The sequence below is a fragment of the Nocardia albiluteola genome (assembly GCF_018860155.1).
Classification (GTDB): Bacteria; Actinomycetota; Actinomycetes; order Mycobacteriales; family Mycobacteriaceae; genus Nocardia; species Nocardia albiluteola.
Window position 1 is genome coordinate 54,581 of record NZ_JAHKNI010000019.1, and the last position, 57,671, is coordinate 112,251.

Below are 57,671 nucleotides of genomic sequence, written 5' to 3' on the forward strand. Positions count from 1 at the left end.
TTGCGGGGGTGCTCTCGTGAACGACCAGACCACAGGTTCGAACGAACAGGACAGCGGCGCCCCCGCCGCTCCGGCCCGCCGCCCCCGCAGGGCGGCCTCCCGGTCCGCCGGCGCGCCCGCGCCCGCGCCGGAACCCGTTGCCGCACAGCCGGTGTCGGCCGAGCCGAAGAAGGCCGCGCGGAGTTCCGCCACGCAGGACGCCGACGCAGCGCAGCCGGAGCAGCCCGCGCGCGGCTCGGCGAAGCAGGATGCCGAGGGCGCACAGCCCGCGAAGGCGACGCGATCCCGTGCCGCGAAGGCGACGAAGTCCCAGCCCGCCAAGGCCCGCCAGGAGAAGTCCGAGGCGCCCGCCGAGCGCAGCGGCGCCGCCCGCCGCCCCGCGCGTGGCCGTGGCGGCCGCGGCCGCTTCGAACAGTCTGCGCCGCAGCCGGTTTCGGCCGAGCAGCAGCCCGCAGGCCTGCCGCCGAAGCTGCCGCGCAACGGATTACGCGTCTTCGCCCTGGGCGGCATCGGCGAAATCGGCCGCAACATGACGGTTTTCGAATTCGGCGGCAAGCTGCTGATCGTCGACTGCGGCGTGCTGTTCCCGGAGGATCAGCAGCCCGGCGTCGACCTGATCCTGCCCGACTTCCGGCCGATCGAGGACCGGATGGACGACGTGGTCGCGGTCGTGCTCACGCACGGGCACGAGGATCACATCGGCGCGGTGCCGTTCCTGCTGCGGCTGCGGCGCGACATCCCGGTGATCGGTTCGAAGTTCACGCTTGCGCTGGTCGCGGCCAAGTGCCGCGAACATCGGTTGCAGCCCAAGCTGATCGAGGTCACCGAGGGCGAGAAGACGACCCATGGCCCGTTCGAGTGCGAGTACTTCGCGGTCAACCACTCGATCCCGGACGCCATCGCCGTGGCCATCCGCACCCCCGCGGGCCTGGCGCTGCACACCGGCGACATCAAGCTCGACCAGCTCCCACTGGACGGGCGCCTGACCGACCTGGCCGGCTTCTCCCGGCTCGGCGACGAGGGCGTGGACCTGTTCCTGGTCGACTCCACCAACGCCGAGGTGCCCGGCTTCGTCACCCCCGAGCGCGAGATCGGCCCGGTGCTGGACAGCGTCATCGGCAAGGCCAAGGGCCGGGTCATCGTCGCCTCGTTCGCCAGCCACGTGCATCGCATCCAGCAGGTGGTCGAGGTCGCGCAGCGGTACGACCGGCGGGTGTGCTTCGTCGGGCGGTCCATGGTGCGCAACATGCAGATCGCGCAGGACCTGGGCTACCTGGACATTCCCGACAGGGTCGTGGTCGATCTCGATCAGGCCGCCAACCTGCCGGTGCACAAGCTGGTGCTGATCTCCACCGGTTCGCAGGGCGAGCCGCTCTCGGCGCTGTCGCGGATGGCGCGCGGTGAACACCGGCAGATCAACATCCGCGCCGACGATCTGGTGGTGCTGGCCTCCTCGCTCATCCCGGGCAACGAGAACGCCGTCTTCGGCGTCGTCAACGGGCTGGCGCGCCTCGGCGCGACCGTCGTCACCCAGCAGAGCGCGAAGGTGCACGTCTCGGGGCACGCCTCGGCCGGCGAGCTGCTGTACCTGTACAACGCGGTGCGGCCCACCAATGCGATGCCGGTGCACGGCGAATGGCGGCACCTGCGCGCCAACGGGGCCCTGGCGGCCGCGACCGGCGTGCCCGAGGACCGGGTGATACTGGCCGAGGACGGCGTGGTCGTGGACCTGGTCGACGGCATCGCCTCGATCGTGGGCCGGGTGCCGGTCGGTCAGGTGTACGTCGACGGGCTCTCGGTCGGCGACGTGGGCGAATCCACGCTGTCCGATCGCCTGGTGCTCGGCGAGGGCGGCTTCATCTCGATCACCGTCGCGGTCGACGCGACCACCGGTAAGGCGGTCAGCGCGCCCGAGGTCAGCGGCCGTGGCTTCTCCGATGATCCGGAGGCGCTGACCGGCGCGCTGGAGCTGGTCGAGTCGGAGCTGCTGCGCCTGGCCGGGGAGGGTGTCACCGATACCCACCGGATCGCGCAGGGCGTGCGCCGGGTGGTGGGGCGCTGGGTCGCCGATGCGTACCGGCGTCGTCCGATGATCGTGCCGACCGTCATCGGGGTCTGAGTTTCACGCAACGGCCCTCTGTCTCGTCGAGGCGGAGGGCCGTTGTCGTGGCGTCGAAGCGAGGTCATCGGACTGCCGTCGGTCGCTCGGAGGGGTAGGTGTTCAGGTTGTTCGGGCCCGTGGTCGCCTGTGGAGCGGTGCGGGTGCGACTCCGTTAGGCTTACCTCATGAGTATGGCTCAGCGCGAACGGCGCGCGTTGGTCGTCACCATGACCGCGACCGGGCCCGACGCCCCGACGCTCTGTGGTGAGTGGACCGTCCGGGATCTGGCCGCGCACTTGGTCGTTCGCGAGCGGCGGCCCGACGCGGCCCCCGGCATCATGGTCAAATCCCTTGCCGGATACCTGGATTCGGTGCAGGCCAAGGCGGCCGGGCGGCCCTTCACAGAGCTGCTCGAGCAGGTGCGCACCGGTCCGCCCTGGTGGTCGCCGTTGCGCCCGGTCGACGCGGTGGCCAACCTCGCCGAATACTTTGTGCATCACGAGGACGTGCGGCGCGCGCAACCGGACTGGGAGCCCAGGGAATTGGCCGTCGCGGATCAGGAGCAGCTGTGGAACACGGTGCGCCGGATGGCCCGGATGGCCTACCGCAAGGCCCCGGTGACCGTCGTGCTGGCCACTCCGCAGGGTGATCGGGTCACCGCGCACAAGGGCACCGGTCCGGAGGTCGTGCTCACCGGCGAGCCCTCGGAGCTGCTGTTCCACGCCTTCGGCCGCAACGAGGTTCGCCTCGAGGCCGCGGGCGCGGAGGCGGATGTCCGCGCGGTGCACGATTGCAATCGCAGTATCTGAGCCGCGTCTCCTCGACCGCCAGCGCGAAGGTCACCGGACCGATGCGGCTGCCCCTCCTTGCTCGCTATGGCAGGCGAATAGGATTACCCGCCGGAAAGCAGCTTCGTTGCACCGCGCCGGATTTCCTCGATCACCGCGTCGAGCGTACGGCCGGTCGACCGGCGGCGGTGACGGGCCAGCAGCAATCCGGGTTCGGCGATCGCCGGCCCGGCGAAACGAGCCAGCCGCCGCTCGTCGACGGCGAAAACGGGCAGTACGGCCAGTCCGAGTCCAGCCGCGACGCAGGCCCGGGTGGCCTCGATACTGCCCAGCCGAGTCGTGCGAACCACCGCCGCACTGTCCCGCAGGCACCGAGCGACCTCGTCGCTGTAGGTGCAGCCCTCTTCGAGTAGGAACCATCGCTGCTCCGCCAACTCCGCCCACGATTGCGCCGTCACCGATTGCCGCCGATCGGTGACGAATGCGAGTTCGAGAGTGCCCAGCTGATCGACAACGAGATCGGGCGCCGCGAGCGACGGCTCGAGCATCAGTGCGAGCGCATAGCGGCCGGCACGTAGCGCGTCGATCGCGTCGGCCGTGCCCGCCGGCGACAGCGTGACCTCGACCCCGGGATGACGTCGGTGCAACGCCGCGATCACTCCGGGAAGCAGGTGCCCGCACAGGGATTCCGGCGCCACGATTCCGACCGTGCCTTGGATCGGGCCGGATACATCCGGATCGGCGCGCAGCGCTGCCTCGGCATCGAGGACCAGACCGGCCTTCTCCAGGGTCCGCCGCCCCGCGTCGGTCAGCGTCGCGCCGAGCCGCAGCCGATCGAACAGCCGCAGCCCGAGCTCGGTCTCCAACGTCTTGATGTGTGCGGTCACCGTCGACTGGGCGAGGTGTAATTCGGCCGCGGTCGCAGTGAAACTGCCGGTCCTCGCGAGCGCGACGAAGGTGGCGAGTACCCGGGTGTCCATACCGCCGATGCTATCGGAATATCCGATGGAGAATATCAAAATACATCGTTGGACCCGATCGCCGCGCGATGCGAGCATTAGACATATGAGCACCGAAGTACTGCGCTACACCGCATTCAGTACCGATCCGGCCGGCGGCAACCCCGCCGGGGTCGTCCTCGACGGGGTCGGACTCGACGACTCCGAGATGCAGCGGATCGCCGGGAAGGTCGGCTATTCGGAGACTGCCTTCCTGAACCACACAGACGACCGGCACTACCGGGTTCGCTATTTCAGCCCGCTTGCCGAGGTCGATTTCTGTGGCCACGCCACCATCGCAACCGCGGTCGCACTCACCGAACGCATCGGCCCCGGCACCCTGAATTTCCGAACCAACACCGGCGACGTCGTCGTCGAGACCAGTGCCGCCGATGATCACCCGGCCGCGACATTGACCAGCGTCGCAACGCATTCCAGGGCGGCGACCGCGACCGAGATCTCCGGCACGCTGGAAGCGCTCGGCTGGGACCCGGCCGATCTCGATCCGGCCTTTCCCGCCCGGGTGGCTTATGCGGGCAACGAGCATCTGATGCTGGCCGCCGCGTCCCGCGAACGCCTGGCCGCCCTGAACTACGACTTCGACGCCCTCGGCGCGGTCATGCGCGAGGCCGGGTGGACGACGGTGCACCTGTTCTGGCACGAGGACGATCGCCGCTTCCAGGCCCGCGACCCCTTCCCCATCGGCGGAGTCGTCGAGGACGCCGCAACCGGTGCCGCAGCGGCGGCCTTCGGCGGATACCTCCGCGACATCGGTTATGCCGAATCTGGCCGAATCTCCATCACCCAGGGCGTGGATATGGGTCGGCCGAGCCTGCTGCTGGTCGACCTCGATCCAGCCGCAGCCGGCATTCGGGTCACCGGACACGCAGTGCGGATCGACTGATTCACCGTGGCGGGGGCGCTGTCGTCTGAGCCGAGAGCGTCGCTGTCAGAAGGTGTTCGGCCGCGAGCCTCGCATCGGCTCCGCTATCAGGGGATCCTTCGATCGCCGACACCACGCTCGCGCCTTCGATGAGCAGAAGCAGCTGGCGGGCGAGCGTCCGGGGTAGCGTTATCCCCGCTTCCGTCAGGCGTGTCTCCAGCATCTCGCGGTAGCGCGCGAGGTGGCGCCGGGCGATGGCCGATATCACCGGGTCCGCACGAGTGTCGGTCACCGTGTTCACGACGGTGCAGCCCCGGTATCCGGGCTGAGCGAACCACGCAATGAGCAGGTCGAATACCGAGAGCACTCGCGCCTGCCCCTCCGGTGCGTCGGCGGTCTTGCGCAGCAGCCACGCATGGATGTGATCGCTGTGCTCTTCGAGCATCGACTCGACGAGCTCGGTCTTCGACGGGAAATACCGGTACATGCTCAACTTCGACGCGTGCGCGCGGGCCGCGATCTCATTGACGCCGACCGCATGAACCCCCTTCTCATAGAACAGGTCCGCCGCTGCGTCGAGAATCTTCGAGCGGGTGGCGCTCTGCGACGCGCTCAGGGCCGCGGCATCGTCGTTCGGTCGGGTGTCGTCGAGTTCCACGAGTTGACGATACCAACTTGTACTGTGACAGTACAGATCGGTACTGTTGAGCGATGGTCGCTACTGTGCAGACGCCCTTCGTCCAGCTGTGGCTGGCGGTTCTCGGCGGGTATCTGGCGCTCGGCGCGACACTGCAGGAACTTCCCGGCTACGTGTCCGACCGCTTCGGCGCGAGTCCGTTCGTGGTCGGGGTCGTTGTGGGGTCGGCATTCGCCGGCACCGCGCTGACGCGGCCATTCGCCGGCCGGGCGGGCGATGCGGGGAGGGCGCGGGCGGTCGCCATCGCGGGGGCCGTCGCGGCTTCCTGCGCGGCACTGGGGCATCTGTGGGCGCCGAATCTCGCCTGGTTGATCGCGGCCCGGGTGCTGATGGGTGTCGGGGAGGCGGCGCTGTTCTCCGGAGTGCTGCCGTGGGTGCTGTCGGATGTGCGGCCCTCGCGGTCCGGTCGTGTCGCAGGATGGTTCGGCCTGTCGATGTGGGGCGGCCTGTCGGTGGGGCCACTGGTGGCGGTCGGCGCCGGGGAACTCGGCGGGGCAACCGCCGTGTGGGCGCTGGTCGTGCTGCTGCCCTCGATATCGGCGATTCTGCTCGCCAGTGCTCGACGTGGCCCGCAGCACCCCGCGCGCATCGCGATCGGCGGATGGCGCGATCTGGTTCCGGCCGGTGTCGGCAGGCCGGGGCTGATGCTCGGGATGGCGGCGTACGGATACGGCACCCTCACAGCACTTTTGGTGCTCTTCCTCGACAGTCCGGGGATCGGCGGAGCCGGTCTCGGGCTGGTGCTGTTCTCCTCCGCGTTCCTGGTGACAAGAGCGCTCGGAAGTCCCCTGGTCGATCGGTTCGGCGGTCACGTCGTCGCTCGCGCGGTCCTGATCATCGAGGCCGCGGGGCTGCTGGCGCTGGCGTCTGCGACAACACGGTCCATTGCGCTGGTCGCGGTGGTGATCACCGGAGTCGGGCTGGGGCTCATCTATCCGGCATCGTCACGAATTGTCTTGCGGGCGGTGGCCGCCAGGACCGCGGGCGCCGCCATGGGAGTGATGACGTCGTTCTGGGATGTCGGAATTCTGGTCGCTGGTCCGATGGGGGGTCTGGCCGCCGCCCGCTCCGGCTTCCCCACCGCATTCTGGTCCGCAGCCATGGTCGTGGTGGGCGCCGTTGTATTCACGCTCCGCCTACGGCCTCGGATGTCGGTGCGAGACAGGTCTCGGAGGTGTGGTCTTGGACGCGCCAGCGGCGTGTCTGGCCGACTCGGCGGGGCTGACCGCTAATCTGTGACCCGGATCTTGGTTTCGCGGGTCGCGCGGACGCCGTTGCCCGGACGTGGCCGAGATTTCGTCATGTGATGTCCGTGGTGTGGGTGTTGCGGATGGTCTCGATGGGGCTGTTGCGGCTAGCCTGTGAGTCATGGCAGGCAAGTCCCGCAGTACCACGGCGTCTCGTTCGCGGGCGGGATCGGCGCGGGGGCGGGCTCCGGCACGGTCCCGTTCGGCCGGTTCACGCGGCGGATCCACCGGAGGTTCGACAAGGGCGGCCGCGCCCCGCGCGCGCAAGGCCCCGGCCCGCCGCCCGGCCCCGCGCCGGAAATCGAACACCGCGCCGCTGGCGGTATTCCGGCGGGGCGTCGGCAACGGCTGGACGATGCTCGCGCGCGGCATGGGCGCCACCACCCGCACGCTGAGCCGGGCCGGGGAGATCGAACACGGGCACCGGCGCGACGGCATCGCGCTGGCGCTGGTCGCCTTCAGCGTCGTCATCGCGGCGGCGGTGTGGCTGGGTGCGGGCGGCCCGATCGGGCACGCGATCGACACCGCGGTGCGCCTGTTCACCGGGTCCGCCTCGGCGGCACTGCCGTTCGTGGCCTGCGCGATAGCGGTGATCCTGATGCGCACCGAACCCCATCCGGAGATCCGGCCGCGGCTGGTCCTGGGCGGCGTGCTGGTCGCGCTGCCGTTCCTGGGACTGTGGCACATCGCCGCCGGTTCGCCGGCCGATGCCCACGGGCGCGCGCACGCGGCCGGATTCGTCGGATACGTCATGGGCGGCCCGCTGCGCAATGGTCTCACCTCGTGGCTCGCGGTGCCGCTGTTGTTGCTGGCCATGGCATTCGGCATTCTCCTGCTGACCGGGACCACGGTGCGCGAGGTGCCCGAGCGGCTGCGATGGCTGTTCGGCGTCGGCGGCGACGAATACGACTCCTACGACGACCAATACGGGATGTACGACGCGGAAGGCTATGACGAGGACGGTTTTCCGCTCCATCGGAACAGCTCCCGCAAACGCGGTCGCACACCGCGGGAGAACTACCCGACCGACGAATTCGGCGGATCTGATGCGGCCACGGAGGCAATCGGCGAGCCGCCGCTACAGGACGCCAAGGCGATCGCCGAGAAGCCGCCCGTTGAAACCCCGGCCGCGCCCGTCGAGAAGCCGAAGCGCAAGGCGCCCAAGGTCATCGATCAGACCCCGCCGCCCCCGGAACCGCAGCAGCTCGAGTTCGTCACCGAGCGCGAGGTCGACGGCGACTACCACCTGCCGCCGCTGACGCTGCTCACCGACGGCGAACCCCCCAAGAAGCGCAGCGCCGCAAACGAATCGATGATCGAGGCGATCACCGAGGTGCTGGTGCAGTTCAAGATCGACGCCGCGGTCACCGGATTCGTGCGCGGCCCGACCGTCACCCGCTACGAGGTCGAGCTCGGGCCCGGTGTGAAGGTCGAGAAGATCACCGCGCTCGCGCGCAATATCGCCTATGCCGTTGCGACGGAGAACGTCCGGCTGCTCGCGCCCATCCCGGGCAAGTCCGCGGTCGGTATCGAGGTGCCCAACGCCGACCGCGAGCTGGTCCGCCTGGCCGACGTGCTCAAGGCGCCGTCCACACGAAACGTTCACCACCCGTTGCTCATCGGGCTCGGCAAGAACATCGAGGGCGAGTACCTCTCGGCGAACCTGGCGAAGATGCCGCATCTGCTGGTCGCCGGATCCACCGGCTCGGGCAAGTCGAGCTTCGTGAACTCGATGCTGGTCTCCCTGCTGCACCGCGCCACCCCCGAGGAGGTGCGGATGATTCTGATCGACCCGAAGATGGTGGAACTCACGCCGTACGAGGGCATTCCGCATCTGATCACCCCCATCATCACCCAGCCCAAGAAGGCCGCCGCCGCGCTGGCCTGGCTGGTGGAGGAGATGGAGCAGCGCTACCAGGACATGCAGGCCAGCAAGGTCCGGCACATCGACGACTTCAACAAGAAGGTGAAGTCGGGGCAGATCACCACTCCGCTGGGCAGCGAACGGGTCTACCGGCCGTATCCGTACATCCTGGCCATCGTCGACGAGCTCGCGGATCTGATGATGACCGCGCCGCGCGACGTCGAGGACGCGATCGTGCGCATCACCCAGAAGGCCCGCGCGGCCGGTATCCACCTGGTCCTGGCCACGCAGCGGCCGTCGGTGGACGTCGTCACCGGCCTGATCAAGACCAACGTGCCCTCGCGGCTGGCCTTCGCGACCTCCTCGCTCACCGATTCGCGGGTCATCCTGGATCAGCCGGGAGCGGAGAAGCTGATCGGCATGGGCGACGGGCTGTTCCTGCCGATGGGTGCGTCCAAGCCGACCCGCCTGCAGGGCGCGTTCATCTCCGACGAGGAGATCCAGGCCGTCGTCGACTTCGCCAAGAACCAGGCCGAGCCGGACTACACCGAGGGCGTCACCGCCGCCAAGGCCGGGGAGAAGAAGGACGTCGACCCCGATATCGGCGACGACCTGGACCTGTTCGTGCAGGCGGTCGAGCTGGTCGTCACCTCGCAGTTCGGCTCCACCTCCATGCTGCAGCGCAAGCTGCGGGTCGGCTTCGCCAAGGCGGGCCGCCTGATGGATCTGATGGAGACCCGCGGCGTCGTCGGCCCCAGCGAGGGCTCCAAGGCCCGCGACGTGCTGATCAAACCCGACGAACTGGACGGGTTGCTCTACACGATCCGTGGCGGTGGCGGCGCGGTGCCCGACGGGGATTCCGGCGAGCCCGACGAGGAGTAGACCTGCGGTCGGACCACAACAGCATGCCAGGGCTGTAACACAAACCGCGTTACATTTGTGTCAAGGGAACCTTGAACGTACGAACCGACGACGCGATGGAAAGAGCGCTGGTCGAACTCACCGCTGCCCGGCAGACGACGCGATCCGAGGCGGTACGCTACGCACTGCTGCAGGCCTAGGTGTCGCCTGAGCGTCTCGGTGATTTCAAAGGCAGTCTCGATGGTCGTGAGATCGCCGCACTGGACCGTGCCCTCATGCTCAAACTCGGCCTGTTCTAGCGTCCGTCCGGGCCATCGATCGCCTTCGAGCGGTGCTGTGCGTGTATGAAACCGCTGAGCGCGAACGGGTTTCGGCCGGCTCCGTCTCGATCCGGAGCGCGGCGCGGCGCCATATGGGGCGGGCCAGGTTCGGCACCGTCGCGATCTGTGCGGTAGGCGTGCTGATCGTGAGCGGGGCCTGGCTCGCCTGGACGCACATCGGAACACCCGCACAGATGCTGACCACCCCGTACGGCCGCCACCTGACCGTGAAGCTGGTCATGGTGGCGGCGATGCCGGTCGTCGGGACATGCAACTCCCGGGTGCTGCTGCCGGGGATCGCCGCCGCGCGCGAACGCGGCGATCACGCCCCGGCCGGACTGCTGGCGCTGCGGAACTTTCCGGTCGCGGTCGAGGCGATACTGGCGGTGGGGGTACTGCTCGTGGTGCCGTTCCTCGCGGGCTCGGGGCGCACGCAGGCGGGCCGGCCGGCCGCGCGCGCATTCGATCCGACGGTCTTCGGTACCGGCGTGCTGTTGGTCGCGCTGGTGGCTGCCGCGCTGTGGGCGGGTGGCCGGGCGCGAGTGGGATGGGCGCCGGTGCGCGAGATGCGGTGTGGCGCAGAATGAAACGCGTGCACGCGATCGGGTGACTCGGTAGCAACCGGTGCGGCAATCTCGCCGCCGACCATTTATGTTTCGGTGAGTGAGTGACGATGTGAGTGAATCACTTTGATAATCCCGATATTCCGCATTCCTTCAGCGTGCTCATCATGATTGGGGAGCCAGTGGCGGAAAGATCTTATGCGGTGCCGATTTTCGCCGCCATGGCCGCGGCGTACGGGATCACTCGAGGGCTTGTCCCTTGAAACGCGTTGCAGTGACAGGCGTTTATTCAAGGTCAACTTCGTTGCGGAACAGCGATTTTCGGCGACTCATTTGTGACACGTCACCCGTTTGGGTATTGGTCTCGGTCAAACATGCTGATGCTGAGCATGATTCGCGGTGTCATCGATACCGTTCGGAAATTTTACCGAAATTTTGCAAGCGATTCGCGTCACGCGAGTGGGGAGAACAGGTTACATTTTGAGTCCGTTTCAGTGTCGGCGCGGTCACCCCACTTCGTCGACGCACCCCTCGAGAAAGTAAGACAGTCATGAGATCTACTGCTGCGCTCATTCGCGTCGCGACACTCGCTCCGGTGGCGCTGATCAGCACGCTGTGTCTGGCCGGTACCGCCAACGCCGCGACCACCATCAACTGGACCTGCCAGGGCACAGTCGACGGTATCGCCGCGAACTCGAGCATGAGCACCTCGGTGACCGGCACAGCGCCCGCCACCGCCACCGCCGGGTCGGCCGTATCGGTCACCCTGACCCCCGGTTCGGTGACGGTCCCCTCGAACGCCTCCGGCTTCACCGTCAACAACGTCAGCAACATCGTGATGACCGCCACGGTGACAAACGGAACGGCCAACAGCGTCACGGCATCCGGCGGCTCCGTCGCGGGCACGGCCGCGGTGTCCGGCGGCAACGTGGTGCTGACCGTGCCCGGTCCGATATCGGGTGGGACCACCTACACCCCGCCGACGGAGGCGATCCAGACCACCGCCGGCGCCTCGGGTAAGACCATGACTGTCCAGTACGCCGGTACCAGCTTCTCCAACCCCGGTATGACGCTGACGGTCAACGTGCAGACCCCGTTCGGTGCGCAGAACGTCGCCACGGTCTGCTATCCGAACCCGAACTCGGCTCTCACCTCGACAACCATCAGCTGAGTCGACAGGGCGACGGCGGCCGGCGGGTGCCAGGGAATGTGAACCCGCACTTGCGGTGAGCCCTGTGCGCATGGGCAGCGCCTGCCGCCGTCGATGAGGTGTGGGTGGGAAAATATGCCTGGGTTGGGCCGTGCCAGCAGCTCAACCCAGGTCACACCCTCGGATATCACCGCCGTGGCGACGACATCTCCGTTTCATACATCGAAGGCAAGTCCACGGCTAATGTCGTGGATACCCCATGCCCTGGTATCGATGCACGTCGAATCGTAACACGGTAGGGGTGTCGCCGACCGGCTGCTGAACTATTCGCTCCAGGACCAGCCCGCGACCGTTTCCACCTCGATCCGGACCACCGGCCCCTGCGGCGGACTGTCTTGGTACTGCGGATATTTCGCGGTCAGCCAGGCTATCGGCGCCGCGCGGTCTTGCGGCGCCGTCAGTATGCGGGCCGCGCCGTCGAGGCGGACCCACCACAGCCGGGTCCAGTCCTCGTCGTACATATCGGCCAGCAGCGAAACCCGGCCTGTTGCCGCGATATTGCGCAGCCGCCGGAGATTCGTGGTCGTCTTGGGCTTGTGATCGATGGCGAAAACTGCGACGGGGCACGGTTTCTCGATCACGAGAGCGAAGGTCACCGGCACCAGATGCGGCAGGCCGTCCGCACTCACCGTGGCGAGGCGGGCCACCCGCGCATCGCGGAACCGCACCAGCGCCACCCGCTCGGTCATCCGCATGCGAACAGGCTATCGCCCGATACTCACGCGGCCGGGTCGGGTCCGTCCGGATGCGGCGGCGTGTGCACTCGGGCGGCGATCGCGCTGGCGACCAGGCAGGCGGCGGCGCCCACCAGCAGGGCCGCGCGTGGACCGGAGGCGTTCATGATCCAGCCGGTGATGACGCTGCCGATGGGGGTGGTGCCGAAATACACGAACACCCACAGCGCCATGATCCGTCCGCGATAACTCGGATCCGAATGCAATTGCAGTGCGCTCGATGCCAGGGTGACGAAGCTGAAGGCGGCGAATCCCGTCACCATCAGCGCCACGCAGGTAAGGGGCAGATTCGGCGCGGCCGCCGTCACCGCGAGGCCGACGCCGAAGGCCCCCGCCGTCGCCACCAGATAGGGACGGCGGGGGTGGCGAACCAGCCCGACCGCCAGCGATCCGGCCACCGAACCGACGCTCAGGACGGTCGAGAGTAGGCCGTAGGTGCCGCCCGTGCCGTGAAAGGTGCGCTCCGCCAGCACCGGGAGTATGACCGGGAAGTTGAAGGACAACAGGCCGACCAGCGCCATCATCGCCAGCGGCAGCCAGAGTTGTTGCCGGGTGCGGACATAACGCAGCGCGGACCCTACCCCGCCCGAGCCCGCGCGGACAGCGGCGGCGGCCGAGAGGGGCCGGATCGCCACCAGCGCCCCGACCACCGCGAGATAGGAGACGGCATTGACCGCGAAACACGGTGTCGTCCCGACGACCGCGATCAGGACCCCGGCCACCGCGGGCCCGACGACGCGGGCGCTGTTCACCACCACTCCGTTGACGCTGGCCGCGCTGGCCAGGTCTGCGGGCGGAACGAGTTGCGCGACAAACGATTGCCGCGCGGGTGCGTCGACGATCTGCACGAACCCGCCGGCCACGGTGACGCCGATGACGAGCGGCACCCCCGCGTGTCCGGTCGCCGCCGCCAGCCACAACGCCGCCGCGAGCAGCCCGAGGGCGATCTGGGTACCGATCAGCAGGCGCCGCAGGTCGACCCGGTCGGCGACCACTCCGCCCCACGGCCCCAGCAACAGCGGCGGCAGGCCACCGGCGGCCAGCACCATGCCCAGGGAAGCGGGGGATCCGGTCAGCCGCAACACCAGCCAGCCGATCGCGGTCACCTGCACGAAGGTGCCACTGGCGGAGGCGATCTGCCCCGCGAAGTAGATCCGGAACGGCCGTGACCGCAGCGCCCGGAACGCATTGGCCCGGCCTTCCCGCGGAACCTCGTGCGCCGCCACGGCCTCGGGCATCACCGCCAGTGCGACGCGATCCATCCTGTACTTCTCCTGCCTATCGTTCCCGCATAGTATTCCGAACCGCCCCGATCCCGGAGGGACTCAGGGGCGCGGGATATTGCGCAGGTTCAGGCGCGCGATGTTGGCGATCTCGCCCACGCCGCCGGTCACCATGGTTTTGCCGAGCCCGAGGGCGAATCCCCTGGCCTCTTCGACGGTGAGGTGGGAGGGGACTTCCAGGGCGTCGGGGGTGGTGACCACGTCGAGCAACGCCGGGCCGTCGTGGTCGAGCACATCGCGGACGGCCTCGCGCAGCTCGCCGGGTTCGGTGACGCGGCGGGTGTGGAAGCCCGCGGCCGCCGCGATGGCGGCGTAGTCGACCTCGTCGTGGTCGGTTTCGAACGGCGGATCGCCCGCGACCATCATCTCCAGCCGCACCATGCCCAGACTGGAGTTGTTGAACACCACCACCTTCACCGGGAGGCGGTGGGTCTTGACGGTGAGCAGCTCGCCCAGCAGCATTGCCAGCCCGCCGTCCCCGGACAGCGAGACGATCTGGCGGCCCGGATACGCGAATTGCGCGCCGATCGCCATGGGCAGGGCATTGGCCATGGAACCGTGCACGAACGAGCCGATGAGCCGCCGTCGCCCGTTCGGGGTGATATAGCGCGCGGCCCAGGTGCAGCACATGCCGGTATCGGCGGTGAAAACGGCGTCCTCGGCCGCGAGTTCGTCGACGACGGCGGCCAGGTGCTCGGGGTGGATCGGCCGGTGGGTGGCGATATGGGTGCTGTAGGTGTCGACGCTGTGCCGCAGCGCCCGCTCGTGGGCGTGCAGCATCTCGTCGAGGAAGCCGCGGTCGGTGCGCTGGGCCAGGCGGGGCAGCACCGCATCCAGCACCGCGCCGATGTCCGCGACGATCCCCTGCGCCAGCGGCGCGCGCCGCCCCAGTCGCACCGGATCGAGGTCGATCTGAACGTTGTTGCGCCGCGGCAGGAAATCGTCGTAGGGAAAGTCCGTGCCCAGCAGCAGCACCAGATCGGCGTCGTGCAGCGCTCGATAGCATGCGCCGTAGCCGAGCAGGCCGGTCATGCCGACGTTATTGGGGTTGTCGTAGTCCAGGATGTCCTTGCCGCGCAACGTATGTCCGATCGGCGCGTGCAACAGCCCACCCAGCCGATGCACCTGCTCGCGCGCGTCCGCGCAGCCGATGCCGCCGAAAATCGTTATCCGTTCGGCGGATTCGATGCGGTCCACGAGTTCGTCCACGGCCGCGGCGTCGGGCACCGGTCGCGATCCGGCCGCGATGACGGGCTTGCCCGACGGTTCCCCGGCGGAGTGCGCGGCCAGGATATCGCCCGGCAGCACCAGCACCGCCGCCCCGCGATCCAGGACTGCGCTCTGAATTGCGCTGCGCGCCAGGCGATTCATTTGATCGGGGTGCGCGACCGTCTCGCAATAGTGGCTGGTCTGCGCGAACAGCGCCTCGGGCTTGGTCTCCTGGAAGTACCCGGTGCCGATCTGGCGGCTGGTGATGTGCGAGGCCAGCGCCAGCACCGGCGCTCCGGAGCGATGCGCGTCCATCACGCCCTGGATCAGATGGGTGTTGCCGGGGCCGCAGCTGCCGGCGCACACCGCGAGGCGTCCCGTCAGCTGGGCCTCGGCCGACGCGGCGAACGCCGCCGCCTCCTCGTTGTGCACATGCACCCAGCTGATCCGGCCGTCGCGGCGGATGGCGTCGCTGAAGGCGTTGAGGCTGTCGCCCACCAGCCCGTAGATTCGGCTGACTCCGGCGTGGACGAGTGTCTCGACCAGATCGTCCGCCACCGAGCGATGCAACGCGGCCATCAGAGGCTCCCGCTACCGGCGACGGGAGGGGAGGTGTGGCGCCCCGACGGGAGCCGGACGATCTCGACGCGGGCCGGATCGAACACTGTCTCTGACATCGTCATGTTGAGCCTCGGATTCTGTTGTCGGGCAACGTGATCGGCGGTATCGGGCGGACTGGACCAGCGGGCCATCGGTGCGGTGCGATGGCCCGCCGATCAGGTGGCGGAGTCAGTCGCGCAGAGCCTGGCGCAGCACGCTGATCGCCTGCGCCACAGCGGCTTTAGCGGCATTCGTGTCATGCAGGGTGTTGAGCATAACGAAGTCGTGAACGATGCCGCCGTAGCGGGCGGCGGTTACCGGCACGCCGGCCGCGCGCAGCTTGGCGGCGTATGCCTCGCCCTCGTCGCGCAGGACGTCGTTCTCCGCGGTGATGACCAGGGCGGGCGGCAGGCCGCCGAGCTCATCGAGCGACGCGCGCAGCGGGGATGCGGTGATCTGCGAGCGGTCGGACTCATCGGTGGTGTACTGATCCCAGAACCACTGCATGCCTTCGCGACTCAGGAAATAGCCGGTGGCGAACTCGCGGTAGGAGCCGGTGTCGAAGTTGGCATCGGTCACCGGGTAGAACAGCACCTGCTGACGGAAGGAGACATCGCCGCGCTCCTTGGCCATGAGGGTCAGCGCGATGGCCATGTTGCCGCCGACCGAGTCGCCGGCGATGGCGATGCGAGTGGTGTCCAGGCCCTTGGACGCGCCGTCGGTGGTCACCCACTGCGCGACCCGGTAGGACTGCTCGTTGGCGACCGGGTAGTGCACCTCGGGGGAGCGGTCGTATTCGGGGAACACCACGGCCGCGTTCACGCCGACCGCCAGATCGCGCACCAGCCGATCGTGGGTGTGGGCGTCGCCGAAGACCCAGCCCGCGCCGTGCGTGTAGATGACGACGGGCAGGGGGCCGGTGGCGTCCTTGGGCTTGACGATGCGGGCCCGCACCGATCCGGTCGGCCCGCCCACGACGGTGATCCACTCCTCGTCGATCTCCGGCTTGAAGATCGGGGCATCCTGCACGCCGTCGACGGCCTTGCGGCCCTCCTCGGGTGCAAGCTGGTACAGGAAGGGTGGTTCCGATGTCGCGTCCACGAAGGCCTGGGCGGCGGGTTCGAGTGAGATGCCGTGCGGGTTGCCAGCCATAGTCGTTCTCCCTGAGGTCGCGTCGAAGTGCGCGCGGTGCGCGCGCCCTGCCAGTCTTCGGCACGGGGGCGAACGACGGCCCCGCCACGCGGGCCAGGAATCCCTGAAATTGGGACACCGCCCGATCGCCCGGCGCGCGTATGCCTCCTAGACGACGACGCGGTCCGCCCAGGCCGGGGGCAGCGTGGACAGGGAGACCTCCGCGATCTGATGCAGGCGGCGGGCCGGGGCATCGAGGCGGCTGAGCTGGATCAGGCCCTGCGAGACCAGGATGATGTGGGCGCTGAGCGCGGGGATCGCGTTGCGGTCGCCGGCGGGTGCGGCCCGGCGGAGGTATTCGGCCACCGCGTCCTCCATGGCGGCGGTGGTCCGGGCGCCGATCTCGGCAACTTCCGGCATCCGCGCGCCGAGGGCGGCGACGCTGTTGATCATGAGGCAGCCGCGGCGGCGGGGTTGCGCGACGCAGTCCTCGATGACGGCGCACAGTAGCGCCAGCATCGCCGCGCGGATGGAACCCGGTGCGGCGAACAGCGTTTCGCGAATGAAGGCGGCCCGGCGATCGCAGTAGCGGGCGAACGCGGCCAGGAACAAACCGCGCTTGCTGCCGTATGCCGCGTAGATACTTCCGTTGCCGACGCCGGCGATCTGCGAGATCTCTTCTACCGACGTGTCATCGAAGCCCTTGGACCAGAACTGTTCGATGGCGGCGTCGAGCAGGTTCGGTTCGTCGAACTGTCTCGGCCGTCCCATGGGGTCACCGTACCAATCCACGTGCGCCGATGGCCTCCCCTTGTTCTGGAGGCGCGGCTCCATAATACTGGTGACATGTCCACCAACGCGGCAACACCGCGCAAGCGCATCGGTTTCCTGATCTTCGACGGTGTCAAGATGCTCGACTTCGTGGGCCCGGCCGAGGTTTTCGTGGAGGCGAATCAGACCGTCGACGACTACGAGGTGACGCTGCTGTCTCACGACGGGCTGCCCGTGCGGACCTCGCTCGGCACTCGGATCGAGGTCAACGGGGCGGCCGCGGATCCCGGGCGCTTCGATACGGTGGTGATTCCGGGCAGCGAGGCGCCGCCCGGGCGGTTCGTCACCGCGGAGGTGCTGGCCGCGGCCTGCTCGCTCTCGGCCCGCACGCGGCGCTTCGCCTCGATCTGCAGCGGCGCGTTCGTGGTTGCCGAGCTCGGGTTGCTGGATGGCCGCCGGGCGACCACACATTGGAAGTTCGCACGGGAACTCGGGCGCCGGTACCCGGCGATCGATATGCGGCCCGATTCCATCTTCGTGCGTGACGGAAACCTGTACAGCTCGGCGGGAGTCGTCGCGGGCGTGGATCTGGCGCTGGCCCTGGTGGAGGAGGACCACGGGCCGGATGTGGCGCGGCGGGTCGCGCAGTCCCTGGTGGTCCATATGCAGCGCGCGGGCGGGCAGTCGCAGTTCTCCGCCTCGCTGAGCGGCCCCGCGCCCCGCAGCGCGCTGGTGCGCCGGGTAGCCGATCTGATCTGCGCCGATCCGGCCTACCCGCACACCGTGCAGACCCTGGCCGCGCACGCCCAGGTGAGTCCGCGCCACCTGACCCGCCTGTTCCGCACCGAGCTGGAACGCTCACCGGCGGAGTATGTCGGCTTCGTCCGCTTCTGCACGGCCCGAGACCTGCTGCACGCCGGGCATTCGGTGACCGAGGCCGCCGTCGCCGCCGGCTACGGCAACAGTGAGGCCATGCGCCGGGCATTCATTGGGCGCCTGGGCATTTCACCGCGCAAGTATCAGCAGCGATTCCGCTCGACCGGGTCCGCCGCGGCGGACGAGCCGGAGCGGGCCGCGTCCTGATGCGGAGGCGGCCCGTCGGCGCGGGATGATCCGTGTCGCGTTGTGCGGTGCGTCGCTACTCGGCGAAGGCGCCCATCGTCGGCTTCCACTCCACGAAGCGCGCCTCGTGCAGCGCCTTGTTCTTCGCGAACGGATCGTCGGCGAACAGCTTCTCGACCGCGGCCTGGTCGGCCGCGCTGACCAGGATCAGCGCGCCGGAGCCATCGGGGAACGGGCCGCTGGTCAGCACCGTGCCCTGCTCGACCAGATCCTGCAACCAGGCGCGGTGGGCCGGGCGGTGCTCGTCGCGCAAGGCCGCTTCGGACTCGGCGTAGGTGTAGAGGGCGGCGAAGATGGGCATGAAAAATCTCCTGATTCAGCTCAGCGTCAGCAGCATACGAGTATTGCCGAGGGTATTCGGCTTGACGTAGCTGAGGTCGAGGAACTCCGCGACGCCCGTGTCGTACGAGCGGCACATCTCCGCGAACACCTCAGCGGTGACCGGCGTGCCATCGATCTCGGCGAAACCGTGCCGCTCGAAGAACGGCACCTCGAAGGTGAGCACGAACACCCGCCGCAGCTGCAGTTCGCGCGCGGTCTGGACGAGCCGGTCCACGATCAGCCGCCCGACGCCCTTGCCCTTGACCTCGGGATGCACCGCGACCGTGCGGACCTCACCGAGATCGGCCCACAGCACGTGCAGCGCCCCGCAGCCGACCAGTTCGCCGTCCAATTCGGCCACCCAGAACTCCTGCACGGCCTCGTACAGGGTGACCAGGTTCTTCTCCAGCAGGATCTTGCCCGCGTAGACATCGACCAGCGATTTGATCCCCGGCACGTCGGAGGTGCGGGCACGGCGGACGATCGGGGTGCCTGCTTCAACCCCGTCGATCGATCCGCTGTGTGGTGCCCGTGTCGTCATGGGGTGCACAGTAGTCGGCGCGGGTACCGATAGTCTGGTGTGGTGCCGCACATCCACCCTGCCCGCCCGCCCGAATCCGTCCGGGCCCATCTCGGCCAAGGGCGCCGGTGACTGTGCAGAGCGACGATATGGAAGGCGGCTGGACCGAGGCCCTGCGGCCGCGGCAGCCGGAGGCGGCCAAACCCCGATCCGAAACCACCAGGGCGCGGGCCAATCTGATCCCGGCGACGGCGAGTACGACCGAGCCGGCCGCGGTGCCGCTGCTGAACATCGCGAACATTCTCACCGTGGCGCGGATCCTGATCGTGCCGCTGTTCCTGCTGGCGCTGTTCGCGGGCACCGGGCACGACACCGGATGGCGCGTCCTGGCCGCGGCCCTGTTCGGCCTGGCCGCCATCACCGACCGCATCGACGGTCAGCTGGCGCGCAAGTACGGCCTGGTCACCGATTTCGGCAAGCTCGCCGACCCCATCGCCGACAAGGCGCTGATCGGCGCGGCGCTGATCGGCCTGTCCGCGCTGGGCGATGTGGCCTGGTGGATCACGGTCGTGATCATCGTCCGCGAGCTGGGGATCACGCTGCTGCGCCTGGCGGTGGTGCGGCGCGGGGTGATTCCGGCGGGTCGCGGCGGCAAGCTCAAGACGCTGGTGCAGTCCCTCGCGATCGCGGTGCTGCTGCTGCCGCTGTCGGGCGCGTTCGCCACCGCGGGCCTGTGGCTGATGTATCTGGCGGTGGCGCTGACCGTGGTGACGGGGCTGGATTACGTCGTGCAGGCCGCCCGGCTGTGGTCGGGTCCGGCCACCCGGCGATGACCGATCCGCTGACCGCGGCGGTTCCGGCCGCGGAGTTGGTACGCCTGTTGATTGCCTCCCGCGCGACCGTGGCGACCGCCGAATCGTTGACCGCGGGGTTGCTCTCGGCCACGATCGCGGGCGTCCCGGGCGCGAGCGCCACCCTGCGCGGCGGCCTGATCGTGTACGCCACCGACCTCAAACACACCCTGGCGGGGGTGAGCGAGCGCACCCTGGCGGCGGACGGGCCGGTCGCGGCCGGCACCGCCGAACAGCTCGCGGTGGGCGCGCGGACGGTCTGCGGTGCGGACTGGGGCATCGGCCTGACGGGGGTCGCGGGCCCGGATTCGCAGGACGGCAAAGACGTCGGCACCGTGTTCCTGGGCATCGCCGGTCCCGAGAGCACCGAGGTTTTGCGGTTGAAACTGTCCGGAGACCGGTGGACGATCAGGTTGGAGGCGGTCCGCGCGGCCGTCACTGAGCTGGCCCGCAGCCTGGGCGAGCGAAGCGAGTGAGCAATGGGTACAGCTGGGCTTCTGCCCGGGCCACCGCCGAGTGTCGGCAAGGTAGTGGCATCGGTGGGAAGTCGACCGGGGCGGCCGGGCGAGGGTATGGATAGAAAGACGTGGGAACCGGTCGGCGCTGTATGACGTTGTCAGTGCAGAGGCTCGGTCCGGCGAGGCATGAACCGTAAGGAGAACGAGATGACGCTGCTGCGAGAGGCCATCGGGGAAAGTTTGCGGCATGCTCGGATCGCCCAGAGCCGGACCCTGCGCGAGGTGTCGACCTCGGCGCGGGTGAGTCTGGGATATCTGTCCGAGGTGGAGCGGGGTCGCAAGGAGGCGTCCAGCGAGTTGCTGGCGGCCATCTGCCAGGCCCTGGACCTGCCGCTGTCCCAGGTCCTGTCCGACGTGAGCACCGCCTTGGCGGATGCGGACTTCGCCGCGGCGCACCCGGCGGCCGAGCCCGCGGGTGTCGCGAAGGCGTCCGCGTTCGGCCGGATCGCGGGCGAAACCAGGATCGTCATCCCCGCGCCCAGCGCCGACAAGCTGGTGCTGGTGCAGGCGAACTGAACGCGCTGGCTAATCGGGGGGTGCCGAGGCCGTGCGGGAGATGGTCCGTGCCCGCATGAGGCCCAGACCGGCGGGGCGAAGGGGCACCGCGGCGGCCCAAAGACTCGGCAAGGCTGTACGACGGGACGGAAACGGATAGATTCTCTATAGGCAACGGTCACGGGCGGGGTTCTCCGCTCGCGGCGCCGGGCAATGGAGATAGGGACACCAGGGGTGCGTGACGGTCGCGCACTACAGTCGCGTTGGAGCGCGGCGCGTCAGATGGAGGCGGGATCAATCGATGGCTAATCCGTTCGTCAAGGCCTGGAAGTACATGATGGCCCTCTTCGACTCCAAGATCGAGGAGCATGCGGATCCGAAGGTGCAGATCCAGCAGGCCATCGAGGAGGCCCAGCGCCAGCATCAGGCCCTCTCGCAGCAGGCCGCGTCGGTGATCGGTAACCAGCGTCAGCTGGAGATGAAGCTGAACCGCCAGCTGGACGAGGTGGAGAAGCTCAACGCCAACGCCCGGCAGGCGGTCATGCTCGCCGATCAGGCCGCCACGGCCGGCGATACCGACAAGGCGATCCAGTACACCAACGCCGCCGAGGCGTTCGCCGCGCAGCTGGTCACCGCCGAGCAGGCGGTCGAGGACCTGAAGGTGCTGCACGATCAGTCGCTGCAGGCCGCCGCGCAGGCCAAGAAGGCCGTCGAGCAGAACGCGATGCTGTTGCAGCAGAAGGTCGGCGAGCGCACCAAGCTGCTCAGCCAGCTCGAGCAGGCCAAGATGCAGGAGCAGGTGTCCGCCTCGCTGCAGCGCATGGATTCGACGCTGTCCGCGCCGGGCACCACCCCGAGCCTGGACGCGGTGCGCGAGAAGATCGAGCGTCGCTACGCCAATGCGCTGGGCGCCGCCGAACTCGCAGGCAACTCGGTCCAGGGCCGCATGCTCGAGGTTCAGCAGGCCAGCATTCAGATGGCGGGCCACAGCCGCCTCGAGCAGATCCGTGCCTCCATGCGCGGCGATGCGCTGCCCGCGGGCGATGCCGCGCCGCAGATCGCGCAGCCCGCGGCGCAGCCGCAGATCAACCAGGGCCAGGCCTCGCCCCAGCAGCAGTAGGCCGGTGGCGGCGAGAGCCGCCGACGTTCGAAAGGTAGTCAGGAGCGATGGCCAGATCGCGGACCGGTAACGAGTCCGCGTCCGGCCGCGCCCGATTGCGGCGGAAGGCGCGTTCGGCACCGGATCCGCGTGCGGCGCAGGCGTTTCCGCAGCCCGGCGCGCTGCCTGCGGGAACCTCGGACGCTCCCTCCTCGCCGGACACCAGGGGAACAGTCTTCGAGGTGCCGACCTCGCAGCGGGGAGACGGACCGGCGGAGCGTGGATCCGGTGAGCGGAAACCACGGGCGACGCACACGCGGTCGAACTCCCGGCCGTCCAGGGAATTGGCAGCGCGCGGCCTCCGGGATGCACTGTCCCAGTACGGAATCGACGATCGGGAGATTGAAAGGGCGCGGCGCCTGCCCGATACCCTGCGCGAAGTCGGCGAACATGCGATGCACGCGGTGCGCAGCTGGGCCGAGCCGCGCGAGCGGGAGCTGCGGCGGCGTCGCCGGGCCCGTCGGCGCACCCTGCGGTGGGGGACCGCGTCGGGCATCACCGCCGCGGGCACCGCGGGTCTGGTGATTCTGGCCGCGCCCGCCTGGGCGGTGATCATTGTCGGAGGCGGTGCGGTGGTCATGGTCACCGGGGCGGCCGTCACCACGCGGCGCTATCTGGTCATGCGCCGGAATCCGTTGCCGCAGGCGGCCTTCGTACCCCGCAAGCTGCCCCCGGTCCGCTCGATCACCCGGGAACCGGTGGCCCGCCTGGTCCGCGCCGAGGAGGCGTTCCACACTCTCGCCGCCCAGATCGTCCGGGGCCGTAGGCTTCCCGAGGAGGATCTGGCAGACACCGTGGAGACCGCCGCCTCGAGCGCCGCGGCGCTGCACGCCCTGGCCGCCGACGTGGTCGCCATGGAGAAGGCGGCGGAGGTCGTCGCGCGGGGGAGCGTGGCGCCAGCGGCCGACATGTCCGCACCGTTGCGCGCCGGCGCCGCACGACTGTCCGCCGGTATCGCGGAATACGAGCTCCTGGTGGCCGCCGCCTCCCGGATCCTGGCGGCTCCCGAGTCCGATACCGCGCCAACCGAATTCGATATGGATCTGCTCAACCTGCGCGACTGTGCCGACCGCCTCGACGGGTGGGCCCAGGCCCTGGCCGATCTCGCCGAGCGCCGCTGAGCGGGCGAGGCCCCGCCGCCGCGGGACACTGCGCGATGCTCGAGTCCATCCGCTGGACCGAGCCCGGAAGCGGTTGGCTGCCGGACTGATTCGAGCCACTACCGGGGCATCGGGCAAACCGGCCGGGGGTAGCCCCCCGTGTGTCCGTCGGGTGTCACCGTCGCCAGGCGAAGGATGACGCCCGCCGCGCCCTGCTGGGCGGTGTTACCGGAAGCGGTTGGCTGCCCGGCTGATTCGGGCCACTACCAGGGCATCGGGCCCACCGGCCTGGGGTAGAGCTCCCCGTGTCCATCGGGTGCCACCGCCGTCAGTCGAAGGATGACGCCCGCTGCGCCCTGCTGGGCGGTGTTACCGGAAGCGGTTGGCTGCCCGGCTGATTCGGGCCACTACCAGGGCATCGGGCCCACCGCCCGGGGTAGAGCTCCCCGTGTGTCCGTCGGGTGCCACCGTCGCCAGGCGAACGATGACGCCCGCCGCGCTCTGCTGGGCGATGTTCACGGAAGCGGTGGCTGCCGGACTGATCCGAGCCGTCACCAGGGCATGGGGCCCTCGGGGCCGGAGTAGCTTCCGGTGGGCCCGTCCGGTGCGACGGTGGCCGCACGCGCGACGACCTCGGCTGCCTGGTCGATCGTCTGGATCCCCTGGTGATGGTTGAGATCGGTTGCGGTGTAACCGGGTTCGACCGCGTTGATCCGAATCTGCGGGAACGCCTTGGCGTATTGCACGGTGAGCATGTTCACCGCGGCCTTGGACGTCGGGTACGCAACACCGGGATAGGCGGACGCGGGGCCGGGGGTGGTCATACCGGCGAACGAGGCCAGCCCGCTGCTCACGTTCACCACCACCGGTGCGGCGGAGCGCTCCAGCAACGGCAGGAAGGCGTGCAGCACCCGGACGACGCCGAAGACGTTGGTGTCGAACACCTCTCGTATCGTGTCGCCGGTGAGGTCGGCGGCCGTGGGCACGCTGCCGTCGGGGTTGCGGCTCTCGATGCCCGCGTTGTTGATCAGCACGTCCAGCCCGCCCTCGGCCTCGACGGCCTTCGCGGCCGCGGCGACCGAGGCGTCGTCGGTGACGTCGAGCTGGACGACGCGCGCCCCGATCTGCTCCGCGGCGGCGCGGCCGCGCTCCAGGTCGCGGGACCCGATGTAAACGGTGTGGCCCTCGGCGACGAGCCGGCGCGCGGTCGCGAACCCGATGCCCTTGTTGGCTCCTGTGATCAGTGTCGTTGTCATGTCTCCAGCCTCGCCGTCATGGGATCGGACAGCCAGCTCCCTGACCTTCCTGGGACTGCCGATACCAGGCACGGTACCTGCCGACGCGGAACACTGGAGGTATGGCGACCTCGGAACTGGGCAAGGCGATGCGGCGATGGCGGGACCGGCTCGCACCGGGCGACGCGGGGCTGCCCAGTGGGGGCCAGCGCCGCGCGCCCGGGCTGCGCCGCGAGGAGCTGGCGCTGCTGGCGGGCATTTCGGTGGACTACATCACCCGTCTCGAGCAGGGACGCGCGTCGAATCCCTCGACCCAGGTGGTCGAGGCGCTGGCGCGGGCGCTGCGGCTGTCCGGCACCGAGCGCGCGCACCTGTTCCGGCTCGCGGGGCTGGCGCTGCCGGAGCCCGAACTCGTTCCCTCCCACATCACCGCCAGCGTGCAGCGGGTGCTGGACCGCCTGACCGGGACGCCGGTCGCGGTGTACGACGCCACCTGGACGCTGCTGGTGGCCAATCCGCAGCATGCCGCGCTGGTCGGCGATCAGTCCGGGCTGCGCGGCATCGAGCGCAACGGCGTGTGGCGGCACTTCCTCGGCCCCGGCAACTCCGGCAGCACCGTCCGGCGCGCCCCGGAGGCCCTGCTCGAATACGAGACCGCGCTGGTCTCGGACCTGCGCACCGCGGCGACCCGCTATCCGGCCGACCATCAGCTGCAACAGCTGATCACCACCCTGCGCACCGGCAGCCCCCGATTCGCCGAACTCTGGGACTCGGGCGTCGTGGGCCGCAGGACGAGCCACCCGAAGACCATCGAGCACCCCGCGGTCGGCCCGCTGACCCTGGACTGCGACGTGATGACGGTGGCGGGCAGCGATCTGCGGATCATGATCTACACCGCCGAACCCGGCACCGAGGACGCCGAGCGGCTGGCGCTGCTCGCGGTGCTGGGCACGCAGTCCCTGGCCGAATCCTCCTAGCGCACCGGCGAATTTTCCCTCTGGACGCGCGAACCGCTCAGCGCTATCGTCGTGATATCACTTAGATATTGGGAGGATGTCATGGAGCTGCGTCCGGCCTTTCGGGTCAACGGGTTCTTCATGTTGTTGCTGCTGCTCGCCGTCGGCATCGTCGGCGTGGTGCTCGGGGTCAGCGGCTCGGGTTCGCACGGCTCCGGGGCCAGGGCCGGTGCGGTGATCGGGTATGTGATCCTGCTGCTGGCGGTGCTGCTGCTCACCGGACTCACGACGGTCGGGCCGAACGAGGCGAAGGTGCTGCAGTTCTTCGGCCGCTACATCGGCTCGGTGAGCGACGCCGGATTCTTCTGGGTGGTGCCGCTGACCGCCAAGCGCCGAATCTCGTTGCGGGTGCGCAACTTCGAGACCCAGAAGCTGAAGGTCAACGATTCGGACGGTAACCCGGTCGAGATCGCGGCCGTGGCGGTCTACCGCGTCGTGGACAGCTTCAAGGCCGCCTTCGCCGTCGACAACTACGAGGAGTACGTGCGCACCCAGTCCGAGACCGCCGTCCGCCACCTGGCCACCACGCATCCCTACGATTCGGACGACCAGTCCCGCACCAGCCTGCGCAACGGCGCCGAGGTCGCCGAGGAGATGACCGCCGAACTGCGCGAACGCACCGCGCTGGCCGGCATCGAGATCCTCGAGGCCCGCATCACCCACCTCGCCTACGCGCCCGAGATCGCCCAGGCCATGCTGGTCCGCCAGCAGGCGAGCCAGGTGGTCGCCGCGCGCAGCCGCATCGTCGACGGCGCGGTTGGCATGGTCGGCATGGCTCTGCAGCGCCTGGCTGATGAGGGCATGGTCGAGCTCGACGAGGAGCGCAAGGCGTCGATGGTGTCGAACCTGCTGGTCGTGCTGTGCGGCGACCGCGCCGCCCAGCCCGTGGTCAACACCGGGACCCTCTACTCCTGATGGCCGCGCGGGAGCCGAAGAAAGTGCTGCTGCGCCTCGATCCGGCCGTCCACGAGGCGATCGCCAAGTGGGCGGCCGACGACCTGCGCAGCATCAACGCCCAGATCGAGTACGCGCTGCGCCGGGCCCTCGAGCAGGCGGGCAGGACGGTCAAACCGCCGAACCCGAAGCCCGCGCCGGGCGTGGAATGACGAAAGCGATCGAGCCGGACCGGGGTCTGACAGGACCCCGGTCCGGCTCGCGCAAAGCGGAGGTCGCCTCACGGGTACAAAACAGACCGAACGCCTGTTTTGCCTGGAAGTGTCCTCCAGTATGTCACGTATTGAGCACAAAACGACCTAGGACGTGCGAATACATATCGAGTAGGTAGCGTGGTCGCGTGCCAATCTCGTTCGAAACCGGGGGACTGCAACAACTCGACCAGAGCACCTGGGGCGATCCGGTCACCCGGGACATCATCACGCTGACCTATATCGAGGCCGTGCCGGACCTCCCCGCGCCGCTGGAGGACGAGGAGACCCTGCGTCTGAAGCTCACCGAGCTGCAGGCCGAGTTCGGCTGCCTGCTCGAGGCCCACTCGATCACCGTCAACGGCCAGCCCGCCTTGCTGCGGCTGGAGAAGTTCCCGCTGCCGGACCGCGAGGCGGGCCTGGGGTTCACCGCGGGCATCGTGGTGCCCAAGGCCAGCTGCTGCGCGATCCTGAAGATCATGTGCCCGGAGAACGGCCGCCCCGGCGCCCGCGAGGCCGCGGTGGTGCCGAAGGTCGGATTCCCGAACATGTTCCCGCCGCACCCCTACGCGCCGGAGGTCCGCGGCAAACTGCCGTACAACGCCGCGGACGACATGCGCTGGGATTCCATGTTCCCCACCCACGCGCTCACCCGTGCCCGCCGCTGGATCGTGAACGCCAGCCGCACCGCCAAGATCGATCCTCGCTATGCGGCGCTGCCGGCCTTCACGGGTCCCGCGACGGTGAGCGTGGGCTCGAGCGGCGCGAGTTCGGACGTGTCCAGCAGCTCGGTCACCGAGGCCATGCCGATCGCGCCGGTGCCGCCGTCCGCGGAGACCAGGCCGATTCCCAAGTCCTAGGCGTACCAGCACATTCGTTCCGGCCGTGCGCGGTCCGAGGACCGCTTCGCCCAGTGCGCATTGCGTCCGTCGCCGCGCGAATTCCCATGGCACAACTGGGGATCCGGCGGTTGTGCCCGGCTGACCGGCCTACTGTTACGGCACCGCTGTCCGGTAGACGGCGGGCGTTCGGATCGAGGGGGTCATTGCATCCATCTCGCCACGCGCAGATCCGGAACGAGCTTCCCGGCGTCCCGCAGCGCGGTGTACGCGGCGCGCTTGCGGGGGCAGTCACGCATGCGGCAGGAGCGATGGTCGCGCATCGCCCGGTGAGCATCCGGGATCGGCAATGCGGTATCGGGTGCGCGGTGTGAGTTATGCCCACCGTCTGTGCGGATCGCCTTGTCCGGCAGTGCTTCCGGGATGTCCTGCGCGGCTCGGGACGGTGCGAGGAACAAGGCGGCGGCGAGCGCGGTCACCGCGGCGGCGAGGACGGCTAACAGTACGAAGGCGAGCATGGCTGTCTCGGTGTCGTGTGCGGGTTGTGTGAATGTGGAGACCGGGCAGAGCCAGGATCGGCGACGACAACGGCTCCGAGCGGGACGTTGACCGTCCGCTCGGAGCCGCCCCTCATCGCCGGGACCTCAGCTCAATTGCCGCTGCCCACGGTCTTGTTCGCCTGAATGACGTAGCTGTCCGTGTAGGTCTTGGACACATCGACCGAGCCGTCCAGTTTCCCGACGAACTTGTCGATTGCGATCGCGGTCTGCGCGGCGCCGGCCGGCATCATGCCATCGGGCAGGAACTGCCCCTTGTCCTGGTCGAGGGCCTTGATGTAGTCATCCTTGGTGACCAGTTCGTTGGACACGAATTTCGGCGGCAGGTGCGCCGCGATGTCGGCGGCGCTGTGGGTGTTGATGTAGTGCATGGTCTCGACGAGTGCGTTGACCACCTTCTGCACCAGATCCTTGTGCGAGTTCACCCAGTCCGTCCGGGACAGGACAGCGGCCGCGGGGTACACGCCGCCGAGCCACTGCTGCGAGCCGGCGGTGCTGGCCAGGTCGGTCGCGGAGTAGCCGACGCCCGTCTTCTCGATCGCGGCCACGGTCGGCTGCGTCGTCATGGCGCAGGCGATCCGGCCCTGCTTCAGCGATGAGATGAGCGTGCTGCCGTCGCCGACGCCGACCCGGCTGTAATCCTTCGTGCCCAGGTGTTGTTGTGCGGCAAGATACTGACTGAGGTCGTCCGTGCCGGAGCCGAGGTCGGTCACGCCGACGCTCTTGCCCTTCCAGTCGGCGGGGGAATGTACGTTCGAGCCGGTCGCGCACATCTCGCGTTCGCCCGGGGCGCCGGACAACTGGGCGACCGAAACGACGTCCTTGCCCTTCGACTGGAATTCGGCGGCGTGGATGTACCACGCACCGGCCATATCGACCTGCCCTGAGGCCATCGCGTCCTCGGCGCCGACACCACCGGTCGTCTCGGTGCTCAACGACATGTTCACGCCGTACTTCTTGTAGAGGCCCAGGCCCTCGGCGAGCTGGTACGGCAGGTAGATCTGCTTGTCGATGCCGCCGACCATCATGGTCACGGTCGGCAGGCCATTGCTCGCCTTGTCGCTGCTCGATCCGCAGGCGGTGAGGCCGACGGCGAGCCCGACGGCGGTGGCGGCCACCACCACACGGGCCACGATACTGCGCTTCATCAGTAATTCTCCTCGATGAGAACGGGGTTGATCTGTATGGGGTTCAGGGGATTTCGAGGTCTCAGATTCCGGCGGCCTCCGAGTGTGCGGCCGGGCGCCAGCCCAGCAACCGGTTCTCCACCCGGGTGAGGATGAATTCCGCGGTCAGGGTGATGATCGCGATGATGACCATCGCGGCGAACACGCCGTTGGGCTCGAAGTTGTTCTGCGCGGTGGAGATCACCAGGCCGAGCCCGTGCTGGGCGCCGAGGAATTCACCGACGATCGCGCCGATCACCGCGAACCCGAAGGCGACGTGCAGGCTGGCGGTGATCCAGGTCAGCGCGGAGGGCAGCACCACATGCCGGATGACATGCCAGCGTGATGCGCCGAGCACCCGGACGTTGGCAAGCAGGTTCCGGTCCACTTCACGCACGCCTTGGAAGGCGTTGAAGAACACGACGAAGAACACCAGGACCGCCGCGAGCAGCACCTTCGACGGCGTGCCCAGCCCGAGCCAGACCACGAAGATCGAGCCGAGCACGATCCGCGGCATGGCGTTGAGCACCTTGATGTACGGACCGGCCACGTCGGCCAGGAACGGGAACTGCCCGAGCAGGACCCCGGCGACGACGCCGCCGACGGTGCCGTAGACGAAGCCGAGCAGGGCCTCCTTCATCGTGATCCCGATCTGTGACCACACCGAGCCGTACTGGGTTCCGTGTTCGACCCAGTCGACCAGCGTGGACACGATCCCGCTGGGCCTGCCGAAGAAGAACGGATCGATGACCTTCCAGCCGGTCAGCAACTGCCAGCCGCCGATCACTACGACCGCGACGGCCAGCCGGGCCAGGTACACGCGAAGTTTGCGCATCCGGGCGCGCCGCCGGGCCAGGTTGGACATGTCGGCCTCGTTGGGCACATGCCGGATATCGGTTTGCATGGTCGTCATGGCGTCGGACACATTCGATGCGCTTGTCACGGCTTTTCTCCCTGCTGTGCGGCGGCGGTAGCCGCGTATGCCTGCTCGACCTCTTCCCGCAGGGACTCCCAGATCTGCTGGTGCAGTTCGAGGAACCGCGGCTCGAACCGGATCTCCTGAACCGCGCCGCGCGGGCGGGGCAGGTCGATCTGGTAGACGTCCTTGACGGTCCCCGGACGCGAGGTCATCACGACGACCACATCGGCCAGCGCGATGGCCTCCTCCAGGTCGTGGGTGATGAACAGGACGGTGGGGCGGGTCTGCTCCCACAGCTGCAGCAGTTCGTTGGACATGATCGCCTTGGTCTGCACGTCCAGGGCGCCGAACGGTTCGTCCATCATCAGCAGCGACGGCTCGTTGATCAGCGCGGCGGCCAGGCTGGCGCGTTTGCGCATGCCACCGGAAAGCTGGTGCGGGTAGTGGTCCTCGAATCCGGCCAGCCCGACCCGCTGCAGCCACTCCGTGGCCTGCGCCCGCGCGGTGCGCTTGGGCACGTGCCGGAACGTAGGACCGAGTGCCACGTTCGACACCACATTCTTCCAAGGCAGCAGGGCGTCGGCCTGGAACATGAAGCTCGTTCCCGGCGTGATGCCCTTGACCGGCTGCCCGGCCACGCGCACCGATCCGGCGGTGGGGCGGTCCAGGCCGGATACCAGGCTCAACGTGGTGGACTTGCCGCAGCCGGTCGGCCCGACGATCGCGCAGAACTGGCCGGGCTCGATGGTCAGGCTCACTTCGCGCAGGGCCGTGAAGGTCTCGCCGGTCGGGCTGGTGAAACGCTTGGTGACCGCGGACAGCTCGATCCGGGCGTCCGATGAGCGGTGGGGAGCCGTCGGGGGGTCGGCCACCGTATTTCCGGCTGACGCAGCCATTGTCGCTATCTCCTTGGTGTCGTTCTCGTCCGCCGGAGTGGTCTCCGTTGACTGGCGGTCCGTGTGCTGTTATGCGAACGACAGTGCTCCGTGACCCGGGTCACGTCCACCATGTGGGCAGCAAACGACGGTTCATGACTATTACGCGCATTTCCGCGCATTACGCTCACGAAATGGGAGCTGAAGATGCGCTACCATGCCGTGGTGACGCCCCTCACCACCCGGCGTCGGAGCTTGCGTTTGTCCACCCAGGTGCTCGTTCTGTTGCTGGGGATTCTGCTCATTTCCGCGGTTGTCGATGCGGTCCTGACCTACCGGGAGATCCGTTCCGACATGGATCGGCAGGCAGGTCAGAATTCGCTGCGCATCGCGCGATCGGTCGCGACCGATCCGACGATTGTCGACGGTTTCGCCGCACCCGACCCGGCACGGGCGATCGACCCGGCCGCCGAAACCGTCCGCCGGGCCACCGGCGCGACCTTCATCGTGATCACCAACCGCCAGGGCATTCGGTACTCGCACCCCGACAGCTCCCTGATCGGCACGTCACTGCTCAACGATCCGGGAGAGAACCCGGCCGCGGTCCTGTCCGGTGGCACCTACATCGGGGTGCAGAACGGTTCGCTCGGCCGGTCGATGCGTGCCAAGGTCCCGGTCCGCGATGGCGCCGGGCAGGTCATCGGCCTGGTGTCGGTCGGCACGCTGGAGGACACGGTGAGTTCCCAGCTGTTGTCCCGCCTGCCCTCGACGTTCGTCCCGCCGCTGCTGGCCCTGGCGCTGTCGGTGGCGGGCACACTGCTGTTGACGCGCCGAATCAAGCGGCAGACCTATGGACTAGAACCCGCGGAGATCACCGGGATGCTGGAACATCGCGAAGCGATGCTGCACAGCATCGCCGAGGGCGTAATCACCCTCGACCTGACCGAGCACGTCACCATGATCAACGACGAGGCGCAGCGTTTGCTCGGTATCGAGCGGACCGATGTCCTCGGGCGCCGGCTCCCCGAATTCGTCCCCGCGGGCCGGGTGCGGGATGTGCTGGGCGGGCACGTGCCGGGCCGCGACGAAATCGTCCTGCTGGGCAAGCGCATCCTCGTGGTCAACCACATGCCGGTCGATGTCCGCGGCCGTCCCATCGGTGCGGTGATTACGCTACGCGACCGGACCGAACTCGAGGGACTGCTGCGAGAGCTGGACGACAGCCGGTCGCTGGCCGACGCACTGCGCTCGCAGGAACATGAATTCGCCAACCGGCTGCACGTCATCGGGGGGCTCATCGAGCTGGGCCGGTACGACGACGCCGTGGAGTTCATCAACCACACCTCGGTGCTGCACCAGCAACTCGCTGCCCAGCTCGTCGACGGGGTGAGCGACCCGATCGTGTCCGCGCTGCTGCTGGGCAAGGCGGCGGTCGCCGGTGAACGCGGCATCACGCTGTCGGTGTCGGCGACCGGCGAATTGCCCGCCGATCTCGACGAACCGCAGGGCCTGGTCACCGTGCTGGGCAACCTGATCGACAATGCGCTGGAATCGGTCACCCAGGCGGGCCCCGAGGGAGGCCGGGTGGATGTCGGAATCACCACGCGCACCGGCGTTTTGGAGATCACCGTGCGCGACACCGGGCCCGGTGTCGACGCATCGCTCGCCGACGAGATATTCCGTCACGGGTTCACCACGAAGGCGGCGCACGCGGGCAACCGCCGCCGCGGCATCGGACTCGCGCTGGTCAGCCGCGAGGTGTGCGCCCGGGGCGGCCACATCGCCGTCCGCAATGTCGACGGTGCGCTGTTCACGGTCACCATCCCGCTGCGGGAGCGGGCCGCGATCTCCGGCACCGGCGAAACCGAAAGTGCCGAGCGGTGATTCGGACCCTGGTCGTCGACGACGACGCGATGGCGGTATCGGTGCATCGCCAATTCACCGAACGTGTCGGCGGATTCCAGGTGGTGGGCGAGGCCACCAGCGGCGCAGCCGCGCTGCGCGCGCTCGAGACGGTGCGACCGGACTTGATCCTGCTGGACATGTACCTACCCGACCTGGGTGGCATCGACATCTTGCGCCGCATCCGCGCCTCCAACGCAGCGGCGGTCGATGTCATCGCGATCACCTCCGCCAAGGATGTCGACGTCCTGCGCTCGGCCATGCACCTGGGTGTCGTGCACTACATCGTGAAACCCTTCACCTTCCGTATCTTTCGGGAGCGGCTGGACAGCTACGCCGCGGCGCGCACTCAATTGGACCGGATGAGCGTCCCCGCGCAGCGCGATATCGACCGGCTGTACGGGCGGCTACGCTCGAGCGGCGAGCAATCGCTGCCCAAGGGCATCTCCGACACCACCCTCGACCACGTCACCGAGACGCTGCGCAAGACGCAGGATGGCGTGACCGCCACGGAACTCGCCGAGCGGATCGGGTTCAGTCAGGCCGTCTCGCGGCGTTACCTGAAGTTCCTGCACGACACCGGGGCTGTGCAGATCGTCCCGCGTTACGGCACGGCCGGGCGGCCGGAACATTCCTACCGATGGGCGGAGAACCGCGACCGTTAGACTACCCAGTTACCCGAGCAAATGGATGAATGCTATTCGCATTCACGGCAAAACGATGCCGACCGCATTGTTCACGGCACGAAAGTCTCGGCTGGTGCTGGTAGTGGCTGGTTCTGGCGCGGTATTGGTGGCGTCGCCGCCATATCGACCAGTGTGTGCGGTGGGGTGAGGCGCCGGCGAGTAGTTTGCGTATCTCGTTGCGGGTCAGGGCGATCAGTCCGTCGATGGCGTGGTCGGGGTGGTCGGCGGCGACACGCCAAGCGGTGAGCAGTGCCAGTGCGAGCAGTCGCGGTAGGTGTGCCCTCCTTCTCGTTGTGCGGATGCACAAGACCGGTTCGCCAGTTTGTTGCGGATCGACGCTAGCGGCCGAAGTGTGACCCACGCATCATTGCTCGTGACACCCCGATCAGGGGAAGGACCCGTGGGCGCGACCGGCTTCGGCTGGGCCTGAGCTGAGGGAGCACAGCCGATGAATACACAGCACATCGACTACGACACCGCGGAAGGAGCCGACGTCCTCATCGTGGGCGCCGGAGCATCCGGCGGGGTGGCAGCACTCGAGTTGGCCAGCAAGGGCCTCAAGGTCGTGTGTCTGGAACAGGGAAACTGGAACTTGCCCGACGACTTCACCGGCGACAAGCCGTCGTGGGAGCTCACCCGTCTGAAGCAGTGGAACGCCAGCCCGAATGTGCGTCAGAACCCGGCCGACTATCCGGTCGACGCCACCGAGAGCCCGGTCGAACCGCTGATGTTCAACGGCGTCGGCGGCAGCACAATCATGTTCTCCGGGCACTGGGTTCGCGCGATGCCGTCGGACTTCCGGGTCAAGACGCTCGACGGCGTGGCCGAGGACTGGCCGTTCACCTATGAAGATCTGCGACCGTTCTATGACGAGGTAACCCACCATATCGGCGCGTCCGGGCTGGAGGGTGACCCCGCCTATCCGGATCCGCACACCTTTCCGCTGTCGCCGCTGCCGATCGGCAAGTACGGAGTGGTCGGGGCCAAGGGGATGGACAAGCTGGGCTGGCACTGGTGGCCGGCGCCGAATGCCATCGCGTCGCGCAACTTCAAGAACCGCCCGGCCTGTCTGCGCTACGGCGCGTGTGAGTCCGGATGCCCGACCGGAGCCAAGGCCAGCACCGACCTCACCCACTGGCGTGACGCGATCGCACTGGGTGCGGTGCTGATCACCGGTGCCCGGGTCAGCCGGCTCACCGTGAACGACCGCGGCCTGGTCACCGGCGCCGAGTACATCGACCGCGACGGCAACCTGCAACACCAGTCGGCCCGGGTGACCGTGATGGCCGCGAACGGTGTCGGCACACCGCGCCTGCTGCTGAACTCGACCTCGTCGCTGTTCCCCAACGGCCTCGCCAACTCCTCCGGGCTGGTGGGCAAGCGCCTGATGACGCACCCGTACGCCTCGGTATACGGCGCCTACGACGAAGAGCTCGAAACCTGGCTCGGCCCGGCAGGACAGGCGCTGCAGTCGATGCAGTTCTACGAGACCGACACCGACCGCGGTTTCGTCCGAGGAGCGAAGTGGAACCTGATGCCGACCGGTGGCCCGCTCGCCCACACGCTGTGGGAGCGGGGCCACAACTGGCGTGAGGGTTTCGGATCCGCCTTCCACAGCCGCCTCCAGCACACATTCGGGCGCTACACCGAGTGGGGGATCACCACCGAAGACCTGCCCGATGAGCACAACGCGGTCGTACTCGACCCGGACGTCACGGACTCCGACGGGATCCCGGCCGCGAAAATCCGCTACACCATCGGTGAGAACTGTGAGCGAATGCTCAAATTCAACGTGGAGCGGGCGATCGAGGCGCATCAGGCCGCCGGGGCGGTCGAAGTCCACCCGATCCCAGTCGTACGCCACAGCGCCTGGCATCTGCTCGGGACGGCCGCCATGGGCACCGACCCCGCCACCTCCGTCGTCGATCAGTGGGGCCGGGCACACGACGTACCCAACTTGTTCATCATCGACGGCAGCGTCTTCGTCACCTCCACGGGCGTGAACCCGACCGCGACCATCATGGCGATTGCCCTGCGCTCGATGCGGCACCTCGCCGAAACCCGCCACAGCATCCAGACCGCGTTCTAAGGACAGCATGATGCTCGATTCCGACCAGCGCCGCACCTTCGCGCTTCTCGCCGACACCCTGATTCCCGCGTCCGGCTCCATGCCCTCGGCGAGCGCCGCCGGAGTACCCGACGCGCTGCTCGACCAGGTTCTCGGCTACCGGCCCGATATCGCGGAAGCATTCGCCGACGCCGTTGCGTCGTGTACCGGCAAGGACCCCGAAGCCGCTCTCGATGAGCTCGCTGCGCACAGGCCCGACCAGTTCGAGGCGCTGACGGTGCTGGCGGCGGGCGCGTACTTCCTCAGTCCCGCCGTGAAGGCCGCGATGCCCTATGCCGCGGCACCGCGTCCGGCCCGCGAGGACATGGATTCCTACGTGGATCTTCTCGCCGGCGTCGTCGAGCGCGGCTTCGTCATCCGCTGAGCAAGCCCGTCGCGGCCGAAACCACAGTCTCTCCAAAACTGCCCCCGGGGCGAGCGAAAGAAACAAGCAGTGAGTGTAAAAAACAGCAGGCGTGAGGAATCCGTCTCCACCATCGAATCGGCCACCATCCAACCGATTCCGGCCGACCAGCGCCACGGGCGCAATCGGGACATGTTCACGATCTGGTTCGGCACCAACATCATGATCCTGGCGATCGTTACCGGGGCGCTGTCGACGACCCTCTTCGGGCAGCCCGCGTGGTCGGCCGCGCTGGCGGTCATCGCGGGAAACCTCTTCGGTGCGATCTTCATGGCGCTGCACTCTGCTCAGGGGCCGCGGCTGGGTGTTCCGCAGATGGTGCAGACCAAGGGACAATTCGGTTCGCTGGGATCGATTCTCATCGTCGCAGTCGTCGTCGTCATGTACCTCGGGTTCTTCATCTCGATTCTCGTCTTCGGCGGGGAGTCGCTCGCCTCGGTCATACCCTTCCTGAGCGGTAAGGCCGGCATCGTGGTGCTCGCGGCGATCAGCCTCTGCGCGGCTATCTGGGGTTACGCCCTGATCCACGCCTACGCGCGCATCATGACGTGGGCGTCGGGGCTGGTTCTGCTGGCGGCGTTCGTCTGGGCGTTCATCGTCCACCCGGTGCCCGCTCACTTCTTCAGCACCGGCACCGCGACGCTGGCAGGCTTCCTGAGCACGTTCGGGGCGTGCGCGGTATGGCAGATCGCCTATGCCCCATACGTTTCCGACTATTCGCGCTACCTGCCAGCAAAGACGGGCTCGAAGCCAGCATTCTGGATGAGCTACTGGGGCACCAGCATCGGCTCGATCCTGCCGATGTTCCTCGGGGCAGGCGTCGGATTGCTGCTCCCCAACACCGACCCGGTTATCGCCCTGACCAAGGCCACCGCCGGGATCAGCGTCCTGGTGGTTGTGGTCTTCAGCATCGGAGTCGCCGCTACCAACGCGATGAACCTGTACTGCAGCACGCTGTGCACGATCACGATTGCGCAGACGATCGTGCCGCGCTTCAATCCACGCGGCCGCGAACGCGGTTTGATCGCCGTCGGGCTCTGCGCGCTGGCCGTGTGTGTCGCGCTCACCGCGGGCAGCGGCTTCGTCTCCATCTACAACAACTTCCTGGTCTTGCTGCTCGGTTCGCTGGTCCCGTGGACCGCGGTGAATCTGGTGGACTACTACCTGGTCCGGCATGGGGACTACGTCGTCGAGGACTTCTACAAGCGCGACGGCGGTCGCTACGGCCGGGTCAACTGGCCCGCGGTCAGCTGCTACCTCATCGGTGTCGCGGTACAGCTCCCGTTCATGATCATCGGGACCGCCTTCGTCGGGCCGTTCGCCAAGATGCTCGGCAACACAGATATCTCGTTCATCGTCGGATTGGCTGTCGTTTCACCGCTCTACTACGTCATAGCCAAAGCCTTTGCCCGCCGCAGCAATCGTTCGATGGAACCAGTCACGCAATCGGTATGAACCACCCCACCGCCGCGTGAGCGAAACGAAGAACCTATCTACAGGCGCCGGACCGGGCGCAGAAAGTACAGGCGAATGATCATGGCATCAACCGAAATCAGCCGATTCACGGTTCGGCGTCCCGCTCCGGATCAGGTCCCGGTCGCCGACCTGCCGCCCGTGGGCCACTTCATCGGCGGATCGTTTGTCCAGGGCTCGTCCACCGAGGTCATCGACGTCGTCGATCCGGCCACGGAGAAGGTCCTCGGATCCGTCCCGGCAGGAACCGTCCAGGATGTCGATTCGGCCGTGGCGGCGGCCGTCGAGGCGCAGAAGTCGTGGGGCGCCACCACGCCGAGGGAACGATCCGAGGTGCTCTCCCGGATCGCGGACATCGTAGAGGCCAACCGTGAAGTACTCGCAGTGCTCGAGTCCGCGAATACCGGCAAGCCCCGCAGCGTCGCCGACGACGATATCTCCAATACCGTCGACACGTTCCGGTTCATGGCGGGGGCGGGGCGGACGCTGACTTCCCTGGCCGCTGGAGACTACGCGCAGGGACACACCTCGGTCATTCTCCGCGAACCGGTCGGAGTGGTCGGGGTGATTACGCCCTGGAACTATCCGCTGCTGATGGCCGCGTGGAAGATCGCCCCCATTCTTGCCGCCGGAAACAGCGTGGTGCTCAAGCCCTCCGAACAGACGCCGCTGTCGACACTGAAGCTGGCCGAACTCGTCGCCGGACAGATCCCCGACGGGATCGTCAATATCGTGTCCGGCCGCGGCCGGACAGTGGGACAGCGCCTGGCCGAACACCCCGACATCGCACTTGTCGCGGTGACGGGAAGTGTTCTCAGCGGCCAGGCGGTCGCGGAAACTGCCTCACGGTCGGTCAAACGCGTTCACCTCGAACTCGGTGGCAAAGCACCCGTCGTCGTCTTCGCCGACGCCGACCTCGGTGCGGCCGCGACCGGAGTGCGTAACGCCGGATTCTGGAATGGGGGCCAGGACTGCGGCGCGGCCTGCCGGGTGCTGGTGCACGAATCGGTGGCGGAAAAGTTCACCGAACTCCTGGTTGAGGAAGTCGGCCGCCTGGTGGTCGGCGCGCCGGCCGCCGGGGACGACGTCGAAATCGGTCCCGTGGTTTCCCGCCCGCACTTCGAGCGCGTCCGGGATGCGCTGGCCGAGGCAACCGCGGCCGGCTTGCATGCGGCCGTCGGCGGCGGGGTCCTGGACGGCCCCGGCTACTTCATCGAACCGACGGTGTTCAGCGGGGTGCCGGCCGGGGCGCCGATCACCCAGCACGAAATCTTCGGCCCCGTCGTGACGGTCGAATCGTTCAGCACCACCGACGAGGCGGTTGCGAGGGCCAACGAGACACCGTACGGACTCGCGGCGTCGGTCTGGACCCAGGACGCGGGTCTGTCCCTCGACGTGCCCAAGCGGCTCGACTTCGGCACCGTCTGGGTCAACTCGCACCTGGTGTTCGCAAACGAGGCGCCGTGGGGTGGGTTCAAGGGATCGGGCTACGGGCGCGACCTCTCACTCTATGCGCTCGATGACTTCTCCCGGACCAAGCACGTCATGATCAACCACGGTGCATGAGCCCCGGCGACGAGCACCGGAACTGGAAGTGAACTCGGCCATGCCGTGCCGATGAGACGGAGCTGAGGCTCCAGTCCACCAGAAGGGTGGAGCGGTGTACTGCCGGACACCGCTCCACCCTTTCGGGCGGGGGCGGCCCGATGTTCTATTCGATCGCACAAACGGCCTGAGCACCGGGGCCTAAGATGCGATCGTGGCAATCACCATCGGCGAGCTCACGGAGATCCCGCACCTCCGACTAGAAGTGCACTCCGGAGCGGCTGGTCTCGGACGTGAAGTCGCGTGGACACACGTCACCGATCTCCCCGAACCCTGGCGCTGGGTGACCGGCGGCGAGTTCCTGATGACCAACGGTATGTCGTTTCCGAAATCAGCGAAAGCGCAGGCCGACCTGGTGCGACAGCTCGCCGCGAAGGGTGTGGCCGGCCTCGGCATCGGCGAGAACATGTACTGCCCGCCGCTCACCAGGGCAGTGTCGAGGATCAGTGACGAACTGGGGTTTCCGCTGCTGTGGATCCGGTATCCGCTGCCCTTCGTCGCCATCTCGCGGGCCGTCGCGGAGGCCACCCTTCTCGACCAGTCGCAGCGGCTCAGTCGCACGGTCCGGATGTATGACCTGATCCGCCGCCACACCGCGCACGGCGCCGACCCAGCCGCCGTCCTGTCCGCGCTGGCGCGTGAGCTGGGATGTGAGATCCAGGTATGCGAACGCGCGACCGGCGAGCCATGGTTCCCGGACACGCCGCCGCTGGATCCGACCGTCAGCGACGCCATCGCGGCATTGTCGGACTCGTCGAAGAACGTGGCCGGTGGAGCGTACGGCCTGCCGTCCATCGGTGACCGCGCGGCCATGCTCACCGATATCCCACGGCACGCGGATGCCGCATTGGTCGCGCTCAGCGACCCGAAGGTCGGCGTCGACCCGATCCAACTCCAGCACGCGGCCACCGTCGTATCGATCGAGCTCTCCCAGACCCGGCTCATGCTCGAACACGAGCGGCGTTACAAGTCGGGATTGCTCACTCAGATGCTCGAAGGGCGGATGGACATTCCCGCTGCCGCCGATCAGCTCGCCGAACTCGGCCTGGATCCGGCGTCCGCGGTGCTCGTCGCCGCCCGCAGCGACGACCCGAATCGCATGCTGGACCTGCACAATTCGTTGTGGCGGCGGTCGCTGCCCAATCTGTGCCGGCTCCGCATGGATACAGCCCACGTTCTGGTACCCGATGACACCGACACCGACGCCGTGCTGATCCGGGCGCTCGGCCCGACCGCTCGGATCGGAGTAAGCGGGAGAATCGGTTCGCTCAGCAGGTTCGAGGATGCGGCCCGGGAGGCTTCCTGGGCGTTGTCGATCGCGGAACGCCAGGGGACCGTCGTGTCTCGGTACGGCAGCGCCGTACCCTGGATCGGCCTGTCCGACGTGGCCGAGGCGCAGACCCTGGTCGACCGCATCCTGCGGCCGGTCCTGGACTACGACGAGAAGCACCAGTCGCAACTCGTCGAAACCCTCGACATATTTCTGCAGAACCAGCGGTCGTGGCAACGGACTGCGCAGGCCATGCACATCCACCGGCAGACGGTGATGTACCGAATCCGGAAGGTGGAGGCGCTCACCGAGCGCGACGTGGCGGACACGAACGCGCTGGCAGAGCTATGGCTGGCTGTGCGGGCAGCCGAGCTGCTCTCCACCACTCAGCCACGCCGCGACAGCTAAAGCGTGTCGAACAACTGTGCCAGCGGTGAGCGGCGCATTGATGTCGGTGCGATATGCGAGACTGCGGCCACGATGAGCCGGCACACCACGTTCAAGTTCTGCCTCGACCCAACGGTCGAGCAGTTCGATGTGCTCGCGCGGCATGCGGGGGCGGCGCGGTTCTCGTTCAACCAGTGCCTGCGCGCGGTGAAAGCTTCCCTCACGCAACGCAAGACAGACCCCGACACCGTGGTGCCGTGGACCGGGTTCGATCTGATCAACACGTTCAACGCGTGGAAGAAGACCGAAGCTGCGGGACGCGTGTTCGCCGTCGATGCGGACGGTGTTGCGCAGGCCGTGGTGACTGGTCTCTCGTGGCGGCGTGAGGTGTGCCAGCAGGTGTTCGAGGAAGCCGCCGTCGACTGTGGTAAAGCCCTGGCCGCGTGGTCGGACTCGCGGTCCGGCAAACGACGCGGTCGCCGCGTGGGCTTCCCCAGGTTCAAGAAGAAGACCTGCGCCGTGCCGTCGTTCCGGCTACGCAACAAACACCCGAAACACGGCAAACCCGCGATCCGGATTGGTGACGGCGACCGGCCTCGGTCTGTGACGCTGCCCGGTATCGGTGCAGTTGCCGTGCACGACGACACCCGCCGTTTGCGGCGCATGCTGGCCAAGAACCGTGCGAAGATCCTGTTCGCCACCATCACTCACCGCGCCGGCCGCTGGTGGATCAGCCTCAACGCCGAAGCGGCCGACCTACACCCAGCCCAACACCACCGATCGAGCGGACCCGGCGAGCACGGCGATTGGGTTGGTGTCGATCGCGGCCTGTCGGCGTTCCTGGTCGCAGCCATCGGCGACGGGCGTGAAGTCGCCCGCGTCGGCGAGGCCCCGAAAGCGCTGGCCACCGGGATGCGCAAACAACGGCGTCTCGCGAAGTCGTTGTCCCGCAAACAGAAAGGATCCACCAACCGCACCCAAGCCGCCGCGCGACTGAGGCGGCATCACCATCATGTTGCTAATGCGCGCTGCCACTTCCTACACCAGGTGTCGAACGGGCTGGTCAAGACTCACGACCGGCTCGTCATCGAGGACCTGAACGTGGCCGGGATGCTACGCAACCACTACCTGGCCCGAGCGATCTCCGACGCAGGCTGGGCCGAGTTCGCGCGGCAGCTGCGCTACAAACAGGCGTGGCGCGGTGGTGAACTCGCGGTCGCCGACCGCTGGTTCCCATCCAGCAAGCTCTGCTCGGCATGCGGAGCGGTCGACGACCAACTCACCCTCGCCGACCGCGTCTACATGTGCGGCTGCGGGCTGCACATCGACCGTGACCTCAACGCTGCGGTCAACCTCGCCCGCTGGGCAACCGCACACAACGACCAACACCGAACCCCGGACCCCCAAGCAGGAGGCCGGGCCACCAACGCTCGCCGACAGGAACGCTCTGACCCTCACCCCCGTGACGGTGAAACGGACCTGAACGACGCGGGAACCAACGCTCACGCCGCCCCTGCGGCATGAACTGACGACGCCCGAGAAGGGCGGTGCCGACCAGCCCACCGAGGTTTGTTCGACACGCTTTACCCGTGTGCGTGCAGGGGCTTGCCGGAGACGGCCAGCAACGCCTCGCCCAGTGCCTCGCCCTGCGTGGGATGGGCATGCACGAACTTCGCGGCCTCGCCCGCATCGGCCTTCAGGTTGTAGAGCATCTGTGCCTCGCCGATCAGCTCGCCGACCCGATCGCCGGCCACGTGCACGCCGATCACCGAATCATCCGGCGCCACAATGAGTTTGACTGCTCCCGAGGTCTTGAGGATCTGGCTCCTACCGTTGCCCGCGAGGTCGTAGGTCACGGTCTTGATCTCCTCGCCGAACGCCTCCCGTGCCGCGGCCTCGGTCAGGCCGACCGACGCCACCTCGGGGTGTGAGTAGGTCACGCGGGGGATGCCGGTCTCGTCGATCGGGTCGGGGTTCAGTCCCGCGATCTCCTCGGCGACGAAGATGCCCTGCTGGAATCCGCGGTGGGCCAACTGGAGTCCGGGCACGATGTCGCCGACCGCGTACACGTTCGGCAGTGCGGTGCGCAGTCGCTCGTCGGTGGTGACGAAGCCGCGGTCGAGCACGATGCCCGCCTCCTCGTAGCCCATCGACGCGGTATTCGGACCTCGGCCCACCGCGACCAGCACGACGTCGGCATCGAGGACGTCGCCGGACGCGAGGGTGACGCGCACGCCGTCGTCGTCGTGTGCCACCTCGGTCACCCGGGCGCCCGTCTTGGCGGTGATCTTGCGCCGCCGGAAGGCCCGTTCGAGGTACTTCGAGAGCGCCTCGTCCTCGTTCGGGACCAGCCGCGGCAGCGCCTCGACGATCGTCACCGAGGCGCCGAATGATGCCCAGACACTGGCGAACTCGACACCGATGACGCCACCGCCGAGGATCACCGCCTTGGCGGGGATCTCGGTCAGGGTCAGGGCCTGGTCGCTGGTGATCACCCGGCCGCCGATGCTGATCCCGGGCAGCGACTTGGGGTACGACCCGGTCGCGAGGATCACGTCGGTGCCGGTGATCAACTCGCCGTCGACCTCGACGCCATCGGGTGCGACGAACCGGCCGCGGCCGTTGACCACGTCGATGCCGTATGAACTGATCAGGCCCTGCAGGCCCTTGTGCAACCGGGTGACGATGGTGTCCTTGTAGCTGAGCACCTTCTCCGCGTCGATGCCTCCGAACGACGCATCGACGCCGAATTGCGAAGCCGTGCGGGCGTTGTCGGCCACCTCGGCGGCATGCAGCAGCGCCTTGGTGGGAATGCACCCGCGGTGCAGGCAGGTGCCACCGAGCTCGTTCTCCTCGACGAGGATGACCGAGCGGCCGAGTTCGGCCGAGCGGATGGCGGCGGCGTACCCGCCGGAACCGCCGCCGAGAACGACCACGTCTGCGGATCGTGAGGTCATGTGAATACTCCTGGTGTGGAACGTGAAAGCTGTGTGGATGAAGGCATTTCGCGGGTCTACCGGGAGGCGGCCATCGCCTCGGCATGCAGGCGGCCCGCACGGTAGGAGGACCGGACCAGTGGACCCGACAGGACGCCGAGGAATCCGATCTCGCGGGCAACCTGCCCCAGGCGCGCGAACTCCTCGGGCTCGGCCCACCGCTCGACGGGATGGTGCCGGGACGACGGCCGCAGGTACTGGGTGATCGTGATCAGCTGGCAGCCCGCGTCGTGCAGGTCGCGCAGTGCCTGGATCACCTCGTCGGTGGTTTCGCCCAGCCCGAGGATGAGGTTCGACTTCGTGATCAGACCGTCCGCCCCGGCCCGGGTGATCACCTCGAGCGACCGCTCATAGGTGAAGGCGGGCCGGATCCGGCGAAACACGCGTGGAACGGTCTCGACGTTGTGCGCCAGCACATCCGGACGGGTGTTGAAGACCTCACGCAGTTGTCCGGGATCCGCGTTGAAGTCCGGAATCAACAGTTCTACGCCGGTGCCCGGGCTCTGCCGGCGAATCTGGCGCACCGTTTCGGCATACAGCCAGGAGCCGCCGTCCGGTAGATCGTCGCGGGCGACGCCGGTCACCGTGGCGTACCGCAGGCCCATCGCGCTCACCGACTCGGCGACCCGTCGCGGCTCGTCGAGGTCGAGGGCGGCGGGTTTGCCCGTGTCGATCTGGCAGAAGTCGCAGCGCCGCGTGCACTGGTCTCCGCCGATCAGGAAGGTCGCCTCGCGGTCCTCCCAGCACTCGAAGATGTTGGGGCACCCCGCCTCCTGGCAGACGGTGTGCAGGTTCTCGCGTTCGACGAGAGCGGCGAGCGCTCGGTACTCGGGCCCGGTGCGCATCCGCACCTTCATCCACGGCGGCTTGCGTTCGACCGGAGTCTGGGCGTTGCGAACCTCGAGCCGAAGCAGTCGACGCCCGTCCGGGGCGAGGGGGGTGCTCATGGGAACTCCTTCGATAGCCGGAGCCTGTGCGATCTCGCTGGCAGGATCCGGCTGCTGTGCGGCGACGCGAAGTCGCCGGTGATGTGAGACCCGCACGATCATGGCCGGGCAACGCTCGCAGGACGCGGTGTCGGCAGGGGAGAGGAAGCAGTCCCTCGATACCGTTGCGGGACTTGGTATCGGGACGCCGAATGCTCGATGTGTGCGGTCACAGTGAGCGAGTTCCAGAGCGAGGATGCCAAACGCTGCCGTATTTTGGCAAGGGTGATCGGCGGTCGAGTGGCCGGCGAGAAGTTGGTGGCAGACAAACCCCGGGGGAGTGTGTACAGTTCTGCCCGTCACAACTGAAGACGCCGATGACGCGCAGCGGGAGAACCTCCGAGTTTCATGTTTCTGAACTCCGAGGCGCCGTAGGAGCAACTTCCTCCCCGGGAATCTCTCAGGCCCCAGTACCGCAGCGCAGAGGCAACTCTGGAGAGCAGGAACGGCCGCAGGCCGGTACTTACCGAAGGTGAAGAGCAACGCCGTAGCCGCGGCAACGCCCAATCTCTCAGGTTTCAGGACAGAGCGGGGAGGTGTCCCTTAGTCGATGTCCGGTGCGGTCCGGACACAGCGAAACCGGAGTCACCTCGTGTCGGTTGAAACCCGCATTGCCCCCCATGGTGGGCCCTCTACCAGCGACTTTCCCTCGCGTCATATCGGTCCCGACGCGTCCGCGGCACAGCACATGCTCGAGGCACTCGGCTACGAGACGCTCGATGAGCTCATCGACGCCGCGGTGCCGGACCAGATCCGCAGCGAGCAGGCCATGGACCTGCCGGCGGCCCGGAGCGAGCCGCAGGTCCTCGCCGACCTGCGCGCCCTCGCCGACCGCAATCAGACCCGTGTCCAGATGATCGGTCTCGGCTACCACGACACCGTCACACCTGCGGTTTTGCGGCGAAACATGCTCGAATCACCGGCCTGGTACACCGCCTATACGCCCTACCAGCCGGAGATCTCCCAGGGTCGGCTCGAGGCGTTGCTGACCTTCCAGACGTTGATCGAGGATCTCACCGCGCTCCCCCTGGCCGGGGCCTCCCTGCTGGACGAGGCCACCGCCGTGATGGAGGCCGTGCTGCTCATGCGGCGGGCGAACAAGTCCAAGTCAGCCACGAACCGGGTGATCGTCGACGCGGACTGCCTGCCGCAGACCCTCGCGGTCGTCCGGGGGCGCGCCAAGTCGGTCGGCATCGAGGTGCTGGTCGCGGATCTCTCCAGTGAATTGCCCAACGCCGACGCATTCGGTGTGGTGTTCCAGGCGCCGGGAGCGAGCGGCGCCGTGCGCGACCTGGCGCCGCTGATCGCGGCCGCGGGCGAGCGCGGCGCGCTGACCACGGTGGCCGCCGACCTGCTCTCGTTGACGATCGTGACGCCGCCCGGCGAACAGGGCTGCGACATCGCGGTCGGATCCGCACAGCGCTTCGGCGTGCCGCTGTTCTTCGGCGGCCCGCACGCCGGCTACATGGCTGTACGCACCGGGCTCGAGCGCATGCTCCCGGGCCGCCTGGTCGGGGTCTCCGTCGACGTCGACGGACAGCCCGCCTACCGGCTCGCGCTGCAGACTCGCGAGCAGCACATCCGTCGGGACAAGGCGACCAGCAACATCTGCACGGCGCAGGCACTGCTCGCCAACGTGGCCGCCATGTACGCGGCCTACCACGGTCCGGAGGGGTTGCGCGCCATCGCAACCCGCGTTCACCGCCATGCCGTGACGATTGCAGAGAGCCTGCGGGCGGCCGGCCACCAGATCATGCACGACCACTTCTTCGACACCGTGCGGGTCCGGGTGCCCGGTCAGGCACGGGAGTTCGTCGCCAACGCCGATCGCTTCGGCATCAACCTGCGCCTGGTGGACGACCACCACGTCGGCATCTCCTGCGACGAGTGCACCACCGACGACATCGTGCGCCGCGTCGTGGCCGCCTTCGGCGCGACAGTGACGGCAACGCCGGCCGCGGTCTCCGGGCTGCCGGCCGAGCTCGGCCGCACCTCGAAGTTCTTGCAGCACCCGGTGTTCCACGAGCACCGTTCGGAAACCGCGATGCTGCGGTTCCTCCGGAAGCTCTCGGACAAGGATCTCGCGCTGGACCGCACCATGATCCCGCTGGGGTCGTGCACGATGAAGCTGAACTCCGCTGTGGAGATGGAGCCCATCAGCTGGCCCGGATTCGCCGGCATCCACCCCTACGCGCCCGCCGAGCAGACCGGTGGGTACCTGGAGCTGATCGGCGACCTCGAGCGGTGGCTCGGGAAGATCACCGGATATGATCGAGTCTCGTTGCAGCCCAACGCCGGATCGCAGGGTGAGCTGGCCGGGCTGCTAGCGATTCACGGATACCACGAGTCCCGCGGTGAGAGCGGCCGCGACATCTGTCTCATCCCGCAGTCCGCACACGGAACGAACGCCGCCTCGGCGGTCCTGGCCGGGATGCGGGTGGTCGTGGTGGCCACCGCGGCCAACGGCAACATCGACATCGACGATCTGCGCGCCAAGATTGCGGTCCACGAGGGCAAGGTCGCCGCGATCATGCTCACCTACCCCTCCACGCACGGCGTATACGAAAACGACGTGCGCACGGTCTGCGACCTGGTGCACGAGGCCGGCGGTCAGGTGTACGTCGACGGTGCGAACCTCAACGCGCTGGTCGGCCTGGCCCAGCCGGGCAAGTTCGGTGGCGACGTCTCACACCTGAACCTGCACAAGACCTTCTGCATCCCGCACGGCGGCGGCGGACCCGGTGTCGGACCGGTCGCGGTGCGCGAGCATCTCGCCCCGTTCCTGCCCGGAAACCCACTCGGAGGTGGCGACGGGGGAGCCCCGGTCTCGGCCGCGAACTACGGCTCGGCCGGCATCCTGCCGATCACCTGGGCGTACCTCGCGCTGATGGGCCCGGACGGCCTGACCGGCGCCACCGAGACCGCGGTGCTGGCGGCCAACTACGTCGCGAAGTCGCTCGACGCGCACTTCCCGGTGCTCTACACCGGACCGTCTGGTCTGGTGGCGCACGAGTGCATCCTCGACCTGCGCGCCATCACCAAGGAGACGGGAGTGACCGCCGAGGACGTGGCAAAGCGACTGATCGACTACGGATTCCACGCGCCGACCCTGTCCTTCCCGGTGACCGGCACCCTGATGGTCGAACCGACGGAGTCCGAGGACCTGGCCGAGCTGGACCGGTTCATCCAGGCGATGGTCGCGATCCGGCAGGAGATCGACCTGGTCGGCACCGGGGTGTGGCCGCTCGAGCGCAGCCCGCTGCGGCAGGCGCCGCACACCGCGGAACAGGTCACCGCCGACGAGTGGACGCTGCCCTACCCCCGCCACCTGGCCGGCTTCCCCGTTGCCTCCCTGCGCGCCGCGAAGTACTGGCCGCCGGTACGCCGGATCGACGGGGTACACGGGGACCGCAACCTCGTCTGCTCCTGCCCGGCGCCCACGGCATTCGAAACCCCGACCAGCCACACCTACACCGACACCGCGGCGAACGCCGACACCCGCGAGGAGGCTTTCGCATGACTACCGTTTCGTCCGTCTCGGCCTCTCCCGCATCTCCGCTGCTCGAAGAGCACGCCGCCCTCGAGACGAGCTTCACCGACTTCGCCGGCTGGCAGATGCCACTCAAGTACGGCAGCGAGCTCACCGAGCACCGGGCGGTGCGCAGCACTGCCGGGCTCTTCGACCTCTCGCATATGGGCGAGATCGCGATCACCGGCCCCGCCGCCGGTGCCCTGCTCGACCACGCGCTTGTCGGCGAACTCTCCAAGATCGGCATCGGACGGGCCAAGTACTCGCTGGTGTGCAACACCGACGGCGGAGTGATCGACGACCTGGTCGTCTACCGGCTCGCCGAGGAGCGCTTCCTGGTCGTGGCCAACGCGTCCAACGCGCCGACCGTGGCACGTGAACTCGTCTTGCGCGCCGAGGGTTTCGATGCCGAGGTCGACGACCAGTCGGCGCGGACCGCGCTGATCGCCGTGCAGGGTCCGGCCGCCCAGGACATCGTGCAGGCACTGGTGCCGGACGAGCAGGTCGCAGTCGTGACGGAGCTGAAGTACTACGCGGTCACCCCCGCGTCGGTCGCCGGTATCGATGTGCTGCTCGCCCGCACCGGGTACACCGGCGAGGACGGCTTCGAGCTGTATGTGCCCAACGCGCAGGCGGTGGGCCTGTGGCGGGCACTGCTCGACGCGACCGCGGACCGTGGCGGTGTGCCGGCCGGTCTCGCCTGCCGCGACACCCTGCGGCTCGAGGCGGGTATGGCGCTGTACGGTCACGAGCTGACCCTGGACACCAACCCCTATGAGGCCGGCCTCGGCAAGGTGGTCCGGCTGGGCAAGAAGTTCGTGGGACGCGATGCGCTGCAGGAACTCTCGCAGCGGCCCATCGAGCGGGTGCTGGTAGGACTAAGAGGCACCGGTCGGCGAGCGGCCCGCGCCCACTACACCGTGTACGACGCGGCGGGCCAGACGGCAGTCGGTGTCGTCACCTCCGGTGCGCTCTCGCCGACGCTCGGCTACCCGATCGCGTTCGCCTTCGTGGACGCGGCTGCGCAGGAGTCCGGGACGGAGCTGACCGTGGACGTCCGGGGCAAGAAGGAACCCTTCGTGGTCACTCCCTTGCCCTTCTATCGCCGCTCCTGAAGCCGGAGCGCTCGAACACTATCGATCTACCCAGTCACCAACGAGAGCCCTCGAGAAGGTACAAGCATGTCCTCATCCGATCTGCCCGACGACCGCGGCTACACCGCCGAACACGAGTGGGTGGCCATCACACCGGGAGCCGAGCTCCCCGACCACCCCGTCCGGGTCGGCATCACCTCGATCGCCGTCGACTCGCTCGGCGAGCTGGTCTTCGTGGAGCTGCCCGAGGTCGGCGCCACCATAGTCGCAGGCGAGAGCTGCGGGGAGGTCGAGTCCACCAAGACCGTCTCCGAGCTGTACCCGCCGGTCAGCGGCCGGGTGACCCTGGTCAACAGCGCCGTCGTCGACGACCCGGGTCTGGTCACCTCCGACCCCTACGGGGAGGGCTGGCTGTTCGCCGTGCAGCCCTCCGCCGCCGGTGACCTGTTGACCGCCGCCCAGTACGCGGAGAAGAACGGAGTCACGGCATGAGTGTCCTGAACCAGACCCTCGCGGATTTCGATCCCGACGTCGCCGCGCTCATCGGTAAGGAACTCGAGCGTCAGCGCACCGGGCTCGAGATGATCGCCTCCGAGAACCACGCCCCGATCGCCGTCATGCAGGCGCAGGGTTCGGTGCTGACCAACAAATACGCCGAGGGCTACCCGGGGCGCCGGTACTACGGCGGGTGCGAGCACGTCGACGAGATCGAGCAACTCGCCATCGACCGGATCAAGGGGCTCTTCGGCGCGCAGTTCGCCAACGTGCAGCCGCACTCCGGAGCCACGGCGAACGCGTCGGTGATGCACGCGCTGATCAAGCCGGGCGACACCATCCTCGGCCTGTCCCTCGCCGACGGCGGACACCTCACGCACGGCATGCGGCTGAACTTCTCCGGGAAGCTGTACCACGTTGCGGCGTACGGGGTCTCGGAGAGCGACTACCTCATCGACATGGACGACGTGGCCAGGGCGGCACGCGAGCACAGGCCGCAGCTGATCATCGCCGGCTGGTCGGCCTACCCCCGGCACCTGGACTTCGCCCGCTTCCGCGAGATCGCGGACGAGGTCGGCGCCTACCTGATGGTGGACATGGCCCACTTCGCCGGGCTCGTCGCGGCCGGGCTGCACCCGTCACCGGTCCCGCACGCGCACGTGGTCACCTCGACGACACACAAGACACTCGGCGGACCGCGCGGCGGCATCATCCTGACCAACGAGGCCGACATCGCGAAGAAGATCAACTCGGCGGTGTTCCCCGGCCAGCAGGGCGGGCCGCTCGAGCACGTCATCGCGGGCAAGGCGACCGCATTCAAGATGGCCGCCCAGCCCGAGTTCGCCGAGCGGCAGCAGCGTTGCCTCGACGGCGCCAAGATCCTGGCGGAGCGGTTGAGCCGACCGGACGTGAAGGGCGCAGGCATCTCCGTGCTGACCGGCGGGACCGACGTGCACCTGGTCCTGGTCGACCTGCGGGACGCAAAGATCGACGGCCAGCAGGCGGAGGATCGCCTCGACGCGATCGGAATCACGGTCAATCGCAACGCGGTGCCGTTCGATCCGCGTCCGCCGATGGTGACCTCCGGGCTGCGGATCGGCACCCCTGCCCTGGCTGCCAGGGGTTTCGCCGCCGGGGACTTCGAGAAGGTCGCCGACCTCATCGCCCGGGCGTTGATCGCGGCGCCGGAGGCGGACGTGTCGGCGCTGGCGACCGACGTGCGCACGCTCGCCGACAAGTACCCCCTCTACCCGGAGCTGTAGAGCATGGCTGCGCTGCCCTTACCTTCGCTCCTCGCTGCGGTACTCGCTGCGAAGATCCGGAAGGACCTCGGCTCATGACCATCAGCGTGTTCGACCTCTTCACGGTCGGCATCGGTCCGTCCAGTTCACACACCGTCGGCCCGATGCGGGCGGGCGAGAGGTTCGCCGCGGCCCTCGCTTCCCTCGGTGTGCTCGATGCCGTCGCCGGTGTCCGCGTCGACCTCTACGGATCGCTCGCGGCCACCGGCGCCGGCCACGGCACCTTCTCCGCGATCCTGCTCGGGCTGGAGGGGTACCGGCCGGAGACCATCGAGACGCAGGAGAAGGACAGCCGCCTTGCGACATTGCGGGAGACCCGCCGGATCATGCTGGGTGGCGTCCGGGAGATCGATCTCGCCGAAGACGAGATCGTGCTGCATCCGTTGACCGTTCGAGACTTTCATCCGAACGCGATGACCGTCACCGCGACCGGCGACGGCGGGCAGGAACTGCTGCGGGAGACCTACTACTCCATCGGCGGCGGCTTCGTGGTCACCGAGTTCGAGACGGTCGCGCAGGCGCAGGCGGACCAGCCGGCGCTCTCGTTCGGTTCCGCGAAGGAGTTGCTGGAGATCACCGAGCACCGCGGGATCTCGATCGGTGACGTGATGCTCGAGTATGAACGTGCGGCCCGGCCCGAGTGCGAGGTCCGCAGCCGGTTGCTGCACATCAGGGACGTGCTGGTGGGGTGCTTCGAGCTGGGTATTTCGCGGGTGGGTTACCTGCCGGGTGGATTGCGCGTCCGGCGCCGGGCCCGCGACTGGTACGAACGTCTACGTCGCGAGGATCCCGACCGGGACCCCGCCTTTGCCGAGGACTGGGTGAATCTGGTGGCCCTGGCGGTCAACGAGGAGAACGCCTCCGGGGGACGGATCGTCACCGCTCCCACCAACGGTGCGGCCGGGATCATTCCGGCGGTGCTGTACTACGCCACCAACTACACGCCCATGGGCAAGTCCGATCCGGACGGCACGGCCATTCGCTTCCTGCTGGCGGCGGGTGCGGTCGGGTCGCTCTACAAGGAACGCGCCTCGATTTCCGGCGCCGAGGTCGGGTGCCAGGGCGAGGTCGGGTCCGCCGCCTCGATGGCGGCGGCGGGGCTCGCGGAGATCCTCGGCGGTACGCCGGCGCAGGTGGAGAATGCCGCGGAAATCGCCATGGAGCACAGCCTGGGCCTGACGTGCGACCCGATCGGCGGGCTCGTCCAGATCCCGTGCATCGAACGGAACGCGATCTCGGCGGGCAAGGCCATCAATGCCGCCCGGATGGCATTGCGCGGGGACGGAACTCATCGTGTCAGCCTCGATCAGGTGATCGAGACGATGCGCGCGACCGGGCTGGACATGAGTTCGAAGTACAAGGAGACGTCCATGGGCGGGCTCGCCGTCAACGTCTCGGTCAACGTCGTCGAATGCTGATGGAGGGCAACAGGCGAGCAAACGAACGGTCTGGCCCGCGGGTAGTCTGGAAAACGCTCTGCAGGCAGTGACACAGGTGTTCGAGGAGAGCGTGCTGTGGCCGATCCGGACCCACTGGCGACCCAGGCGTACCCCGGCGGATTCGATCCGATCGAGGCAGTTGCAGCTGAACTGAGCGCGGCCGGATTCGAGGATTCACACGAGGTCGGCCGCGGCGGCTTCGGCGTCGTGCTTCGGTGCCGGCAGGGTGCCCTCGGCCGGACGGTCGCGGTCAAGGTGCTCTCGTCGTCCCTCGACCGCGAGAATCAGGAACGCTTCCTACGCGAGGAATACGCGATGGGCACGCTCTCGGGGCATCCGAACATCGTCTCGATCTACGAGGTGGGGGTCATCGCCGGCGGCCGGCCCTTCATCGTGATGCCGTTCTGCGGTGCGGGCTCGCTGGAGGCGAGAATCCGGCGACAGGGGCCGCTGACCTGGTCGGAGGCCATGCATGTCGGCGTGAAGCTGGCCGGCGCCCTCGAGACGGCCCATGGTGCGGGGATTCTGCACCGGGACGTGAAGCCGGCGAACGTCCTGCTGACCGACTACGGCGAGCCACAGCTCACCGACTTCGGTATCGCCCGCACCACCGGTGGGTTCGAGACCACCGCCGGTACCGTGACCGGCACTCTGGCGTTCACCGCCCCCGAGGTGCTCGAGGGCGGGCCGCCGAGCGTCGAGTCCGACGTCTACGCGCTCGGTGCCACACTGTTCTGCCTGGTCTCCGGTCATGCCGCCTTCGAACGACGCAAGGGGGAGCAGGCTGTCGCGCAGCTGCTGCGGATCGTCCGGGATCACATCCCCGATCTGCGCCAGCAGGGAGTGCCCGGGGTCGCGTGCGAGCTGATCGAAGCCGCGATGGCGCGCGATCCGGTCGAACGCCCGCACACCGCGGTGGAGTTCGGAAACCTCGTGCGCGAGGTCGAGCTGCGCAGCGGCCTGCCGATCGACGAGATGGCCCTGCCCGGCGTGACGGGATCGCGGGACACGTCCGCCCCGAGACCGGCGCGGGAGCGCTCCCCGTCGGGCTGGACCGCGCGACCTCCGCGCTTGCCGCTGCAGTTGACCAGCTTTGTCGGACGGCGGGCTGAGCTTGCCGATGTCGGCGCACTGTTGACGACGGCGCGTCTGGTCACGCTCACCGGCCCGGGCGGGGTGGGCAAGACCCGGCTCGCGATGGAGGCGGCGGCGGCGTCGCCGTTGCACGCGAACACCTGGCTCGTCGAGTTGGGAACCGTGCTCGAACCGGAACTGCTCATCGACAAGATCGCCGACGACCTGCGACTCGCCGACGAACGGACCGGCGCGCGCAGCCCGATCCGGGCCCTGGTCGACCGAATCTCGGACGCGTGGGGCGATCGCGACGCCCTGATCGTGTTGGACAGCTGCGAGCATCTGGTCGACTCGTGCGGCCCGCTGGTCGAGGAGTTGCTGCAGTCGATCGGCGGATTGCGCGTGCTGGTGACCAGTCAGCGGGTGCTGGGCGTCAATGGTGAACATGTCTATCCGGTCATGCCGCTCTCGCTGCCCGATCCGACCGCCGCCGGCACAGAGGAGGGGGCCGAATCCGAGGCGATCGCCCTGTTCGCCGCGCGCGCGCGGGCAGCCGATCCGGATTTCGCGCTGACCGACGACAACCGGGTCGCGGTGGCCCGGCTGTGTGAGCAACTCGACGGGATGCCGCTGGCCATCGAGTTGGCGGCCGCCCGGCTGCGCGCGTACGGACTGGACGAGATGCTGGCGATGCTCGCCGACCGGTTCCGGATGTTCGCCACCGCCGGCCGGCCTGCGGATCCGCGGCACGGCTCGCTGCAGGCGCTGGTGGAATGGAGCTACGACCTGCTCACCGCCCAGGAACGCGACGTGTGGGCCATGATGTCGGTATTCACGGGACGTTTCACCGCGGCGGCCGCGGCGGAAGTCTGCACAGGTCCCGGATACCAGGAGCGGGATGTCCGGTTGATTCTGGCGTCGCTGGTGGACAAGTCGATGTTGTTGTCCAGCACCGTCGGTGGTGTCCGTCGCTACCGGCTGCTGGTGACGCTGCGCGACTTCGGGCGCGAGCGCCTGGCCGAGACCGACCTGCGGCAGGCGTGCCTGCAACGATTCGTCGCCCGGTACCGGCGCCTGGCCGCGGAGTTCCGGCGGGGGTGGTTCGGACCCGGTCAGCAGGGGTTGTACAACATGGTCCACGACGAGCGGGAGAACTTCCGCGCGGCCCTTTCCTACAGCCGCAGCGACGGGCAGCTGTCCCTGGCGGGTATCGAGATAGTGACGTCGCTGCACTTCTATTGGCTGGCCAGCTGCAGCCTGTCGGAGGCGCGGCGCTGGTTGTCGGCGGCGCTCGAGTCCTCCTCGATGGGCGAGGCGAATCGATCACGGGCGCAGTGGAGTTCGTCGATCGTGGTGATGTTGCAGGGTGACCGGACGACGGCGCTCGATCGGGCCGCTCGGGCGCGCGAACTCGCGATCGCACGCGGCGATCACGGCGACCAGGGGTACGCCGCAGCCGCGCTGGGATTCGCCGCGACCTGTGGTGGCGAACTCGAGCTCGCCCGGGTGCACTACCGGGAGGCGGTGCAGTGCCAACGCGACTGCGGCGACGCCGAGGGGCTCGCGGTCGCCATCACCGGGCTGCTCATCAGTCTGCCGCCGCGCGGCGACACCCACGGTGTACGGCTCCGCCGTGAGGCGGAGGCGTTGTGCACGGCGGCCGGCGAGAAGTGGACCCTCGCATACCTCACCTTCGTGCGTGGATACGATGCCTTCCACGCGGGGGACCTCTCGGGTGCCCTCGACCTGCAACGCGAGTGTCTGCGGCTCGTCAAGGGATTCGGCGATCGGATCCTGTGCGCCTGGGTGTTGGAGGTGATGTCCTGGATTGCGGTCCAGCGCGGCGACGCCGAACTGGCCGCGCGGATGCAGGGGGCCGCGGCCGCCAGTTGGGCGTCGGGGGAGACGTCGATGCTCGGCTACGGCGGTATGGGCGACGGGCACGACAAGGCCAGCGCTCGTATCCGCGCCGAACTGGGGGAGTCGTCGTTCGATCGGCTGCTGCGCCGGGGCGGTCGGACGTCCCTGCGGGAGAGCATTTCCATTGCTCTCGGAGAGCGGGACTGAGGTTCCGTCCGCCCCGGTCGGCGCGGCTACCTCGGCGTCGCGGACACCTCGGGTGACTCGGTGGCTGCGGCGACGGCCTTGGCGGCCGAACCGGACACCATCAGCGAGACCAGGTCGAACACCAGCGTGGCGGCCGCGACGCAGGTGATCTCGGCGTGGTCGTAAGCGGGGGCGACCTCGACGACATCGGCGCCGACGATGTTCAGACCCGTCAGCTGGCGGAGCATCCGCAGCAGTTCCCGCGAGGTGAGACCGCCGGCCTCGGGCGTGCCGGTGCCCGGCGCGAACGCCGGGTCGAGCACGTCGATGTCGATGGAGACGTACACCGGGGCGTCACCGATACGCCGGCGCACGACGTCGACGGCCGCCTCGACGCCCATGACGTCCAGGTCGCCGGCCCGGATGATCCGGAACCCCATCCGCGCGTCGTCGTTGAGATCCACCTGGTCGTAGATCGGCCCGCGGATACCCACATGGATCGAATGATCCTCGATCAACAGCCCCTCTTCGAAGGCGCGGCGGAAGATCGTCCCGTGCGTCACCGGAGCGTTGAAGTAGGTGTCCCACGTGTCGAGGTGGGCGTCGAAGTGCAGGAGGGCGACCGGGCCGTGCTTTGCGTGCAGCGCACGAAGATTCGGCAGGGCGATGGTGTGGTCGCCGCCGATCGAGACGATCCTGCGGTCCCCGCCGCGGAGGATCTCGCGGGCATGGTCCTCGATCTGCTTGCAGGCCTCGGCGATGTCGTACGGGGTGACCGTGATGTCGCCGGCGTCGACGACCTGGACCTCTTCGAGCGGCGCGACACCGAGTTCGACGTGGTAGCCGGGGCGCAGTGCCCGGGCCGCCTGCCGGACAGCGAGCGGGCCGAACCGGGCACCCGGCCGGTAGGACGTGCCGCCGTCGAAGGGTGCGCCGAGAATCGCGATGTCGTAGTCGCTCACCTCGTGGATGTCGGCGATGCGGGCGAAGGTGCCCTTCCCCGCGTAGCGGGGAACCTGGGTGGCCTGGACGGCGCCGATCAGGTGATTCTTGGGCTGGTTCATTGTTCTTCTCACTCCGGTATCAGGGCTGGCAGCGGATGCTGGCGGGTCGAGGGTGGGTGCGATTCAGACGGTGCGAACCGTGCCAGGGACCGGCAGCGGCGGCCCGACCGCGGACGTCCGATGAGTGCGCTCCGACACAGAATCACCCATCCGGGCATGCCCTGACGAGTAACCAACGCGCAAATCCTGTGCGTACGTTTTGAGCGATCGCACAATCCAGTTGGTTGCGGGTCGGTGCCGCCTGCTGAATTCGCGGTGGCCCGGCTGCGATCTCTACCTCGACCGCTATCGGGGTCGAACTTCCGAGGCCCGCGATCGGTGACCATGGCCGGCCGTCACAGGGCGCTCCGAGCTATCGACTTGTGGGCTTCTCCGTGACGAATATTGCCGTGCCAGGAAATATCTCGCCGCGCAGCGGGCTCCACTGCCCCCATTCCTGGTCGAGCCATTCCGGCCAGTCGGGCTCGATCAGATCGATCAGGACCAGGCCCGCGCCGACGATCTCGCGCACCCGGTCGCCGAGGGTGCGGTGGTGCTCGACATAGGTGGGGTTGTCGTCGGCGTCGACCTCCACGTAGGGCGTGCGGTCGAAGTACGGCATGGTGGCGCGCAGGCCGTCCGGGCCGGGATCGTCGGGAAAGATCCAGCGCATCGGGTGATTCACCGAGAAGATCCAGCGCCCGCCGGGCCGCAGC

50 protein-coding genes, 1 pseudogene and 1 riboswitch (2 of these 52 running past the window's edge) are annotated in these 57,671 nt (G+C 68.2%); of the genes and pseudogenes, 33 read left to right on the forward strand and 18 right to left on the reverse strand.

What is annotated here, in order from left to right:
• The 3 genes from dapA to KO481_RS37250 all read left to right on the forward strand — a co-directional run.
• Nucleotides 1–20: the final stretch of a 4-hydroxy-tetrahydrodipicolinate synthase gene (dapA, locus tag KO481_RS37240; RefSeq protein ID WP_215923243.1), read on the forward strand. 889 nt of this gene lie to the left of the window's left edge; 20 of the gene's 909 nt are visible here — the last part of the coding sequence; its start codon lies beyond the left edge, outside the window; the stop codon is at nt 18–20.
• The gene (locus KO481_RS37245; protein ID WP_215923244.1) at nt 17–2,119 is read left to right on the forward strand and encodes a ribonuclease J; all 2,103 of its coding nucleotides are present in this window, start codon (nt 17–19) and stop codon (nt 2,117–2,119) included. Before dapA ends, KO481_RS37245 begins: the two co-directional genes overlap by 4 nt.
• Nucleotides 2,120–2,286: 167 nt before the next feature.
• Complete coding sequence (locus tag KO481_RS37250; RefSeq protein ID WP_215923245.1) at nt 2,287–2,910, forward strand: TIGR03085 family metal-binding protein; 624 nt, start codon at nt 2,287–2,289, stop codon at nt 2,908–2,910.
• Nucleotides 2,911–2,993: 83 nt separating this feature from the next.
• Here the strand turns inward: KO481_RS37250 and KO481_RS37255 are convergent, their stop codons facing one another.
• A complete protein-coding gene (locus KO481_RS37255) occupies nt 2,994–3,869 on the reverse strand; it encodes a LysR family transcriptional regulator (protein ID WP_215923246.1) in 876 nt (291 codons plus the stop codon).
• Nucleotides 3,870–3,894: 25 nt separating this feature from the next.
• Here KO481_RS37255 and KO481_RS37260 point away from each other — a divergent pair, with 25 nt between their 5' ends.
• The gene (locus KO481_RS37260) at nt 3,895–4,791 is read left to right on the forward strand and encodes a PhzF family phenazine biosynthesis protein (protein WP_215923247.1); all 897 of its coding nucleotides are present in this window, start codon (nt 3,895–3,897) and stop codon (nt 4,789–4,791) included.
• Between the two features lies 1 nt (nt 4,792).
• Here the strand turns inward: KO481_RS37260 and KO481_RS37265 are convergent, their stop codons facing one another.
• Nucleotides 4,793–5,428, reverse strand: a complete 636-nt coding sequence (locus tag KO481_RS37265) for a TetR/AcrR family transcriptional regulator (RefSeq protein WP_215923248.1) — start codon at nt 5,426–5,428, stop codon at nt 4,793–4,795.
• Between the two features lie 53 nt (nt 5,429–5,481).
• On the opposite strand from KO481_RS37265, the gene KO481_RS37270 reads away from it, so the two are divergent.
• From KO481_RS37270 to KO481_RS43665, 4 genes are all read left to right on the forward strand, one after another.
• On the forward strand, nt 5,482–6,699 hold the full coding sequence (locus KO481_RS37270) for an MFS transporter (protein ID WP_215923249.1): 1,218 nt from the start codon (nt 5,482–5,484) through the stop codon (nt 6,697–6,699).
• Nucleotides 6,700–6,835: 136 nt separating this feature from the next.
• The gene (locus KO481_RS37275; protein ID WP_215923250.1) at nt 6,836–9,460 is read left to right on the forward strand and encodes an FtsK/SpoIIIE family DNA translocase; all 2,625 of its coding nucleotides are present in this window, start codon (nt 6,836–6,838) and stop codon (nt 9,458–9,460) included.
• A gap of 319 nt (nt 9,461–9,779) precedes the next feature.
• Nucleotides 9,780–10,346, forward strand: a complete 567-nt coding sequence (locus tag KO481_RS37285) for a CopD family protein (RefSeq protein WP_215923251.1) — start codon at nt 9,780–9,782, stop codon at nt 10,344–10,346.
• 526 nt (nt 10,347–10,872) lie between these two features.
• Nucleotides 10,873–11,493 (forward strand): hypothetical protein, encoded by a 621-nt coding sequence (locus KO481_RS43665; RefSeq protein ID WP_245402074.1) that lies wholly within the window; start codon nt 10,873–10,875, stop codon nt 11,491–11,493.
• Nucleotides 11,494–11,795: 302 nt separating this feature from the next.
• Here KO481_RS43665 and KO481_RS37295 read toward each other — a convergent pair whose 3' ends face one another.
• From KO481_RS37295 to KO481_RS37305, 3 genes are all read right to left on the reverse strand, one after another.
• A complete protein-coding gene (locus KO481_RS37295; RefSeq protein WP_215923252.1) occupies nt 11,796–12,227 on the reverse strand; it encodes a TIGR03668 family PPOX class F420-dependent oxidoreductase in 432 nt (143 codons plus the stop codon).
• A 23-nt stretch (nt 12,228–12,250) separates the two neighbouring features.
• Entirely contained in the window at nt 12,251–13,528 is a 1,278-nt protein-coding gene (locus KO481_RS37300) for an MFS transporter (protein ID WP_245402075.1), read from the reverse strand.
• A gap of 63 nt (nt 13,529–13,591) precedes the next feature.
• Nucleotides 13,592–15,328, reverse strand: coding sequence for a thiamine pyrophosphate-dependent enzyme (locus KO481_RS37305; RefSeq protein ID WP_215923311.1), 1,737 nt, complete (start codon nt 15,326–15,328; stop codon nt 13,592–13,594).
• A gap of 116 nt (nt 15,329–15,444) precedes the next feature.
• On the opposite strand from KO481_RS37305, the pseudogene KO481_RS44955 reads away from it, so the two are divergent.
• Nucleotides 15,445–15,579: pseudogene (locus KO481_RS44955) on the forward strand (LEPR-XLL domain-containing protein); the annotation flags it as partial.
• Here the strand turns inward: KO481_RS44955 and KO481_RS37315 are convergent.
• Nucleotides 15,548–16,510 carry an alpha/beta hydrolase gene (locus tag KO481_RS37315; RefSeq protein WP_215923254.1) on the reverse strand — a complete coding sequence of 321 codons (963 nt, stop codon included), beginning with the start codon at nt 16,508–16,510 and terminating at the stop codon, nt 15,548–15,550. The pseudogene KO481_RS44955 and the gene KO481_RS37315 sit on opposite strands and share 32 nt — an antisense overlap.
• A gap of 147 nt (nt 16,511–16,657) precedes the next feature.
• Nucleotides 16,658–17,260, reverse strand: a complete 603-nt coding sequence (locus KO481_RS37320) for a TetR/AcrR family transcriptional regulator (RefSeq protein WP_215923255.1) — start codon at nt 17,258–17,260, stop codon at nt 16,658–16,660.
• Nucleotides 17,261–17,335: 75 nt separating this feature from the next.
• On the opposite strand from KO481_RS37320, the gene KO481_RS37325 reads away from it, so the two are divergent.
• Nucleotides 17,336–18,343 carry a GlxA family transcriptional regulator gene (locus KO481_RS37325; protein ID WP_215923256.1) on the forward strand — a complete coding sequence of 336 codons (1,008 nt, stop codon included), beginning with the start codon at nt 17,336–17,338 and terminating at the stop codon, nt 18,341–18,343.
• Nucleotides 18,344–18,398: 55 nt separating this feature from the next.
• On the opposite strand, the gene KO481_RS37330 is transcribed toward KO481_RS37325, so the two are convergent.
• The gene (locus KO481_RS37330) at nt 18,399–18,683 is read right to left on the reverse strand and encodes a YciI family protein (RefSeq protein ID WP_215923257.1); all 285 of its coding nucleotides are present in this window, start codon (nt 18,681–18,683) and stop codon (nt 18,399–18,401) included.
• A gap of 15 nt (nt 18,684–18,698) precedes the next feature.
• Complete coding sequence (locus tag KO481_RS37335; RefSeq protein WP_215923258.1) at nt 18,699–19,244, reverse strand: amino-acid N-acetyltransferase; 546 nt, start codon at nt 19,242–19,244, stop codon at nt 18,699–18,701.
• 107 nt (nt 19,245–19,351) lie between these two features.
• Here KO481_RS37335 and pgsA point away from each other — a divergent pair, with 107 nt between their 5' ends.
• From pgsA to pspM, 5 genes are all read left to right on the forward strand, one after another.
• The gene (gene pgsA / locus KO481_RS37340) at nt 19,352–20,056 is read left to right on the forward strand and encodes a CDP-diacylglycerol--glycerol-3-phosphate 3-phosphatidyltransferase (RefSeq protein WP_372452177.1); all 705 of its coding nucleotides are present in this window, start codon (nt 19,352–19,354) and stop codon (nt 20,054–20,056) included.
• A complete protein-coding gene (locus KO481_RS37345; RefSeq protein WP_215923259.1) occupies nt 20,053–20,550 on the forward strand; it encodes a CinA family protein in 498 nt (165 codons plus the stop codon). The genes pgsA and KO481_RS37345 overlap by 4 nt, the downstream gene beginning before the upstream one ends.
• Before the next feature lie 189 nt (nt 20,551–20,739).
• The gene (locus tag KO481_RS37350) at nt 20,740–21,108 is read left to right on the forward strand and encodes a helix-turn-helix domain-containing protein (RefSeq protein ID WP_215923260.1); all 369 of its coding nucleotides are present in this window, start codon (nt 20,740–20,742) and stop codon (nt 21,106–21,108) included.
• A gap of 280 nt (nt 21,109–21,388) precedes the next feature.
• The gene (gene pspA / locus KO481_RS37355) at nt 21,389–22,207 is read left to right on the forward strand and encodes a phage shock protein PspA (protein WP_215923261.1); all 819 of its coding nucleotides are present in this window, start codon (nt 21,389–21,391) and stop codon (nt 22,205–22,207) included.
• Between the two features lie 47 nt (nt 22,208–22,254).
• A complete protein-coding gene (pspM, locus tag KO481_RS37360; protein WP_245402076.1) occupies nt 22,255–23,367 on the forward strand; it encodes a phage shock envelope stress response protein PspM in 1,113 nt (370 codons plus the stop codon).
• A 530-nt stretch (nt 23,368–23,897) separates the two neighbouring features.
• On the opposite strand, the gene KO481_RS37365 is transcribed toward pspM, so the two are convergent.
• Complete coding sequence (locus KO481_RS37365) at nt 23,898–24,602, reverse strand: SDR family NAD(P)-dependent oxidoreductase (RefSeq protein ID WP_215923262.1); 705 nt, start codon at nt 24,600–24,602, stop codon at nt 23,898–23,900.
• 101 nt (nt 24,603–24,703) lie between these two features.
• On the opposite strand from KO481_RS37365, the gene KO481_RS37370 reads away from it, so the two are divergent.
• From KO481_RS37370 to KO481_RS37385, 4 genes are all read left to right on the forward strand, one after another.
• Nucleotides 24,704–25,558: a helix-turn-helix transcriptional regulator gene (locus tag KO481_RS37370; protein ID WP_215923263.1), complete on the forward strand. Its 855-nt coding sequence runs from the start codon at nt 24,704–24,706 to the stop codon at nt 25,556–25,558.
• 81 nt (nt 25,559–25,639) lie between these two features.
• Nucleotides 25,640–26,512 (forward strand): SPFH domain-containing protein, encoded by an 873-nt coding sequence (locus tag KO481_RS37375; RefSeq protein WP_215923264.1) that lies wholly within the window; start codon nt 25,640–25,642, stop codon nt 26,510–26,512.
• Entirely contained in the window at nt 26,512–26,703 is a 192-nt protein-coding gene (locus KO481_RS37380; RefSeq protein WP_215923265.1) for a type II toxin-antitoxin system antitoxin, read from the forward strand. Before KO481_RS37375 ends, KO481_RS37380 begins: the two co-directional genes overlap by 1 nt.
• A gap of 188 nt (nt 26,704–26,891) precedes the next feature.
• A complete protein-coding gene (locus tag KO481_RS37385; RefSeq protein WP_215923266.1) occupies nt 26,892–27,602 on the forward strand; it encodes a hypothetical protein in 711 nt (236 codons plus the stop codon).
• A gap of 182 nt (nt 27,603–27,784) precedes the next feature.
• On the opposite strand, the gene KO481_RS37390 is transcribed toward KO481_RS37385, so the two are convergent.
• The 4 genes from KO481_RS37390 to KO481_RS37405 form a co-directional block, all read right to left on the reverse strand.
• The gene (locus KO481_RS37390) at nt 27,785–28,099 is read right to left on the reverse strand and encodes a hypothetical protein (protein ID WP_215923267.1); all 315 of its coding nucleotides are present in this window, start codon (nt 28,097–28,099) and stop codon (nt 27,785–27,787) included.
• 131 nt (nt 28,100–28,230) lie between these two features.
• Nucleotides 28,231–29,286 carry an ABC transporter substrate-binding protein gene (locus KO481_RS37395; RefSeq protein ID WP_215923268.1) on the reverse strand — a complete coding sequence of 352 codons (1,056 nt, stop codon included), beginning with the start codon at nt 29,284–29,286 and terminating at the stop codon, nt 28,231–28,233.
• A 61-nt stretch (nt 29,287–29,347) separates the two neighbouring features.
• Nucleotides 29,348–30,247, reverse strand: coding sequence for an ABC transporter permease (locus KO481_RS37400; protein WP_308166931.1), 900 nt, complete (start codon nt 30,245–30,247; stop codon nt 29,348–29,350).
• Nucleotides 30,244–31,119 (reverse strand): ABC transporter ATP-binding protein, encoded by an 876-nt coding sequence (locus KO481_RS37405; RefSeq protein WP_245402077.1) that lies wholly within the window; start codon nt 31,117–31,119, stop codon nt 30,244–30,246. Before KO481_RS37405 ends, KO481_RS37400 begins: the two co-directional genes overlap by 4 nt.
• 186 nt (nt 31,120–31,305) lie before the next feature.
• On the opposite strand from KO481_RS37405, the gene KO481_RS37410 reads away from it, so the two are divergent.
• The 8 genes from KO481_RS37410 to KO481_RS37445 all read left to right on the forward strand — a co-directional run bounded on the left by KO481_RS37410 (nt 31,306) and on the right by KO481_RS37445 (nt 42,476).
• On the forward strand, nt 31,306–32,982 hold the full coding sequence (locus tag KO481_RS37410) for an ATP-binding protein (protein ID WP_215923269.1): 1,677 nt from the start codon (nt 31,306–31,308) through the stop codon (nt 32,980–32,982).
• Nucleotides 32,979–33,665, forward strand: a complete 687-nt coding sequence (locus KO481_RS37415) for a response regulator (RefSeq protein WP_215923270.1) — start codon at nt 32,979–32,981, stop codon at nt 33,663–33,665. The genes KO481_RS37410 and KO481_RS37415 overlap by 4 nt, the downstream gene beginning before the upstream one ends.
• Nucleotides 33,666–34,134: 469 nt before the next feature.
• The gene (locus KO481_RS37420; protein WP_215923271.1) at nt 34,135–35,775 is read left to right on the forward strand and encodes a GMC family oxidoreductase; all 1,641 of its coding nucleotides are present in this window, start codon (nt 34,135–34,137) and stop codon (nt 35,773–35,775) included.
• Nucleotides 35,776–35,782: 7 nt separating this feature from the next.
• Nucleotides 35,783–36,178, forward strand: a complete 396-nt coding sequence (locus KO481_RS37425; RefSeq protein WP_245402078.1) for a gluconate 2-dehydrogenase subunit 3 family protein — start codon at nt 35,783–35,785, stop codon at nt 36,176–36,178.
• A gap of 69 nt (nt 36,179–36,247) precedes the next feature.
• Entirely contained in the window at nt 36,248–37,672 is a 1,425-nt protein-coding gene (locus KO481_RS37430; protein ID WP_308166932.1) for a purine-cytosine permease family protein, read from the forward strand.
• Between the two features lie 81 nt (nt 37,673–37,753).
• On the forward strand, nt 37,754–39,256 hold the full coding sequence (locus KO481_RS37435) for an aldehyde dehydrogenase family protein (protein ID WP_215923272.1): 1,503 nt from the start codon (nt 37,754–37,756) through the stop codon (nt 39,254–39,256).
• A 193-nt stretch (nt 39,257–39,449) separates the two neighbouring features.
• Complete coding sequence (locus KO481_RS44540) at nt 39,450–40,973, forward strand: PucR family transcriptional regulator (RefSeq protein ID WP_215923273.1); 1,524 nt, start codon at nt 39,450–39,452, stop codon at nt 40,971–40,973.
• Between the two features lie 72 nt (nt 40,974–41,045).
• Nucleotides 41,046–42,476 (forward strand): RNA-guided endonuclease InsQ/TnpB family protein, encoded by a 1,431-nt coding sequence (locus KO481_RS37445; protein ID WP_215923274.1) that lies wholly within the window; start codon nt 41,046–41,048, stop codon nt 42,474–42,476.
• A 59-nt stretch (nt 42,477–42,535) separates the two neighbouring features.
• On the opposite strand, the gene lpdA is transcribed toward KO481_RS37445, so the two are convergent.
• Nucleotides 42,536–43,909, reverse strand: coding sequence for a dihydrolipoyl dehydrogenase (lpdA, locus tag KO481_RS37450; RefSeq protein WP_215923275.1), 1,374 nt, complete (start codon nt 43,907–43,909; stop codon nt 42,536–42,538).
• A 56-nt stretch (nt 43,910–43,965) separates the two neighbouring features.
• Nucleotides 43,966–44,895: a lipoyl synthase gene (gene lipA / locus KO481_RS37455; RefSeq protein ID WP_215923276.1), complete on the reverse strand. Its 930-nt coding sequence runs from the start codon at nt 44,893–44,895 to the stop codon at nt 43,966–43,968.
• 357 nt (nt 44,896–45,252) lie between these two features.
• A riboswitch (glycine riboswitch) is annotated at nt 45,253–45,360 on the forward strand.
• Between the two features lie 124 nt (nt 45,361–45,484).
• Here lipA and gcvP point away from each other — a divergent pair.
• From gcvP to KO481_RS37485, 6 genes are all read left to right on the forward strand, one after another.
• Nucleotides 45,485–48,454: an aminomethyl-transferring glycine dehydrogenase gene (gcvP, locus tag KO481_RS37460; RefSeq protein ID WP_215923277.1), complete on the forward strand. Its 2,970-nt coding sequence runs from the start codon at nt 45,485–45,487 to the stop codon at nt 48,452–48,454.
• Nucleotides 48,451–49,578 carry a glycine cleavage system aminomethyltransferase GcvT gene (gene gcvT / locus KO481_RS37465; RefSeq protein ID WP_215923278.1) on the forward strand — a complete coding sequence of 376 codons (1,128 nt, stop codon included), beginning with the start codon at nt 48,451–48,453 and terminating at the stop codon, nt 49,576–49,578. Before gcvP ends, gcvT begins: the two co-directional genes overlap by 4 nt.
• Before the next feature lie 66 nt (nt 49,579–49,644).
• On the forward strand, nt 49,645–50,049 hold the full coding sequence (gene gcvH / locus KO481_RS37470) for a glycine cleavage system protein GcvH (RefSeq protein WP_215923279.1): 405 nt from the start codon (nt 49,645–49,647) through the stop codon (nt 50,047–50,049).
• Entirely contained in the window at nt 50,046–51,314 is a 1,269-nt protein-coding gene (glyA, locus tag KO481_RS37475) for a serine hydroxymethyltransferase (protein ID WP_215923280.1), read from the forward strand. The genes gcvH and glyA overlap by 4 nt, the downstream gene beginning before the upstream one ends.
• A gap of 74 nt (nt 51,315–51,388) precedes the next feature.
• On the forward strand, nt 51,389–52,771 hold the full coding sequence (locus KO481_RS37480; protein ID WP_215923281.1) for an L-serine ammonia-lyase: 1,383 nt from the start codon (nt 51,389–51,391) through the stop codon (nt 52,769–52,771).
• A gap of 96 nt (nt 52,772–52,867) precedes the next feature.
• On the forward strand, nt 52,868–55,933 hold the full coding sequence (locus tag KO481_RS37485) for a protein kinase domain-containing protein (RefSeq protein WP_215923282.1): 3,066 nt from the start codon (nt 52,868–52,870) through the stop codon (nt 55,931–55,933).
• A 26-nt stretch (nt 55,934–55,959) separates the two neighbouring features.
• Here the strand turns inward: KO481_RS37485 and speB are convergent, their stop codons facing one another.
• Together speB and KO481_RS37495 are read right to left on the reverse strand one after the other, a co-directional pair.
• A complete protein-coding gene (speB, locus tag KO481_RS37490) occupies nt 55,960–56,976 on the reverse strand; it encodes an agmatinase (RefSeq protein ID WP_215923283.1) in 1,017 nt (338 codons plus the stop codon).
• Between the two features lie 352 nt (nt 56,977–57,328).
• Nucleotides 57,329–57,671, reverse strand: partial view of a class I SAM-dependent methyltransferase gene (locus KO481_RS37495; RefSeq protein ID WP_215923284.1) — the final stretch only. 536 nt of this gene lie beyond the right edge of the window; 343 of the gene's 879 nt are visible here — the last part of the coding sequence; its start codon lies off the right edge, out of view; it ends in the stop codon at nt 57,329–57,331.

Excerpts from the sequence above, each read along its gene's own strand:
- KO481_RS37365 (WP_215923262.1), bottom strand. The coding sequence starts at position 24,602 with ATGACAACGACACTGATCACAGGAGCCAACAAGGGCATCGGGTTCGCG.
- lipA (WP_215923276.1), bottom strand. The coding sequence starts at position 44,895 with ATGAGCACCCCCCTCGCCCCGGACGGGCGTCGACTGCTTCGGCTCGAG.
- KO481_RS37250 (WP_215923245.1), top strand. The coding sequence starts at position 2,287 with ATGAGTATGGCTCAGCGCGAACGGCGCGCGTTGGTCGTCACCATGACC.
- KO481_RS37275 (WP_215923250.1), top strand. The coding sequence starts at position 6,836 with ATGGCAGGCAAGTCCCGCAGTACCACGGCGTCTCGTTCGCGGGCGGGA.
- KO481_RS37330 (WP_215923257.1), bottom strand. The coding sequence starts at position 18,683 with ATGCCCATCTTCGCCGCCCTCTACACCTACGCCGAGTCCGAAGCGGCC.
- KO481_RS37480 (WP_215923281.1), top strand. The coding sequence starts at position 51,389 with ATGACCATCAGCGTGTTCGACCTCTTCACGGTCGGCATCGGTCCGTCC.
- KO481_RS37335 (WP_215923258.1), bottom strand. The coding sequence starts at position 19,244 with ATGACGACACGGGCACCACACAGCGGATCGATCGACGGGGTTGAAGCA.
- KO481_RS37435 (WP_215923272.1), top strand. The coding sequence starts at position 37,754 with ATGGCATCAACCGAAATCAGCCGATTCACGGTTCGGCGTCCCGCTCCG.
- lpdA (WP_215923275.1), bottom strand. The coding sequence starts at position 43,909 with ATGACCTCACGATCCGCAGACGTGGTCGTTCTCGGCGGCGGTTCCGGC.
- gcvH (WP_215923279.1), top strand. The coding sequence starts at position 49,645 with ATGTCCTCATCCGATCTGCCCGACGACCGCGGCTACACCGCCGAACAC.
- KO481_RS37270 (WP_215923249.1), top strand. The coding sequence starts at position 5,482 with ATGGTCGCTACTGTGCAGACGCCCTTCGTCCAGCTGTGGCTGGCGGTT.
- KO481_RS43665 (WP_245402074.1), top strand. The coding sequence starts at position 10,873 with ATGAGATCTACTGCTGCGCTCATTCGCGTCGCGACACTCGCTCCGGTG.
- KO481_RS37445 (WP_215923274.1), top strand. The coding sequence starts at position 41,046 with ATGAGCCGGCACACCACGTTCAAGTTCTGCCTCGACCCAACGGTCGAG.
- gcvP (WP_215923277.1), top strand. The coding sequence starts at position 45,485 with ATGTCCGGTGCGGTCCGGACACAGCGAAACCGGAGTCACCTCGTGTCG.
- KO481_RS37300 (WP_245402075.1), bottom strand. The coding sequence starts at position 13,528 with ATGGATCGCGTCGCACTGGCGGTGATGCCCGAGGCCGTGGCGGCGCAC.
- KO481_RS37255 (WP_215923246.1), bottom strand. The coding sequence starts at position 3,869 with ATGGACACCCGGGTACTCGCCACCTTCGTCGCGCTCGCGAGGACCGGC.
- KO481_RS37405 (WP_245402077.1), bottom strand. The coding sequence starts at position 31,119 with ATGGCTGCGTCAGCCGGAAATACGGTGGCCGACCCCCCGACGGCTCCC.
- KO481_RS37295 (WP_215923252.1), bottom strand. The coding sequence starts at position 12,227 with ATGCGGATGACCGAGCGGGTGGCGCTGGTGCGGTTCCGCGATGCGCGG.
- KO481_RS37260 (WP_215923247.1), top strand. The coding sequence starts at position 3,895 with ATGGAGAATATCAAAATACATCGTTGGACCCGATCGCCGCGCGATGCG.
- KO481_RS37325 (WP_215923256.1), top strand. The coding sequence starts at position 17,336 with ATGTCCACCAACGCGGCAACACCGCGCAAGCGCATCGGTTTCCTGATC.
- pspM (WP_245402076.1), top strand. The coding sequence starts at position 22,255 with ATGGCCAGATCGCGGACCGGTAACGAGTCCGCGTCCGGCCGCGCCCGA.
- KO481_RS37425 (WP_245402078.1), top strand. The coding sequence starts at position 35,783 with ATGATGCTCGATTCCGACCAGCGCCGCACCTTCGCGCTTCTCGCCGAC.
- KO481_RS37380 (WP_215923265.1), top strand. The coding sequence starts at position 26,512 with ATGGCCGCGCGGGAGCCGAAGAAAGTGCTGCTGCGCCTCGATCCGGCC.
- KO481_RS37420 (WP_215923271.1), top strand. The coding sequence starts at position 34,135 with ATGAATACACAGCACATCGACTACGACACCGCGGAAGGAGCCGACGTC.
- KO481_RS37350 (WP_215923260.1), top strand. The coding sequence starts at position 20,740 with ATGACGCTGCTGCGAGAGGCCATCGGGGAAAGTTTGCGGCATGCTCGG.
- KO481_RS37315 (WP_215923254.1), bottom strand. The coding sequence starts at position 16,510 with ATGGCTGGCAACCCGCACGGCATCTCACTCGAACCCGCCGCCCAGGCC.
- KO481_RS37345 (WP_215923259.1), top strand. The coding sequence starts at position 20,053 with ATGACCGATCCGCTGACCGCGGCGGTTCCGGCCGCGGAGTTGGTACGC.
- KO481_RS37390 (WP_215923267.1), bottom strand. The coding sequence starts at position 28,099 with ATGCTCGCCTTCGTACTGTTAGCCGTCCTCGCCGCCGCGGTGACCGCG.
- KO481_RS37370 (WP_215923263.1), top strand. The coding sequence starts at position 24,704 with ATGGCGACCTCGGAACTGGGCAAGGCGATGCGGCGATGGCGGGACCGG.
- speB (WP_215923283.1), bottom strand. The coding sequence starts at position 56,976 with ATGAACCAGCCCAAGAATCACCTGATCGGCGCCGTCCAGGCCACCCAG.
- KO481_RS37320 (WP_215923255.1), bottom strand. The coding sequence starts at position 17,260 with ATGGGACGGCCGAGACAGTTCGACGAACCGAACCTGCTCGACGCCGCC.
- glyA (WP_215923280.1), top strand. The coding sequence starts at position 50,046 with ATGAGTGTCCTGAACCAGACCCTCGCGGATTTCGATCCCGACGTCGCC.
- pspA (WP_215923261.1), top strand. The coding sequence starts at position 21,389 with ATGGCTAATCCGTTCGTCAAGGCCTGGAAGTACATGATGGCCCTCTTC.
- KO481_RS37375 (WP_215923264.1), top strand. The coding sequence starts at position 25,640 with ATGGAGCTGCGTCCGGCCTTTCGGGTCAACGGGTTCTTCATGTTGTTG.
- KO481_RS37395 (WP_215923268.1), bottom strand. The coding sequence starts at position 29,286 with ATGAAGCGCAGTATCGTGGCCCGTGTGGTGGTGGCCGCCACCGCCGTC.
- gcvT (WP_215923278.1), top strand. The coding sequence starts at position 48,451 with ATGACTACCGTTTCGTCCGTCTCGGCCTCTCCCGCATCTCCGCTGCTC.
- KO481_RS37410 (WP_215923269.1), top strand. The coding sequence starts at position 31,306 with ATGCGCTACCATGCCGTGGTGACGCCCCTCACCACCCGGCGTCGGAGC.